The organism is Haloarcula sp. Atlit-47R (assembly GCF_003665985.1).
Lineage (GTDB): Archaea > Halobacteriota > Halobacteria > Halobacteriales > Haloarculaceae > Haloarcula > Haloarcula taiwanensis.
Genome location: NZ_QPLQ01000001.1, coordinates 499321 through 555272, shown reverse-complemented (window position 1 = coordinate 555272; position 55952 = coordinate 499321). Strand labels below are relative to the sequence as shown.

Below are 55952 nucleotides of genomic sequence, written 5' to 3'. Positions count from 1 at the left end.
AGGAATCATTGTTGAGCCGGTAGGTGACGAGTTCATTGTTGACGTGTACCCGTTCGACGAGGATGGTGACCCGGTTGAAGGAGGGTTCGTGTCGGCGGGTGCGGTGACATGGAACACGTACGGAACCCGAACAAAAGCGCAAGACAATGCGGTAGAACTCGCCCGTAAAATCCGTGACGGTGAAATAGAGACGGTGAACCCGGACGAGATCGCCGAAAACACCGACCCCGAAGAAGACGATGAGGAGGGGGCAGATGTAGAGACGGTGGCCGGGTATGAGGTTGCCCCGGACCCGGAACTCCCGGCAGGAGAGACGGTTACGCTCATGACCGCCCAAGAGGATGTTAACAGTCTTGGCCAGTACGATGGCGCGTATGAGATCGAGGCTGATGTCTCTGAATCCGGGAAAACCGTATCTGTTGAGTGGAGTGAAGAGTCGTACCGGATTGATACGGACGACCTTCGAGATGGGCCGGTGAGTAGGCGGTGGAAACTGGCAAGCGGGACTGGTTCCGGAGCGTTGAGCGCCGAATACCGGGGTGTCAAATTCTTCGTTCCAGCCACAGCGGAAGAGTCGGACCCGGACCCTGAACCGGAGCCGGTTGGGTCGGACGTGTACCTGTATGGTGACGAGGACGCCCCTGAACCCGACGACACCGCCGAGTTGGAGGACCCGGGCACACAGTTCGAAGCGTTCCAGAACGTGCCCGAGTACGACCCCGTAGACCCTGTACCCGTTACATCTGAGCGCATCATGGTCGCGGTCAACAACGCCCGGGACACCGTGTATTCAACGGTGAGCGACGACCTCACGACCCCCATCAAACTCACTGAGGCCGGTGGTGACGGCACGCTGAACATGCCGGATGCTTCGACCGCTCGCATGGTTGAGAACTCGCACAAGGTGGTTAATTCGGAGATTGGCACGGAAAGCGGTGACGCGCTTGAGTGGCTTGTTGACGCGGTTGAGAACGGGCGTTCGGTCGAGGACGCAGTTGACGTTGCGGGGACGTGGATTAGCCAGCAGGACCGTCCTGACGCGGTTGACACGGCCAGCACGACCGACACCGACGACGATTCCGAGGATGAGGAGCAGTCGGACTTGTCGGCGCTCACAAGTCTTTCTGGGATTGGTGAGGCGACCGCTGAAACGTTCCGGGATGAGTACGGGGCGACGACACCGGACGAACTCGCAGACGTGTGGGAGGACGCTCAAGAGGAGATTATGCCGATGCACCGCTCAAGTGTCGCGGACAGTATCGGTGTGCGTGATGAGGACCCTACTACGGGTTCAGACACGGACGACGAGGAGGTGCAAGAAACCACAGACAACGACGACACAGACAACGAGACAATGAACTTTATCGACGATAGAACAGCAGACGAAATCGAAGACGCACAGACACAAGAAGAAGACGACGAAGACGAGGAAGAAGGCGGGTTCGGCACACCTCCCGGCGCTGAACAGTCGAACCTCAACGCCTTTTCGATTGAGGAGTCCGGCATCATTCCCGGTGACGGTGGCGACGAGTACGTTCAACCGGAGTGGGGGACTGATGGCCGTATCGAGATTCCGGACGAGGAACTAATCGATGGGCAGGACGGCGGCACGCTCGGGAAAAATTTCCGGGGGTACACGAACGCGATGAGGGAGTTGCAGGACGCGATGGAGACGATGCAGGAGGAGTGGGACCACGCTCAGTCGGCGGCAAAGTCGATTAACTCGATCCGCGACGACCACGGGCAAGCGATGTGGCACTTCGTCCGGCTGGAGCAGTTCCATCGCGAGATGGGGGACATGCTTGAGGCGATGCACGGGGATTGTCACGAGTGCCATCATCTGCCGTACGGGTTCGATCCCGAGGACGAGGATGAGACTCTCGGCGGGTTCGTTGACCGTATCGTGGGCGACCTCGACTAACCCGGTTTCTGCGTCGGAAAATATTCGGGTGAACCCCGAGGGTTGGAGCTGATTATTACTAATTCAAAAGTAAAAACAAACCCGTAGTAGGGCTTACTCTGAGTCTTCGAGCAATCCGTCGAGAACCTCGTTCGCGATCCCGTCATCACCGGCCATGTGTGGATGGTGTCGAGTGAGTGTGTTCGTATCGATACAAGCGTACGCACCGCTGTCCATCGACTCAAACATGAACCGGCGTTTCCCGAGACTGTCCAACCCACTCGCATCTTCAGCAGGGAAGTCGTCCGGGTTCGCGGGATTGACCGGATACGATACCGAGTTCTGAATCTTTCCCATGTCCCGGTCTTTGACCTCGAAGCAAGCGAGGTAATCGGCTTGCGTGAGTACGGTCTTGTCAATCAGTTGCGGGCGCTGCGTCGCAAACAGCCACTCAACAATCTGTTTTCGTGACCCGGTTGCCAGTCGATTGAGTCGGTCGTCTAATTTGCCTTCACGCGCTACCTGATGCGCTTCGTCAACAGAAAAGAAAATGCCGGTGTCGTCGTCGGTATTCTCTCCTATCTTCATCGCTACGTCCGCTAACCGGCTTGTAAGTTCTGTGAGTTCTTCCTCGTTCAACCCTTCAGGAACAACACGAATGTATCGGTGTTCTTTAAGCACCGTTTTGAGTGAGGTGCGGAAAGTGTCCGAGTTGAACATGTCTTCATCAACGTATAGTGTCGTGTAGAGGCCTCCCTCGACGCTTAACCCGATCTCTTCATCTTCCAGATCGACGTGGATAGCGTACGTAAAATCGCGAGCGACGCGCTCGATGAGCCACCCACACCACCACGACTTACCGGTTCCAGCGCGACCGAAACACAAGACTCGCGCCATTTAGTCATCACCCGATCCCTCCGTTGGGTCGTACGGGGTAGCGTTGTACGCGCTAATCGCGTACTCTTCCTTAGCCGCTTCCAACCGCTCAAACTCTTCTTTAGCCATGAGTTCTCGCATCACCCGATTCCGACGGTCCTGCATCTCGTTCGCCTTCTTAATCAACAGCGCAGGGTTCTGCTGAACCATCTTAACGAGAATCTCGGCAGCCTTTTCCTCGGTCACTTGTGACGCTGGAACGTCAACGTCGACGGCGTCTCCGAGTGCTCTCATGTCCATTGCTTGTAAGTTGAGAATATCGGCGATAGCAGCCGCGATACCGCTTTCTACGAGCATTTTTTCTACGTCGTTACCTCCCATATGCATCATTTGCTTCATCATTCGTTCTTTCATTCAGAATCACCGTTGTTAGCGTCTGTGTCGTTCGTATTCGTCGCGTTCTTCGCTTTCTGCATCACGGACTGCAACCCGTCTTCGTGGTCGATGTCAGGGCGCAGGTACACGGTCGCGGCCAGCATCACAACCATGCTCCCAGCGAACGCGTACGCCGGGTCAATCGGTTCCTCGCTATCTGTGAGAATGTATTCATCAGCGAAGCGAGCGCCGCTGTCGCCGAAATTCGAGATGCGAGCCACTCGTTGAAGCTCGCTACTCATCGTCTCCATTTCCTCTTGTGTCACGTCCGGGTTCGACTCCATGCCGAACGTGGCGATTCCCACGAACGACCGCTCAATAATGAGGCCGAGTTCGCTGTCCGGTTCCGTGTCCTGCAGGAAGCCTTCAAGGCCTCCAAGGTCGGGGCCGTCAGTAGAATCGTCTGTGTCGTCTTCTGCTTGTTCTGAGTCACCGCTGGCGGCGTCGTCCACGTCGTCGAACCAGTCACCGGCAGGGTCTTCCTTGTCTTCTTCCTCCTCGTCGGTGTCAGAGGTGTCAGTGTCAGTCGAACCGCTCAAATCAGCGGTTTGAACGCCTACCGTCCCGTCTTCGATGTCTTCCTCGCTCACGTCGATGTCGGGGCCGTCGCCGAAAATCTCGTTCAGGTCGGTTTCTTCTTCCTCGGGTTCTTCTGGTTCTGGTTCCGCTTGTGGTTCCTCCTGTTCGTCGTTGCCGTCTTCTTCTTGTTGGACGGCTACAGGTCCTTTGCTCATGCTTTACTAGTCGTCTTTGGGGTGGGGTTGTTGGCCGTGGATAGCGTCGGCGACGGCTTCGTCGAAGTCCCCGGGATTGTCGTACTCGTTGGCGGGTTTGACGCCGCTGTCTTCGAGTTCTTCGTCGGTGGACGCTTCCACGAGTGTGCCGTCGTCGGTTGTTGTGGCCGTGTCTTCGGTGGCCCTACTACGGGCTTGTTCCCGGGTGTTCGACCACAAGAAATACGCGAGGACGAGAAGGGTCACGCCGACCGCAACCATCATCATCTGTTTTTTCGACGGCGAAAATGAGAACCCACCCAGCAGGCCGCTCTCGTCTCCGCCCTCTCCGGTGTCCGGGGAACTCCCCGTATCAGGGTCGAACTGTGCTTCAGAACCGGCTTCGTTGGCCGCGACAACTTTCTTACTCATTGCCACTCAAGCTCGCCCTCGCACTCGGGGCATTCGTCTGGTTCACCGCTCAGAACGCCGTCACACCCGGTGTACGGGCATGGGAACGTTTCGGCGGGTGTTGGTTCAGCAGTCGATTCATCGGGTTCAGAGACGGCTTCAGTTGGGTCGTCGTCATAGTCGTCGAGAGGGACAGGATCGTTGGCGTTCACGGGCAGGACGAGTTGCTTCTGGGATTGCTCCCACTCAGTCCGTGACGCCATGTTGATGTGTTTGTTGCAATCGGCGCAAATCCGGCGGTACGGGTTCCCTCTACCGGGTTCGTCCTTGATTGATTTTACGACCTTGTCACCTCCGCTACAATAAGGGCATGTCATGTTGTTCGAGTATTGGTATCTGTTCAGGTGCTCATCATCCAGCATATCCACGAGAGCGGCCCGCTCTGTCACGTTCTCACCTCTCTGCCGCTCTAATTGCCGCTGGTGTGAGACGAGAATCGTGTAAAGTTCGGACCCCACGTAGACCTGATACTGAGACACGCTGCTACTACCAAAACGTCAGAACTGTATTAATAAAGTATTTCGCCCTATTTACCCGGCAGCCCCTCTCAAACCCTTGTTAATGGCTAATTCCGCATTAATCGAGCCTGAAACTCCAAAATACACCTATATATCTCTACTGGTAACGGTGAAATTCGCCGCTTAAGGCAGAACAAGCCATACCAGTCGGGTGTAGCAATGCTAGATTACGAAGACGCAACGCAAACATTGACATCAGCCAGCTTTCACAAGTCCGCAGGGTTTGTGCTCGCTGGCGCGGCCTTCACGTACGGCGGTCGTGAGGTCCTGCAAGGTTTCATCCCAGAACTCGGGATTCCGTTCGAAGAGACGGTTCACACGGTTCTGGTCGCAGCAATCATGCTCGTCCTTCTCCCGGACAAGTATGCGCGACCCATGGCCCTCGGGTCCATGGTCGTCGCATTCGGCGAGGTCGCGGAAGAGGCCGGAGTATATGACATGATTCCGGTCGTTCAGAGTCCTACGGCCTAAAATTTGGTGATATAAATTATGACTGAAATCGTTAACACAGCCGAGGAACAGATTGAACTGACTGACGATCTCCCGTTCTGCGAGTCTGCGGACGTTGCAGCCGGGTCACAAGGAGTCGCGTACGACTTCACGATCCCGAAGGGCTACGTCCTCACGATTCGCCGAGGAACCGCTGTCGCGCCCGCTCTCGTGGACGCGAACGGTGACGAACTCGACGACGCTTCGACCGTAAAGGTCCAGAAAGCAGACCGGCAGTCGAACGCTCTCGGTGGCCAGATCGCTTTCCGCGAGGCCATGAGCGCGTTCGACTACAGCGAGATGCGCTCGGAACCCGACAAGATGCGTGTCACCACGCAGACGCTTGTCGCGGACGAGCAACAGCACGTTCACGTGTATGTCGACGTGCCGTCCGGCGCTTCTGACCTCGACGTGAGCACGTCGAACCTTGTTATCGGGGACAACACGAGTCCGGTCGCTCCTGCGGTCCGACTGAAGAAGAAGAACGACCTCCCCGCCGACGTGCGTCAGCAGGTCGAGCAGAACAGCCAATAAGGTGATTCAAGAATGACTACAATTAACACTATTCTGACGCAGACCGGCGACACAGCCGACGTATCACTCACTCAGAACGCTTCCGGCGCGGAGTCTGAAGCGGCTGTTTGGACGGTTCCCGAGCGACACGACAATATTGCGTATCGCGGCGACCAGCACCAGATTCGCGGGCGCTTCCGAGCGAAAGAAACGTTCGCTGGCGCTGGAGCTGCAACGCTCTCACTTTCGACTGACATCCAAGCCATCGCTGGCGAAGAAGCCATTGAGGACCAGCCGTACCCGGTCGCTGTCGCTGTTGACACGACTGCCGGTAGCGAGGTCGCTATCGAGTCCGTCGATTACGCGGCCAACGAAGTAACCATCGCGTCCGCCGATTTCACCGGCGGAAACGACTACGCCGTGTACCCAGTCATCGTTGATGGGACGTTCAAAGTTGAAGGACGGAGCCAGTTCGACGACCGTGAAGGGACACTTACCGACTTCGGTGTAGGGCTTCGGAACTTTGCGGACGTTGACCAGCAGTCGAAGCGGAACGCTGTACGTCTGAACGGCGCGATTTCGGCAGGTCCGAACGAGAAAATCGCGTTCCTTGTCGAGTCCGACGCGCAGGTCGTGTGGGACGACGCCGACTACCCGGGCGCGTACGCTTCCACTATCGAACTTGAGTGTACGGTAACGTACTAACTGGTGGTTCCAATGGCTGGAATCCTCAATTTACCGGAAGGCGTTGATGAGATTCTGGCCGCCTTGCTCACGTTGTCGGCGCTCGTTAATGTTTATGAGTTCTTGAAGCGCGTTCAAGCGGGTGATTTCGCATGAGCGTGGAACAAGACATCATGGACGCTTACGGGGCGTCGGCGCAACAGCAGGCGGCACAGCAACAGCAACAGCAGTCGAGTGGCGGCTTCAACGCTGATGCCGTTATCAGCATGGAAAAAGGAGACATTGAGTTTTGGCTCCTTGTCGTGCAGACGGCTGCCCTCGTCTACATCGCGTACAATCTGTAACTCATGGAGTGGCGCTCAATCTCGTATGCTGGAACGGATAACGAAGAGTCGGATAGTGACGAGTCTGATGCTGACATGGCTGATTTTACGCAGTTGGCTTCAGAGATTGAGGCCGAAGAAGAAACCCGTAGTAGGGATTCAGACACCACTCAAGCCGAGTTCACACAAGCCGCTGAAGACGCCGAGAGCGCCGAATCCAGCGAAGACACACAAGACTTCCTCGATTCGTACAACACCCGTCTACAAGTCGATAACGCGACTGAAGACGACGCAAACGAGAACACGGACGAAGGCATAGCCGACTACGCATTCGGTTCCGTTGACGAGACCGTTTCCCGGCAATTCGACGACGAAGAAGGCGGGGGTGTCGTTGACGGTGCAAAAGACGTGACCGGCATTACTGACTTCCAACAGTCAGAAACCTACGCGAACCTGCAAGAGCAGTACGATCCGAACGCTGGACTCTTCGGAGCCGGTGTGACGGACGCAGACAACCTTGACGCAGGTTTTCGCGCTGTGGCCGACCTCACACTCGACAACTCTAACTTTAGCGTTCAAGACGGTCTCAGAGAAGCCGCTAAAACGCCGACAGAGTTCATCGAAGGCGACGAGATTAGCGACGAAGAATTCGCACAGCGGATCGCTGAAGGCAGCGGTGAGATCGGGGACGCAATCAACTCAACAATCAACGACGGGGGAGCGGCTGACGGGGCCGAGAAATTCTTGTTCGAAGCCATTGTCGCCGACCCCGCTAAAACCTTGTTCAAGGCCGGTACAGGTGTCGATATTGACGACCCTGAAAGCGGGACCGAAGCAACACTCGGGCCTGTTGAAGCTGGATTGACCGCGTTCGACGTAGCCACGCTCGGCGTTGGCGGGACAGCCGCGAGCCTCACAGACGAAATCGCCCAATCGGGTAGCGCCGCCCTCAAAGGCGCAGGAAACGCAAATATGGGACTTTTAAGCGCATCAGACGACCTATTAGGTGCTGGTGGTCGCTACCTCGACGAGTTTAGTGGGGGTAGCGACGACATTGCCAAGGTATCGGACGATTTCACCGGGGGCAGCGGCTCGCTCGCGGACGAAATCGAAGCAACAACCAAAGAATTCGAGAACGCGTTCACCGGTGTCACCGACGACCTCGGTGGCGGCACAGACGAGTTCGGACCCACGCTGGACGACATTACCAGCACCGGGGACGAGTTCACAAGTGTTCTCGACGACTCCAACACGTTCGTAGACGACCTTTCACAGTCCACGGACGAACTCCAACAGTCTGTTGACGACCTCACCGGAACCATCGACGATTTCGGTGGTCTCACAGACGAGGGCGCGACCGTGTCTGATGATACGGGCGGATTCTTCGACGACCTCGGAACCGGTGGCACGCTCGCCCTCGGTGGCGGCGGACTGGCAGCCGGGGGGCTACTCGGAGCAACCGCGTTGAACGAGTTCACCGGCGGAAACGGTGGCGGTAGTGGTGGCGGTGACGGGTCCGGTTCTGGCGGCTCCGACGACGGAGGCGCTGGCGGTCCCGGCACACCTACCGATGAATGGAGTCCATGGCAGACCGTCACCTCGGCCAAACGCTGGAGTATCAAAGCCCAGCAAAACCGTAACGGGAACGTACACTTCCGCGTTCACGACGCCGCTGAACACCTTCAGAAGAGCGGGGCAGTCGTCTCGAAGCAGGTTATCCTGTCTAGCGAAAACGCTGTTCGAACCGCTCTCGAAAATTGGGCTGAAGCCCAGAAAGAGGCACAGAAAGAAGACAAGGACGCAACCGGTGGCTGGTCCGAATGGCAGAAGGTACAAGACCTGCCTCAAGGATGGCGTGTGCTCGCCCGTCAACACTCCGAAAACAGCGAAAAACAGTTCGTTATCGTTGGGAAGGTGGGCGGCGATCTCGCGTTCATCAACGCCGACGGGGAAGTGGTCCGGGAACGGTACACGTTCGACAGCACAGAAGCCGTCGTAGAAGCGTTCCGAGCCTACCTTGAAAAACGGAAAACGGCTCCTGAAGGCCAGAAACCCCCTGCATCGAGTGGTCGACCGTCGGCCTCACAGATGCAGAAACAAACCGGGAAAGCCGATAAGAAAGACTCTGGCGGGTTCATGAGCGGGAAGAACGCTCGCATGGCCGCCGGAGCCGCAATCATCGGAGTCGCCGCCTATCTCTACTACGAGGGTGGTCTCTAATGGTGGGCGCTGGACTCGTGGACGACCTCGCAACCGCGCTTGGAAAATCCACGGACGACGCCGCCCGAATCATCGACGATATCGGAGAGTCTCGGGCTCGTCAACTGGCCGACGCCGGGGACGGGTTCACCGACTCACTCAAAACCGCCGGGAAGTACGGGCTTCTCGGCGGGGCTGGTCTCGGCATTTACGACCTTGGGAGCGGGTACTTGGACGCTGAGCAGGCCGCTTCAGAAGCGAGTGAGGCTGCGGACGAGTCGCAGACGATTAGCGACATTCTGTCCTCAGAGTTCCTCACAGCCGACCAGAAGCGAGAACTGGTCGACAAGGCGTTGGATGCACAGAAAGCAAACAACTCTGGCAGCGGGTCGGACAACGGCTTAAATGCGACGCTGGACAAGGCAACGATGCTGATTATCGGCATCGTCCTTCTCGCCGTCTTCCTTCAGTTCGGAGGAGGTGACTAACCAAACATGAGTCTCCAAATCACAGATAACGACGACGAAGCCATTCGCCTATTACGAGCAATCGCTCAAGGCGTGGCTACAGACGCACAGACACCCGACGAGGTAGTCGTGAACCGAACGCAGAACATCAGCACGAGTAGACCGTCCGATGAGAACACGGCGGACTACTTCTCGAATGGCCCGAACCCGATTCGGGTCGAGTCAAAAGAAGAGTTCACCCGCCTCCCTCTCGGACTGCTCGCGGCACAAGTGTCGATTAGAACGGACGACGATCTTGTCGTTGCGTTTGCGACACCCGAGGACGAGGGGAACCACTTGCTCGTTCGAACTCAAGACTCGCCGTTCGGGATGGGTAGCGGCGAGACACCACTCAACACCGCGTTTGTGTGGTTGAAGAAAGCACCCACAGCGTCGGACACCAGCGACGCTACGGTTTATCTGGTGGCTCAAGAGTAACATCATGACATTCGACAATAACATTACAGCAACATTCGGAGAATCGCTCGCAGACGTTCGAGACAAGGTTAGTAGCATGACGAACTGGTCGCTCAAGAACGACTCTACCGCTGGGGCCACAGCCCTCACTAACGGGGACTCGTTCTGCCTCACCACACCAACCGGCGAAGACGTACGCTGGAGTGTGAACAATGACGGTGGGGTGGTGATTGAGTACGGTCCTGACTACGATGTGGCCAACACTACATGGAACGACCAGTACGCCAACGATCCCAGCCAATACCGTGGTTGGGCACCTCGAACAGATACTAATTACGCGAGTATTCAGTTGACCTCGACAGGAAATTACTGGCTGTATTACAGCGACGCTGAAGGATTCGTATACTACTTCGAACGTGAAGAGGGCGACGGTGCAGACGGGGACATGGCCCTCGGTATGGCCGAACTCAACAAAATCTGGAACTACGACAACGCAGCCAACCGAGAAGGCGATTACGCGATGCTTCTCAGCGGACTCCAGAACGTAGGAGATCGATACACCAACGTGAGAACGTACTGGAACTTCGTGTCAGCAAGTAATGACGACGTGGCTCAGACCACTATCACAGCGTCCGGTCAAGTAAATCCCGACGCGAACTACAGTAACTACCCGTACTTCACACCGAACGTCGTCGGCTCGTCACAGTATCAGAACGACGCCGGGCACGACGCGTTCATCGGCACACACGACCTGTGGATTCAGGACGACTCCGACTCGACGAGCGCACATCTCGACACCGTGCAGGACTCTGGTGGAACCAACGTGTACACCATCCTCAAAGCACACAGTATCGCCGACGACTTCGGCATGAAAATGTGACGCTCTCGGTCTAATTTCGTATCATGGTAGCATATACAGAAGCGAAAACCACGACTACAGCCACAGACGGGAGCAAACCCGCGAACTCGTTTACTCGTAGTTTGACGGGTCTGAGCGTCATTTCTGGCGATAAACCGGTCCTGAACCGACAGACAACCACAGACGTGTCTCTCGGAACCGTTTCGGGTGGGAAACCGGTCCTTGCCCGTGAGGCTTCAACGAGCACGCTCTCAACCGTTTCGGGTGGGAAACCGGTCCTGTCTCGACCAACGGCTCACACGAGCATCAACCCGGACGCCGGGATCGTTATCCCCTCGATGTTCGACCAAGTCCGGGTGCGTGTCGTCGACACCGAGAACAGACCGCTCGCGGCTGCTGACTGGGTAATCCCTGAAGGGCTCGGTATCCCGGCGCGAGTTAACAGCGACGGCATCGCGCAACTCTACTTGCTTAGTAAGGGGTACAACGAGTTCTTTGTCGTCACGAAAGAGGTCGTGCAAGGAGACGCCGAACTGACGTGGTACTCGTCCATTGACGAGCAGGAAACCATCGCGCCAATGTCTAGTGACACCGGCAAAGTTGTCATTGACGCTGAAACGCCGTCCGGAGGCGGATACAACGCTTCAACAGGCGGCATTAGCATGGGCGGGTCACCCTTCCGCTCCCCAAAACAAGCCACGAAAATCATCGCCGCAGGAGCGGTCGAGCCTATGCCATGGCGAGGCAAACAAGACTGGGATAACGCGATTTCTTCCACCGGTCTCGGCCATCCTGATAGCGACCTCACCGTCTCGCAAGAGCAGACAGACGTGGTGGAGTCCTTTGAGGACGGAGTTGAGATGTGGTCCGGGGGGTCGTTCAACCGAGCCACAGACCGCGCTTACACCGGTGACGCATCGCTCAAAGTCGAAAACGGAACACCGTCTATGTCGTGGGAAGGCGGTCCGAAACCCGACACTATCGAGTGGTACTGGCAAGAAAGCAGTAGCGGCTCGTATGGTGGTGGTGTTCGCTTCAAGAACTCTAACGGTCAGTACGAACTCGGAAACGCTACGAACAATCCCGAGTGGATGTTGAGCGACGGGGATAACCTCACACAAATCTACAACGGTGACGGTTACAATCGATGGGTGAGGACCACACTCACATTCAACTGGCAGAACGGTCAGTACGACGTAGAAATGGAGGACATGACGAGTGGCCACGTCGAGACTCGTGCCGACCAACCGTTGAAAAACGGGGTTGACATTGACACGGTTGAAGTGTGGGAATACAGCGGCGGCTGGACGACAGGCGGCGCTATCAATATGTGGTTTGACGACCTGACGTATCAGTCACTCTCGCAGAACGGCACGCTCGTCACGCAGACCAAGTCGTTCAACGGCGAGTACCAACCCGATCTCGTGGCTGACGTGGAACTGAACGGTGGATCGGTGGATGTGACCGTCGTCGGCACTCCCGACGTAGCAGCGAACGAGAAAGCCACGGTATCACTAGAACAGGGCGAGTCGGAATACTACGTAGACCACTTCTACTATCACACGGATTTCCGACTCGAAATAAGCATTGAACGCGCCGCAGACGGCTCAACGCCCGTAATTCATTCACTCAAACTCGTATGATTCATGAATCTGATAACACGCATAGCACTACAATCAACTGGAGGAACGCTTGACTCGTTCATTTCTCACCCACTCGTCGCTGCGACTTTGGCCGGTCTTGTACTGGCTATCGTCGGCTTCACGAGCGGTGTAGCACTCAGCACGTATCGGAGCGCAGAATCGAACAGCGACGCCCTATTCGGTACGGAAACAAGCACGGGTGCGCTTGAACAGTTCGACCGTATCGAAGACAAGATCGACCAGCAAGGGGAGAAGCTGGACGAGCAAAGCACTCGCATCGACCGCACAGAAGCCCTCGCCGAGTATATCGCGGACGAAGCCAACGGCAAGCGCATCCGTCGCGAGGCAGCGGGTGACCTCGTGTTCGACGACATAGACGACCATGAAACAGGTGGTGATGATGAAGAGTAACGTCGCCCCACAGAGAATCGCTCTCCAACCCGAGACACGGGCCGAGAAACGCTTTCTCGCGTTCCACAAGGCAATGGTCTCCTCGTGGGCAGACGAGCACATGGAGTACCTCACAGCCTTCTGGACGTTCGACATCGAAGAGTACCCGGACCTCAACCACGAGGCCGCTAACCAGCCGTCTCAACCCGGGGGGCAGGCCTTAGTAATCGACTCGCAGGGCACGGGCGTCGAGATTGACACGCTTCTCCGAGCAGGTGGAGGTGATGAGTGAAGACGACCCTACTACGGGTTCTTCCGACCCGGACGACAACGTAACCAACACCACCGCCACCAGATGGGACTACACAAACGACCTCCTCGCGTTCATCCTCATCCTCGGCTCCGGAATCATTCTCGGACTCGACGCCATCGGACACGCAACCGTACCCGAGTACGTATGGGGCGCATGGGTCGCCGCCCTGTTCATCGGCGCCGCATGGGCGTTCGGAAGCAAAGCCGTCGAATCCTACCGGAAACTCCGGGGTGGTGGCGGATGAGGACGTTCGACGAGTACCGGGAATACCCGGCCCGAGTCGTGGACGTGATTGATGGCGACACACTCGACATCGAGGTCGATGTCGGGTTCAACATGACCCGCACAATCCGGCTCCGACTCAAAGGAATCGACACCGCTGAAATGTACGGGGTCAAAAAAGACTCAGACGAGTACGAAGCCGGGCACGAACACATGGACTACGCCATCTCATGGATTGGCGCAGAAACCCACTCACACGGTGGCGAATGGCCGTTCATCGCGAGAACGTACAAAACTGGGAAGTACGGCAGGTACATCGGCGACCTATACAGTCGAGAACACCCCGCAGAGTCGCTCGTGGCTGTATTGGTGAATCAGTTCCCAGAGATCGGCGAAAGCTGGTCAGAAAGTGAGTAACGTAAGGATGGCGACCCGGAAATGAGAGATTGACCCAAGACGCCGAACAGACAAGCGCGACGTTGCCGATGATGCCAAACGATGGTTATCGTGTCCGGGTCGCACTTGATTCGTAGACGAGGTTCCCGTATAAGGTTCAGCGCGGCAGCCACCGGACACAACCCGTAGTAGGCCCAGTTCCATTATCGGAAAACGTGCCGTACAACGCTTATACTTCCACTCTGCACGGAATACGTTTTTTAGCTTGTAGTCAACTCCTCAACACAATGGCAGACATAACCGCCGACGATTACGACTACAACCGCGACAGGCAGATAGTCACCGCTCCCGACGAGTTTGACCCCGATGAAAACAACCCATGGGCAGGCATCGAACGAGCGGTCGCTCTCCATATCTGGCACTCGGCTAGCCACCCCCCGAACGGGGACGTGAGACTTGCTGAACTCACCGTTGACCCCGACCACCCCTTATGTATGCTTCCAAAATACCCGTCCGTCAACATACTTGGCGAAATCCGAACCTGTCTTGTCCGAGATGCAAACGCGAACCGTGGTCGCTTCAATTTCCGTCGAGAACAGCATGAGCGACTGCTTGACCGGTCCGAGCACCTTGACGAGAACCAGCAAGACCGCTACATTTTTGCGGTGTACGAGCCGCTCACACAGCAGTCGTGGCGGATTGTTGACCTCGCCACTATGACGGCCCCAGAAGTACACGATCTCCGAGAGACGTGGACATGGACGGACCGCAGACGCTACCAGATAGCTAGTATCTCGTGGAGCAAGATACCCGACCTCGATCCCGTCGCTATCGAGTCGGAGTACCGGGGCTACTGGTCAGAGCTTCGAGAAGAAACAGAGGGGTGATTCTACCGTCCCGTGTACGAGTAGTAGTCGAACTCGCTCGTGGGGAGGTATCGCTTCGCTTGAACCGGGAGATCGTATAGACCGGGAGACACCTCGTACAAGACGTTGTGCTCGGTCATTCGCTTCATCCGGCGCCGAATATATTGCTGTGACTTCTCCACGGAGAGCGCGATGATGGCCGCGTTAGCGTGCCCACACTCGTAGATGTGGTGAATGATACTCTGGTCGGTGCTGTTGAGGTCGATGTCAATCCAGTCAAGGATGTCTTCTTCGGGAGGTTTCCCCATACACGTTCGTCCGCCCCGGGTACTTAAACGACAGTCGCGGAGAACAATGAATGCCACACAACCGGTTCAGCACAATGCACTAATTGAGGTTCGATTAGCACAACTCAATGAACGAAACGTGTTCAGCGGAACCGGCTGAACAACCCGTCCTGCTCGAACTCCTTTTGCGAACGCTCGTCACGGAACTGCCCCTCCATCACATCCATCACGCGACCCATGTCTGCCTCCGTGTGCTCATCCTTCGACCACTCCGTCCAACTGTCCAGCCGCGACTGATGCCGCTCTACGTCCTTCTCAAGCCCTTCTACATCCTCCTGCACAGTCTTCAACTCCTTCCCGAGCTTCGACTTGCCCCGAAAAAGTTTGTCAATCTGCGACTCGTGACGGTCGAGTGCCTCTCCGTGGTCTTGACGGGCTGAATCCAACCGGTTCAACTCTTCTTCAATCCGAGACATCCGCTTCTCCAATCCGTCCACGTCGTCGCGTACACCGGCCAACTCGTCCTGTGCATCGGCCACCTTTTCCGGCAGGTCCTCGTTCTCGAATGCCTGTAACTCAGTCTGTACCTCGCTCAGTTTCTGCTCAACCGACCTCACACGGTCCACCACAGGCTCGCTCTCCCCCGGCAGAACGTCACCGTACTGCTCGATAATGGATTCACCGAGACGGTCAACATCAACCACACGAGGCGGCTCACGGCCCTCCACAGTCGGGTGCTCGTCCAGTTGCCACGTCCGAGCAATCCCTCGGTCTTGAAGCCGATCCATGCGCCGACGCACCGTCTTCGACGACGGACGATCATTCCAGTAGTCGGCCCCGTACTGCCGCACATCACCCGTTTCTACCGGGGTGTCGTCGGCCACCGCGAGAGCGCCAACAACCATTTGCTCGTAGTAATCCAATTCAATCTTGTCACCCCCGTTCACGGTGAGAGTGATGTTTGACTTATCAGCCATCCTTACTTTTCCTACTGGCTCACTAGGTAAATAACTGGCCCGAGAGTGTGGGCAGAGGACCGGACAGAACCCGGTCTCAAAGGGCGGCGTCAATAATACTCTACCCAACCCCCGAGTAATGGATGGGAGTGAGTATAGCGCAGAAAGGAACACCTCTGAATCATCGAAGAAACAACACTAACAGGTCACCGTAGAACCACCCAAGATTACCCCGAATAGCGGAGGCCCCCACAGGGGACCTCCTCAAGAAGAATAAATACAGCAGAGAAAACAGCAACAGCAACAGCGCCGGAACCATACCGCACACCATGGGTCAGGCCAGCGTCGACAGGCCCAACACCCACAGTATCACTCTGGAGGGGAACACCCCCTTCATAGCGAACACCGACACCCCCGATTACCATCAGAAAGCCCAGTATTAAGTAATGTCCACGAGACACCGTAATCAGCGGCATTGCGCCGCACACCCTACAAGTTCATCCCGGGGATCATTACCCCGGACCCTACTACTACCCCGGAGAGCGAGGGCTGCCACGAGTAGAGGGCAGACCCACTTACATACCCAGCGGAAACCCCGCCCTGTATGACACAGAGAGAAACAGAAGACCCCGAAAGTATCGCAGACAACCTTGAAACACTCCAGAGCGTCGACTTCCTAACCGCCGACGAACTCAAACAAGTCACAGACGTATACCATCTCAAACAAGGGAACCCCGAGTTGGAACCCGCCGAAGTACTGGCCGAGCACTCGGGTCTGACGCCGGAGTTCTTCAGCGGTGGCGTGCTCCGCGAGACGACGTTCGAGAAAGTCATGTTCGAAGCCGCCGGGTACGACCTCGGAACCACGGAAGACGCCGATACGGGCGGTGTCACGGCCCGCGAACACACCCCGCAGACGCAACTCGACACACGATGATACCGGTCGATCTCAGCGATAACGAGCACGTCGAACAGGACGAAGCCCATCTCATTCGCGTGGAGACGTGGAACGGAACAACCGAGTACCGGTTCGACGAGGGAGTGACGTTCAAACCGGACGCGGACCTCGCAGACGGTCGCGCCCGGTTGAATACGGCGAAGCGGGCCGCCATCGAACGGGTCGAGTAACGCCGTCTGTTTGGTAAGAACTCCGAGAACCTGTTGCGGCTGTTTTGACACCGACACCAACCCGTAGTAGGGCCACTACCGATACCCTCGGAACTAAACCCCGAGTAGCCGAAAATTTGGTGGTACTGAATGACTGACTCCATACGAGCCGTACTGGAAGCGGCTCAACCCGGCGACGTACTACACTTCGAAATCGACGGATTGCCCGACAAAGAGTTGGTAGTAACCGATGTGACCGTCAAAGAGAAGGGCTACACCGTCTCCTTTGATGACAGCGTTATCAATACCCTGTCAACGGTCTGGATGGCCAGCTTCGACGCTCAACCGACCGAAATCACCCGTGAAATCAAGCTTCAAAACGGCGGCGCAGAACGATTTACGATAACGGACATCACCCCACAATGACGAACGACGAACCCATCCGACTGGCCGAGTTGAGCGAAGGAGATCGAGCGCACGTCTACATCGACAGCAGCCCTCTCAGACTCATCACGGAAAACGCGCAATACAACGGGCAGGACGGCGACATAGACTACTTCAGCGTCGATAACTACCGAATCGAACTCGAACTCGTGGAAGAAGTCACGGAGGTCGGCCATTTACTCGGCCACGTTCACGACGAGGACGGTCAACAGGTCATTGAGGGCGGCGAAGTCGTTGAGGTGTGGAAGACTGGGAAGTAGGCCTATTACGGGTTCATCCCACTGATTTATAGAAATGTTATACACGCGCCTTTCTTTTCAACCAGAAGTCCGAGCGCATCGTCGCCCTCGCCCAGCGTATCTGCGAGGAGTACGGCGGCGAGGACGGCTTCGACGAGTTCGTCAGGGAGGGCGACCCCGAGACGGTACGGTCGGCGCTGCTGGACATGAACGGCGTCGGCCCGAAGACCGCCGACTGCGTTCTGCTGTTCGCCGGCGGCCGCGGCGGCGTGTTTCCCGTCGACACGCACGTCCACCGCATCGCCCGCCGGATGGGGCTGGCCCCGGCCGACGCCGACCACGAGACCGTCCGCGAGTACCTGGAGCGGGACGTGCCCGCCGAGAAGTGCGGCTTTGGCCACACCGCGATGATTCAGTTCGGCCGGGAGTACTGTAGCGCCCGCAAGCCCGCCTGTCTGGACGACCCCGACGCCTGCCCGCTGGCGGGCCACTGCGACCAGGTCGGCGTGTATCCGGCTTCCGGCGAGGTCGTCGACCCCGCTGAAGTAGAGTGATTTAGCCACCCGGCTACGGGTGGGACTGAAAGGGGCCGCGCTATCGGCGAACCCCGACGAAGCAAGCACTGGAACGAGCGTAGCGAGTGAAGCGCGCAGCGAGTCGCGGAAGCCCGATAGCGCGGGGGCTTTCTGGCCGTTAGAAGGGACGATCTAAGAGAACCGGACTGAGAATACACTCCCTAGCAGTTACTCGCGGTGGCCCCAGCGCTCGCCGTCCTCGGCGTAGCGGGCGCTCACGATGCGGTTGAACTGCTCGTCGGACAGCGAGATGTCGGTCGCGCCGACGTTCTCGTCGAGCTGGTCGGCGGTGCGAGCGCCGACGATGGGGACGCAGGTGATGTCCGGCTGTTCGATGAGCCAGCGGAGCGCGACCTGGGCGGGCGTGGCGTCGAGTTCGTCCGCGACCGCACGGAGTTCATCGAGGACGTGCCAGCCACGCTCCGAGAGGTAAAAGTCCTCGAAGCGGTCGGACAGCGAGCCGCGAGCGCCCTCCGGCCCCTCGAAGGCCGTCGGGTCGTCGTCGTCAGTGCGCTCGTACTTGCCGGTGAGGAAGCCACCGGCCAGTGGCGAGTACGGGCAGACCGCGATGTCCTGGTCGGCGCACACGTCGAGGTAGTCTTTCACGTCGTCGCGGTAGCCGGCGTGAAAGAGCGGCTGTGTCACCTCGAAGCGCTCGTAGTCCTCGACGTCGCTCTTCCAGAGGGCCTTGGTCAGTTGCCAGGCGGCCATCGTCGACGCGCCGAGGTGGTGGACCTTGCCCGAGCGAACGAGGTCGTCGAGGGTCGACAGCGTCTCCTCGATGTCGCTGTGCTCGTCCCAGCGGTGGATGTAATAGAGGTCCAGATAGTCCGTGTCGAGGCGGTCAAGCGTGCCCTGTATCTGGGCGCGGATGTGCTTGCGACCGAGGCCGGAGTCGTTGGGGCCGGGCTCGCCGCGGCCGTCGAAGGGGAAGTACACCTTCGACGCGATGACGAAGTCCTCCCGGTCGTAGTCCTCGAGCCACTCCCCGATGTACTCCTCGCTGGTCCCGTTGGGGTTGCCGTAGACGTTGGCGGTGTCGATGAAGTTGATGCCCCGCTCCCAGGCCGCGTCCAGCAGGTCGTGGGCCTGCTCGCGGTCGGTCTCGACCACGCCGCCGGTCTCCCGCCCGAAGCGCCAGGTGCCGAAACACAGCTGTGAAACCGTCGTCCCGGTCGAACCGAGTCTGGTGTACTCCATATCGGGGCCACGTCGGGCGACCCGAAAAAGGGGCGCGGTCCCGGCGAGGGCCGTCCGGTACTCCTACGACCGCACGGACGCCGCGACGACCAGGCCGGTCACCAGCAGAAACGCCGTCAGCGCGAGGTTCGGCACGGTCAGGCCGACCACCCGGTACTGTATCTGGGCGCAGCTAACCGCCCCGAGGCCGCAGGTCGTCTGGCTCACCTGCAGCCAGGAGTGGAAGGCCGCGACGGCGGCCCCCGGCACCGCGAGCGGCAGCGCCGTCCGGACGACGCCGGGGCGGTTCTCGACGGCGGCGACGCCGAGGACGACCACCAGCGGGTACATCAGGATCCGCTGGTACCAGCAGAGCCGGCAGGGCGTCAGTCCCAGTCCCAGCGAGAGATAGAGGCTGCCGGCCGTCGCGACGGCAGCGACGGCTGTCGCCGCGGCCAGCAGGAGCCGAGGTCGGTCGAAGGCGGAGCGCGGGTCGGCCACAGCAAAGCCGGCGGCGGCCGCCGAAAAAAGCGTTCCGAGAGCCTTTCTCGGCTCCCGCTTGGTCGGAGCGCCAGCGCTCGCTTTTTCACTCCTGCCGCCGACAGCCAGCGTATGCCCGACGATTCGGACCCCGAGGCGAACCTCGAACAGTGGAAATCGGCGATGCAGGAAGAACACGCCGAGGCCATCGCGAACCCGGACCCCGACGAGACCCACCGCATCGAGGGCGTGGCACAGGTCACGTATCGGGTGACCTTCGACTACGACGCCGCCGAGGACGCGCTCGAACGGGCCAGCGCCGAGGAGGTCGACGACCTGACCGACCCCGAACTGCTCTCCTGTGCGTGCGGGGTCCGCGGGATGACCCCCGAGGAGGCTCGGGAGCACATGGCCGCCGTCGAACAGGGGTAGGTAGCCGCCCGGCGTCTCAGTCGTGGATTGTGACGCCGTCTTGGTCGACCGAGATGTCGACCAGGCTGGTCACCTCGTAGTCGGTGTCGTCCAGCGCGGACTCGCCCTGTTTCCGGAAGACGACGACGATATCGGAGATGTTCGCGCCGATGCCGTCCAGCGCCTCGCAGATGGCGGCCATCGTCCCGCCGGTCGAGAGCAGGTCGTCGACGATGAGCAGGTCGTCGCCCGCCTCAATGTCGTTGATGAACATCTCCGACTCGGAGTAGCCGGTGGTCTTGTGCAGCGGGACCTCGTCGTCGAGGCCGTAGGAGCGCTTGCGGATGACCACCAGCGGGATATCGGTCTGTAGCGAGAGCGCGGTCGCGATGTGGATGCCCATCGCCTCCGGCGCGACGATTTTGTCCACGTCGAGGTCGGCTGCCCGCGTCACGCCGACGACGACCTCGCGGAGGAGTTCCGGTTCCAGCATCGGCACGCCGTTGCTGAGCGGGTGGACCAGGTAGGAGTACCCGTCCTTGTCGATTATCGGGGCCTCGTGCAGCGACTCGCGAAGCTTCTCCATGCCTCCGTTTCCCGAAGGGGGACAATAAACCGTTCGAGGCTCCGGCGTGGTGTGTGCCGCGATAGCGCACTGTGAGCCGGCCCACGAACTGCCACTCGGTCGCGGCGTCAGTCGGCCGTCGAGGCCGAGCGGTCCCCCGCCGTCTCGAAGGGGCTGTCCTCGATGACGTCCCGGGCGGTGTGTTCGCCGCTGATGAGGCACATCGGCATCCCGATGCCGGGGGTCGTGTAGGCTCCGGTGTAGTAGAGCCCGTCCAGGCCGGCGCGGTGGCCGGGGCGGAGCGGTCCGGTCTGGAACAGGGTGTGGGCCAGCCCGAGCGCCGTCCCCTGCGGGTCGCCAAAGCGGTCTGCGAATTCGCTGACACACGCCGTCTCCTCAACGACGATGCGGTCGCGGAGGTCCACGCCGGTCTGTTCGGCGAGGTCGTCAAGAATGAACTCCCGGTATTCTTCGCGGACCTCGGGACCGTCGTCCAGCCCCGGCGCGATGGGGACGAGGACGACGACGGCGTGGTGGCCATCGGGAGCGACCGTCTCATCGGTCTGCGACGCGACAGAGAGATAGTACGCGGGCTCGTCGGGCCACGCTGGCCGGTCGAATATCTGCTCGAAGTGGTCGTCCCAGTCCGTCGGCAGGACCAGTGAGTGGTGGGCCAGCGGCTCCACGCTCCCCTCGACGCCGAGATACAGCATGAACGCCGACGGCGCGTAGGTCTGGTCGTCCCAGTATTCGGGGTCGTGGTCGCGTGCGGCGGCGTCGAGCAGATTCTGCTCGGTGTAGGCCGGGTTGGCGTTGCTGACCACGAGGTCGGCGGTGACGACGCCGTTCTCGGTAGTCAGTTCGAACGCCCCCGCCTCGCCGGCGATGTGCTGGACCTCGGTCCCAGTCTGAATATCGACACCGAGTTCGCGGGCGAGCGACCCGAGGCTGTCGACGACGCCGGCGATGCCGCCCTCCGGGTAGAACACGTTCATGTTCAGGTCGACGTGGCTCATGATGCTGTACAGCGCCGGCGTGTTGTACGGGGCCCCGCCGAGAAACACCAGCGTGTATTCGAGCAACTGCCGGAGCTTTGGGTGGTCGATGTAGCGGCTGACGTAGTCGTCCATCGAGCCGAACAGCCGCGCCCGCGGCGCGAGCGGGAGGAGGTCGGTGTCGACGTAGTCCCGCAGTCGCTCGCGGCCCTCGTAGACGACCCGGTCCATCGCGAGGTCGTAGTTCTGTTCGGCCCGTTCGAGATACTCGGCCAGCGCGTCGCCGGCCCCGTCCTCGTAAGACTCGAACACCTCACGGGCGTTCTCTCTGTTGGGCCGAATCGTCACGCGGTCCCCGTCCTTCCAGAACACCCGGTACTGGGGGTCCAGCCGCTCCAGTTCGTAGTAGTCGCTCGGCTCGCGGTCGAAGTGGCCGAAGAAGCGCTCGAACACGTCGGGCATCAGGTACCACGACGGGCCGGTGTCGAACCGGAAGCCGTCGCGTTCGAGGACGCCCGCGTGGCCGCCGAGACGGTCGTGGCGTTCGAGCAGTCGCACGTCGGCCCCGGCGTCGGCGAGGTAGCACGCCGCCGAGAGGCCGCCGAAGCCGCCGCCGACGACGGTCACCGTCCGGTCCTGTGAGAGGGCATCACGCATAACAAGCGCTAGCGACTATTGCTGAAAAAGGGTTGTCTGGATTCTCAGGACCTCACAACAGACACTGTCATCATTAATCCACTGGGCCGTTCCCAGTTCTCTGGAATCGCTTGTTTCGTTTATTGTGAATATTTCCCTAGCTCGCGATATGGCAACGACCGGCCTGGAGTCCCTCTGGCAGCGGCATCGGGATACCGACCGCCATCCGTCGCTCCTGCTCTCTCGGGCGAGCCTGCTGGTACTCGCTGTCACGTTCGGGCTCCTCGGCGCTGCCGAGGTCAGAGTTCCGCTCCGGGCCCAGATGGTGGTGTACCTCGTCGGGATGGTCGCGCTCAATCTCCCCCACGGCGGCTACGAGCACTTCGAGAACCTCCGCCGCCGTCGCCCATCGTTTCGCTGGCGCTACGTCGCGGTGTATCTGGCGGCTATCGGCGGGTTCGTCGGCCTGTTCCTCGCCGCGCCAGTCGCCGGCCTCGCGCTGGCGCTGACCGTCGCCATGGCGAAGGGTGGCCTCGGCGGCCTGCAGGTGCTGGAGGCCACGAGCGGTACCGCCCATCTCCAGACCCGGTTCCAGCGTGGTCTGGCAGCGGCCGTCCGGGGTGGCGCAGTGATGCTCGTCCCGATCGTGTTCTGGCCGGAGACGTTCCACGCGTTCAGTTCGTTGATGGTCGGCCTCGTCGAACCTGGTGCCCTCTCGTCGTACGCAGGGTCATTCGACACAACTCGGCTCGTCATCGGGTCGGGGTACGGACTCGCCCTGACGGCGCATATCGTGCTGGGCTACGTGCGCGGCGGCGGCCGCTCCTGGCTTGTCGATGCCGGAGAGTCGCTGCTGCTTGCGGTATACTTCGCGTTCGTTCCGGTCCTCGTCGCCGTCGGCCTGTACTTCCCGTTCTGGTACTCCGCGCGGCAGGTGGCGCGGACGGCGTCCGTCGAGACAGAACCGGTCGGGGACGAGCGCTGGGACCTGCTCGGCGGCGCGGATGCCTCGACCGTCGCACTGCGCGCCTGGCTCGTCCTCGTCGTCGGGGCGCTTGCCACTTTCGGCGTCCTTGTCGCCGTCTACTGGGCGTTCCCGAACCCGCTGGGGACGGGCAACGCGCTTCCCGGCGCGGTAGCGTTCTGGAGTATGTTCATCAGTATCGTCGCGCTCCCGCACATCGTTGTCGGGTCACTCCTCGATCGGGGCCGAGGTATCTGGTACGTGCCGTGACGGCCCACTCCCGCGAAGGACTGCGACACCGACCCGCAGATGACTAGATTTCTGTAGCTGGCGGACACCCGGGACAGTATGTCCGAGTTCCGCCCCATCCCGACGACCGACCGCGAGGCCTGTCAGTGGATACTCCAGTACGCGTTCACGCCCGAAACAGGTCCGGTGACGCCGGACCCGGACGGCGACTGGCCGCCATCGCTGTTCGACCAGCGAGGCCTCTACGACGGCGACACGCTTCGAGCAGTCTGCAAACTGTACTATCTCGACACGACCGTTCGCGGCGAAGCGGCGACGGTCGGTGGCCTCGGCGCGGTCGCGACGCCGCCCGAGCACCGCGGGCAGGGATACGCCGCCGACCTCTGTCGGCACGCATTGCGTGAGTACCGCGAGGCGGATGTCGGCTTCGTCACCCTCTGGCCGTTCTCGACCCCGTTCTACCGCCGTCTGGGCTGGGGGACGGCGAACACCTACCGCCGCTTCGACCTGCCGCCGTCGGCGCTCCCGGACCACTCCATTGCCGGGCAGCTGGTCCGCCTCGACGCCGACGACTGGGAGCGGCTCCGTCGGGTCGAGTCTGTTGCAGCCGCCGGGACGGCGCTTTCGCTCCGCCGCTCGGAGGCGTGGTGGCGCGAGCGGACGCTCGCCGACTGGGACGGCGACGGCGTCCCGTACTGCTACGGCTACGAACGCGACGGCGACCTCCGTGGCTATCTCGTGTACACCGTCGCGGACGATGCTGCCCACACGCTCTCGGTTTCGAACTTCGCGGCCGTCGACGAGGAGGCCCGCCGCGCACTGCTTGCGTTCCTCGGGAATCACGGCGCGCAGGTCGAGCGCGTCACGCTCCAGTTGCCTCCCGACGCCGACCTTCTCCATCGCGTCGACGACCCCGGCGCGGTCGACTGCACGGTCGAGGCCGGGCCGATGGTTCGGCTTACCGACGTTGGGTACCTCGAACGTCTCGACTGGCCCGGGGGCGACCTCGACTGTACGCTCTCGGTCAGCGACCCGCTGCTGGACCGCAACGACGGCCTGTTCCGACTGTCTGTGAGCGGTGGGACCGCGACGGTCGACCCGCTCTCACCTGCCGACTCGCCAGCCGACGTGACCGTCGACATCGGGACGCTCTCCCAACTGGCGGTCGGAACACACGGGGTCGCTGCCGCTGAACGCCTGGCCGGGCTGGAGATACGGGACGCGTCCGCTCGCGATCCGCTCGCGGACGTCTTCGAGTCCGAATCCGTCTACCTAGGCGAGTTCTTCTGAGCGGTCGCTTACCCGGCCGACGGTGAGTCGTCAGCGCCGTTACTGATAACAACCGTCGAGATGCGGGTGCCGTCGACGCTCGTTACTTCGAACACGTATCCGCCCGCTTCGGCGGTGTCGCCGACCTCCGGGGCGCGGTCGAGTTGACTGAGCACCAACCCGCCGACGGTTTCGACCGCGTCCCCGTCGAGGTCGACACCGAGAGCCTCGCTGACTGTTGACAGCGGGACGCCGCCGTCGGCGTCGTAGCTCCCGTCGCTTTGCTTGCGGATGGCGTGCTCGCGTCCGTCGACGTCGAATTCGTCGCGAAGGTCGCCGACGACGGCCTCGACCACGTCCTCGATGGTCGCGATGCCTTCGAGCGACCCCCATTCGTCGATGACCGCGGCCATCTGCCGGCGGTCCTGCCTGAACTGCAACAGGAGGTCGTTGATAGCTGTCGTCTCCGGGACGACCGGTATCTCGCGGGCGATGTCGCCGGCAGTCGCGTTCTCGGTGCCTTCCTCGCCGGCTCGCAGCACGTCCTTGACGTCGATGAACCCGACGATCTGATCGCTATCGTCGGCTTCGACCACCGGATAGCGGGTGTGTCCTTCGTCGAGAACGACCGCCCGGATATCCGACAGTGTGGCGTCGGCCGGCACGCTCACAACGTCGGGCCGCGGGACCATGACTTCCCGGACGACAGTATCGTCGAGGTCGAACACGCGCTCTATCATATCGACCTCCGCCGCGTCGATATTCCCTTCCTCGCCAGACCGAGCCAGCACCCGTCGTATCTCACGCTCGCCGAGCGTCTCGTCCGTTTCCGAGGCCGCCGGGACACCCAGCAACTGCGTAAAGGCGTTGGCCGAGCCGTTGAACACGACGATACCGGGGTAGAACAGGTAGTAAAACAGCTTCATCGGCGGTGCGAGCAGCAGCGAGAGCCGCTCAGTCCGGGCAATTGCGAACGTCTTCGGCGCGAGTTCCCCGAAGACGACGTGGAGGAACGTGATGATACTGAATCCGACTGCGAACGCCACGAGGTGGAGGAGGCTCTCCGGCAGTAGCGGAGCCAGCACAGGTTCCAGCAGCGCCGCGACGGCGGGCTCACCGACCCATCCCAGCCCCAGCGAAGCAAGCGTAATGCCGAGCTGGGTCACTGCGAGGTAGTTGTCCAGGTCTGCCATCACTGCCTGAAGCGAGCCTGCGCCGGCCCGCCCCTCGTCGGCGAGCTGTTCGACCGACGTGCCGCGAACGCGAACAAAAGCGAACTCAGCGGCGACAAAAAAGCCGTTCAGTCCCACGAGCACCAGCGCTACGAAGAGTTGCGCCGCAGAAAGCGCGAGGTTTACCATCGAACCCTCCAGGCGGGGCGCGTCGATATGTACATACACACCCATCTCCGTCACCGCACTAAAATACTGGAATATCCGCGTCCGTACCGCGCTCGCTTCTCAGCGGTACGCGGCACGGACAGTGTCTGCGATGACACCCGGCTTCCGGTAGTGTTTGGTCACCGGAGGCACCTCCCGGTCGAGATCGAGCATCTCGTAGACGGCGGTCATCGCCGACCGGACCGAGTACTCGACAGTGAACACCACGTCCCGCGGCTGTTCGGCGTACTGTCCGAGGAACGCCAGATTGTTCGACCCGTCCGGGACGACCTCGGGCCGGTCACCGGGCTCCCGGGGCTGGAAGTGCGCCGTGATGAACGGCATCATCGCCGGGATACAGGTCACGTCGTCGAGTAGCTCCGGGAGCCGGTCCTCGCACTGCAGGTGGTAACACAGCTCTTGGAGGATCTCCCGGCCGGTACACTCGGACATCGGTTTCTCCACGTAGTTCCCCTCGCGGTCCGGGAACAGCGCGTAGCCCCAGAAGACCTTCACGTCGTCCGGCTGGTTCGCGAAGTGGGGCTGTGCGGCGACGACCGTCGACAACAGCCAGTTCGACCCGAGGTAGGTGACGAGCCCGTTGCCCGGTTCCTCGCTGGTGAAATCGACGATGTGGTCGAACAAGTCGGTGTTGTGCAGGGTAACGGTGAACGACTCCCATTTCGTCTCCGTGACGTTATCGGCGAACACTGACGGATTGCCGAACTGTGGATTGTCCTCGGCGATGGACTTCCACAGCTCCCACGACGCCCCGGTCTCGTTCAGCTCTGGGGCCTCGTCCATCCCGCCAATAGACGAACCGTCGGTCATCGACCCGTTCGTCACGAACACGAGGTCGGACGGCTCGACGGGGACCGACTCGGTGCCGCTGTTGGTCTCACAGTAGAGCCGCTCGACAGTGCGCCCCGTCCGCGACGGGACGATGTCCATATCGGTCACCTCGTGGCCGTACTCGAAGGAGACGCCCCTGTCTTCGAGCCAGCGCCGGAGTGGGAGAATCATCGAGTCGTACTGGTTGTACTTCGTCCGGTCGATGCCCTCCATGGTGTGCAAGCGCGGGAACTCGTGGAGGAACCGGTACATGTACCGCCGAACTTCGGCGACGCTGTGCCACGGCTGGAACGCGAAGATGGTCGCCCAGACGTACCAGAAGTTCGTCTCCAGGAACGACTCGTCGAACCACTCCTCGATGCGCGTGTCACCGAGTCGCGGTTCGGGCGTGAGGAGCAACCGAGCTATCGACTGTCGATGCTGGCTCGTCAGTCCGTACTCGCCCGCGTCGATCCGCTCGCCCTCGTGCATCAGCCGCGTTTTCGCGTACGAGGGGTGCGCTTCGTTGAACTCGTCCATCACGTCTTTGACCGACCGCGAGTCGTCTTCGAGTGACGGAATCGTCTCGAAGAGGTCCCACGTACACTCGTACGTCGGATAGTTGAACATCCTGCCGCCCCGGATCAGGTACGCCTCCTCCGGGTCGCCGGCACCGTCCATCGCGCCACCGACGACGTCCAGCTTTTCGTAGACATGGATGTTTTCGCCGGGCATGTTGCCGTCCCGTACTAGGAACGCCGCGCCGGCGAGAGAGGCGATACCGCCGCCGACGAAGTGTGCGTCGCGGTCAGTGACGTGTGGGTGCTGGTGGCCAGTCATATTGAATCACCGTCATGTAGTCCTACACAAGTCCCAGCCCTAACGGTTGCCAACATATGTACAGCAATTTATAAGAGGGGGTATCTCACCGGAACAGCTCCGCTCTGACCGGGCAGCTGTCACTATTCGGAACTGGCAATCGTGTGGTCGATCAACTGGTCCGTTCCACGACGGAGGCGCTCCGAGATGGCGGACGTGGTCGCGTCGAGTTCCCTCGCGAGTTCCGACAGGTCTGCCTCGCGGGGGACGGCGAAGTATCCCTGTCGGTTGGCTGCCAGTAGTGCTTCTCGTTGCGGGGCGGTGAGTCCGTAGTCGTCGCCGCCGTGTTCCGTCTCACAGAGCCGGTGCGGGCGGAACGTGACACTGCTTGACTGACAGGCGTCACGAAACGCTTCGAGGTCCGCTCGGTCGGCGAACTGTGTGCTCACCTTCCACCCGTGCTCGGTCACGAGCGCACCCATCGGATACGTCTGCCGGTCGACGAGCTGGGTGTACATCTCGACGTAATCCGTATCGAGGACGACCCGATACCGCGACTCGACGATAGCCGAGTCCATGGCGACAAACTCCACGACCGACTCGTCGCCGAGCAATGCCGATTCGAGCGCGTCCGGTTCGACGCCCGTCGCAGAGAACACGAGTGCCGGCTCGTCGGTCGTCCCGGAAACGACGTTGTCGACGATCAATCGGGTGTTCAGCTCAGCGGCGACCGCACAGAGCGGCATATCCGCGGACTGCAACTCGAATTCACAGATGACGCTCATGTGTATTATTCAGCCGACCGAAATAAAGGCATACTGGGGATTCTCACGCGCCGAAACTGACCGCCGGTATCGGAGTCGTTCGACGAACATCTACTGGGACGCGTTGCGCGTTGTGGTGGCTACACGTAGCGAAACGTCACAGGAAAACGGATGTTCCGGGCTTCCCCGAGCGTCAATCTGTGTTTCCGCTGTTACCGTCAGCGGTGTCGGGACTGCTCGTTCCCATCGACCGCGACGTCAAACTCCGACAGGAGTGCCTTGAGCTGCTCGGCCTGTCCGCTCAGCGATTTGATGCTGTCGTTGATTTCCGACATCGAGGCCGCCTGCTCCTCTGCGGCGGCGGACACGCTCTGTACCTCGTCGGCGGTAGATTCACTGAGGTCAGCAACCTCCTCGGTCATCGATACCGCTTCTTCAGTGCTGGCGGCCTGGTCGTCAGTCGTGTCACTGATTTCCTGAACGCCGGCGTCCGTTTTGTCGGCGTACTCCGATACCTCTGTGAACGCCGACATGACCTCTTCAACTGCATCGATGCCTGCCTCCATCGATTCTTCAGCCACTTTGGCTTCGTCGACAGTTGTCTCCGTCTGTGACTGGATGTCGGTAATGAGTTGTTCTATTTCGGTCGCCGATGCCTGCGTTTCCCCGGCGAGTTCCTTGACCTCGTCGGCCACGACGGCGAACCCTTCGCCGTCTTTGTCGGCACGCGCAGCTTCGATGTTCGCGTTCAACGCGAGCATGTTCGTCTGCTCGGCGATGTCCGCGATCAGCTCGACGATGGTGCTGATCTCCGCCATCTGCTCGTCTAACCGTTCGACGTTCTCGACAGTCGCGTCGATTGCTTCCTGTACTCTGTGCGAACTTTCGAGGGCGTCTCTGGCCGTTTCCTCGCCTTTTCGGGCGACGTCAGCGGTCTGATTCGAGTGCTCCGCAACCGAGTCAGCGGACGCAGCTACCTCTTCGATAGCTGCCGAAAGGTCAGTCATCTCTCCCGAGACTGTGTCCAGCATATCGCGTTGCTCGTCGGCGGCAGCCGCGATCTCCTGAACTGATTCGCTGACCTCGCCGCTCGCACGCTCGGCGTCAGCCGCCCCGACTTCGGCCTCCTCGCTGGCGGCTGTGACGGTCTCCGCGAACTTCTGAATGTCGACGATAGTGCGTTCCCACTGTGTGAGCATATCGTTGAACGAGGACGCGATAGCCGCCATCGCCTCGTTATCGGTCTCGTCTTCGGGGAGACGCCGGGTCAGGTCGCCGTCCGCGCACGCTTCCATCACGTCGCTGTATACCTCTGCTTGCTGTTCGAGTTCCGCCGCGAGTGCCTCGGCCTCTTCCTTTGCCTGCTCGGCGCGGGCACGCTCTTCTTCCGCCTCCTCCCGGGCGTCTGTCGCCTGCTCGCGGGCGGCCTCGGCTTCGTCGATTTTTGAGACGAGTGCGTCGCGCATACTCCCGATAGACGTGAACAACTGCCCGATCTCGTCCCGGCGAGAGCTCGAAACGTCGACATCGTACTCTCCCTGCTCGATGGCAGTAGCGGCCGCAGAGAGCTGTTGCACGGATGTCGCCGTGTTCCGTCCAATCGTTCCACCAATGACGACTACACCACCGAGCGCGACCAGAATGAACGCCAAGATATCAGTCCGAATCTGCTCGCTCAGCGCGAACGCGTTCGCCGCAGGCGCATGCTTGATAACGACCCAGTTTGTGCCGGGAATGGTCGCGTATGCGGCGACGTGCTCGGTGTCAAGCACTGCGTCTTTTGTCGGCGCGTCGGTGAAGGTGCCCTGTTCGGTAGCCGTGCTGATCTCTGGGATGTCAGCCTGTGACTTGTTCGAGATGTACGGCTGTCCAACAGCACCGGTGCCAGCGTCGGAGAACAACACCTCAGTCGAACTCGATGTCGGGCGGACCACCTGTGTGAACGTCCCGTCGATACCAGTGCTGAACTGCTTGCTCAGGTCGCTGGCGTCGTACTCGACCACGAGTACGTGTGTGAAGTCGGCGGCGACACTCATCGAACTGACCACTCGCTTGCCGTTCGCGTTCGTGTACGGGTTCGATGAAACCACTGTGTCGCGGCCGATAGACCGAGTCCGGTCGACCCACGGATGTGCGTCCGATGTGACACGCGTTCCGCGGAGTGTTTCGTCAGTACTTGCCACAATCCTTGCCTCCCCCGCTGTGCCGACAGTGGGGTCTGCAAGGTGGACGGCAGCGACGCGGTCGGACTGGAGCTCATCCGCGGCGAGCCGTTCCGTGTAGGCCTGCTGGTCTTCGCGCGTCGCGTTGAAACCGAGCAGCGGATTGTTTGACGCGACGAGCACCGGCCGCTCGTTGCGCTCAATCCACTCGTTCAACAGGCCGGACTCGGCGTTGACCTCCTGTACGAGCTGTTGTGCCGTGTCGTCTTCGAGTGTGGCAGTTGCGTTCCCCTGCACCCAGAACCCGCCGGCCGCGATGAGTACCACGATCACGAGCAACGCAACAGCGAACTTGACGAGGTACGACCGGACTGGCAGCAGCGCAACGGCTTTCGCTCGCTCCAGCGCTGTCGTGTCCGAGGCCGCTGACGCTGTCGCGTCTGCTGATTCGTCGTCACCGTCGCCTGAATGTGCTGTAGATTCTTCCATACTGATTCAGATGAAGCCGTTGGCCGTGAGGTGGTCAACAACCGCCTGCTGGCTGCCGACCTCGGTTGCGTGACTGTTCAGCTCTTGCATCGTTTTCGCGTCCGGAATGGCGTCCGGCATCTTGTTCAGCGCCGACACCACGGCGTCCGTCGCGACGTCCTCGTGAACGACGCCGACCGGGTGGAAAAACGGCCAGAAGTTCCGGTCGTCATCGAGGTACACGATGTCTTCAACGGTTGTGAGCCACGCGCTGGTGCTGTACCCGAAGCTGAGGTCGGCGTAGCCTTCGTCGACAGCCGTACCAGCCGCCTGTGCCGACGCCGCCTCGATAAACTCCTGTTCTGCTTCCCAGCGCTCCACATGCTCGGCCTCAAACCCGTAGTAATCAAGCAAGGCATCGAAACCGTCACTACGAGTCTTGAACCCGTCGCCAAACGCCGGCCGGATATCGTAGTTCCCGTCGTTGACGTAACCGGCGAGGTCACTGATTGTCTCGATCCCGGTCCCTTCGATAGCGTCCTCGCGGATGAACACGGCCCACGTGTTCTGCCAGTCTGCGCGGTCGAGAATTCGAATCGGGTGTTCCGACTCCATCTCGGACTTCAACGCTTCGTACTGTTCATCTGGTGTCTCGAAGTCGGCTTCGTCGTGCTTGGGCGGGTGCGCAGCCCACAGTGACCCCATGTAATCGTAGTACGCGTGGATATCGCCGACCTGATACGCCTCGGCGTGTGCAGCGTTCCCGCCGAAGCCAGTTTCGTCTACAAGACTCACACCCGTATTGTTCGCGAGCAATTCGTAGGCGATGTACCCGAGATTTAGTTGCTCTGTGTAGCCTTTCGAACTGACAACGACGGACATCGAGCCGTCGGTGGACCCGGCGGCTTCAGCTTCGCTCTCGGCTGTACTTGATTCCGTCTCTCCGCCAGTCGAACAGCCGACCAGCGTGGCGGCTCCGCCAGTTGCGAGCATCCCGAGTAACCGTCGCCGGCTCCCGGTCCATTGTTCCTTTCTTTCATCTACCATTGCTCAACTCGTCGCTAATGATAATCAAAAAAACCGTTGCCGAGAATATCAACATTGATAGCAAAACAATAAAATCGTGTACAATTTAGTCCCTAACTGTTGGGGATCTCCACAGAGGGGACTCTCTACAGGAGAGTCATCGCAGTCGCTGTCGTCCCAGATCCAGATCATGTCAGTCGCAACCGAACCACAGAGATACCCGTGGCAAACGGTCGTCGGCTACAGCTACCAGTTGGAGCAAGAGCCTCGGCACTCACGACTCACAATCTATCCATAGTGAATGTGTTTAGCGCGGCTATAGACGCCGCTCAATCCGTAAACCGTTCACTCTATTCTACTACTTGGGGGCCTCGTAATCGTCGTCAATAGTGACGTGCTATTCTTGCCGCTCCTGAATTTGCACACGGTCGCCGACGACCGGGCCATCCGAACCGTATGAGAGTTCGAAGATTTTCCCGTCCTCTCTTTCACCAACTGGGATAGAGTTAGAATCTTCAAGGAGATGAGCAACCCGCACAAACCCCTCGTCTAATAACGGACTCCACTGGGATTCTTCGATAATCTCGTTCACGTCTTGAACTAAGACCGGCTTTTCCACTCCACCACGGTCACGGTGATAGAAGGCGGTGAACTTGTCGGGTTCTTCATCGAGTGACAGCCCAGACTCCTCTTTTGCTATCCGTTCATTGGTTGCGAACGTGTACTGGTATAGTTGTTTCAGAGAGAGTTGTTCCGGCATATGTTGAAACCTGATTGTAGTTCGGATAATAGCATCGAATATCCTCTTCAACGATTGTAGACACTGCTTCCATCGTCACAGGGGCGTTTACTCTTCGAGCGGAGGGTCCTGCGAAGGGATGTAGACCCGCTTCAACGGGACCGTTGCTTGGTACTCGGATTCGAGGTCGTCGTAGTGTTGAATCAGGAGGTCAATGAACTCGTCCCGGTCGATGAGCGTGACCCGCTGTTCGGCGTTCCGTGCAGCGTCCTGTGCCTCACTTGTGTAGCCACCAGTCGAAACGAACAGACCTCGTTCGCCGTTTCCGAGTGTTCCGGTGAATGCTCTCATATCCGGGGAGCCGACTTTCTTCTGTTGGCGCTTGACCTGCGCCTTGATGTACGGCGATTCGAACCCTAACGAGTCTGGATGAGCGACCACGTCAATGCCTCGGTCTTGGCTGTCCCGTGTCTTCTTCGCGTGGTATCCCATCGCTCGTAGGACTGCGGCGACCAACTCCTCGAAGACGAATGGGTCCATGTTCGCCAGAATGTCGGAGATGAGTTCGTCTGCCTGGTTCTCCACCTCATCGACGAATGGTACGGTGTCCTCCTCGTCCTCGCTCTCATCGGGTGTCTCCCCGCTTAGAACGCCCGTGATTTCATCAATGCAGTCGTCAAGCGAGAACACTGTCAGCGTGCTTCCGAGCGTGTTCTTCGTCGAGGTCGTGAACTCGTCACGGGAAACCGTATCCTCCCATTCGACACGCCTGACGTGCGGATATCCCGGTGGGTGGTCGCTTGGTTTCCACTCGTACCCGCTCGTGACCTCGCCGATGAGATACTCGCGCTCCGTCTTGTCGTAACTCAGAACCAGATGCCCCACCTCCATCTCCAGCGCAAATCGATTCACCTGCCCCGCATTCTGGGCGATACGCCGACTATTGTGCTCGGAATACTCGTCGGTCGAATTGAATCGGGCCTTCATCTCCTCGTATGACCGGACATCAGAAACATCCCCCAACTCTTCCCATCCGACCGCGACCAGAGAACGAGACTCGAATTCCTCGACTAACTCGTTGTCATTCCCGGCGCGAACCATGAACGCTCGCTCAACCATATTATCGGAACTGTTCCGAACCTCGAAGTATCAAGGTTCGCACGTACTTTAGACTCGCCGTGGGTCTCATTCACGCTGAGATAGCATGACTTCCCGCCATTCGTTGAGCGGGCCCAGAAACTCATCCGATTCTAGCCACTCCACCGAGCAGTCCGTTTGGAGAATATACCTATCGCTACTCTCTGCATCAAAAATTCCTTCGTCTGTTACGCCCGTTTCAAGGATTATCAGCATCGGATGGTCCAGCATATACGCCATACCGGCTTCCAGCTGGTTCCAAGGTGTCGGTAAGTAATGCTCGGCAAGAGGTTCCCCCTCTCTATTTTCGCCTTCTTTCACTCGTTTCTGCTGAAACCCCAGAATGATTGCGCCGTCACATTCTCTCATCACCTCTCGAACCTTCTGAAGCGGAGTTTTGAATGAGTAATCGGAATAGCCGATAGACCGAATATTCATGTTTCGTGCTTCCACGGTTGCCTCAATAGCCTCCCAGAATCGTTCCTGACGGTCATTCAAGCCATTTGGCTTGCTCACGAACACGTTCTGTTTCATCAGCCACAACCAGTGTGGGCTTCTAAATTAAAACCGCGGACAGAATGACCTCACTCACGGCCTCAAACCGTGGGGAAGCTACTATACAAGTGGGCTGTCTTGCTCGGATTATGTCGGACGATTCATTGAACATAGAAACGGTTACCCTTAGCAGCGACGACAGACGAACAGAATACCGTCTATTCGTCTCCCACTCCTGGGATTACAGCGATGAATATGAGAACTTGACAGACCTCCTTGACGAGGCAAATCATTTCGAATATACGAATTATAGTGTTCCCGAAGAGGATTCGATTGACGCAGATACAGATGAGGAGCTAGAGGAAGAACTTCGAGAAGGGCAGATTAAACCTGCATCTGTTGTTATCGCCCTCGCAGGGCTATATTCGTCCTACAGTGACTGGATTGGTCGGGAAATACGGATTGCTGAGGACGAAGACAAGCCTATCCTGGGTGTTGAGCCATGGGGGAGTGACAGTACATCCAATTACGTTGAACGGCATGCAGACCAGATGGTCGGGTGGAATACCGACTCTATCGTCGAATCTATCCGTGATATGTCTCCATGAGCGATGACGAGACAGAGGAAAGTAACGAGACGGCAGCCCCCGATATCGGGCAAAATCCCGCCCTGGAACAGTGGAAATTCTACGGACAATCGACTCACCAAGTGAGCAATCGCCGTCTCAAGAACAACCGTTTCTATCTGCGTCTCCTTATTGCGCTTCTAGGGGTGGCCGGAATTGGGGGCAAGCTCGGGTTCATCACGCCCATTGGAATCCTCTTCATCGGTGCAATCGGTCTCCCGTTCTGTGTCTTATGGACGTTCCACATTCTCTCGTACAAACAATTGAATAGCGGAAAGTATCGTGTCCTCTGGCAGATAGCTGAAGACCTCCCGTATGACCCATTTCAGATGGAGTGGGACCGCCTCAAGCAGGGTGACGAACCAGATGTCTACATCAAACACACCACCGTCGAGGTCTGGTGGCCCCGTGTGTTCGGATTCTTCTATGCGGTTCTGTTCCTCTACGGGGGACTCTCACTTCTCGGAGAGTTGCGTTACTACTGGTGGAGTGTCGGTCTTCTCACCGTCATCTGGGCTGTCTACGCTGTCCTTGTTCTCAAGGGGAAAAGTCCGACTCAGAAGTATTGGGACTACACGGGTGAATAGGAGCGCGTACGATTATACCGCGTGCTCAACAATCGCCCCTACGATTGATTTCTGCCGCCAGCCGACCATCTCGACCGCTGCGTCTTCGACTACGTTCGGGGTCTGCTCGGAACCGTGAGGTCGAATCCCTACAATTGGTTTATCGAACTCGTTTGCTAGTTCAATCTCGTTCTGAATCCATTCACGGTGTGCGCTATACATCCCCGCAAGCACGAGGACAACGGCAGTGGTACGTATCTGGTCCCGCAGTCGGGACCGTAAGTGAGCATCGTTAACCGTATCTAGCGGGTCATCCAAGGGAACACTGTGGTTCTGCCATTCTAACTCGTCGAAATCATCGAGAAAGTCGACAACGCGCTCGTATTCGTCATTGTAGTCCCACGCATGGCTGATGAAGATGTTATACTGACGGTTATCGGGACGTGGACGCGTCTGAACGGTACTCCCGGAACTGCTGGAAGCAGCGCCAGTGTTGCTATCGGTGAGGCTTTGTAGAATATCCCATAGGAACTTGACGACGACAGCACCTCCAGCGAGAAGTAGTACCGTGATTACTCCCTGTGGGATATCGTCCTTGCTATTGAGGAGTTGCTTTACGACTTCATATCGCGTGACGAAATAGATGTTAGTATTCCCAGGTTCCCACACGGCGATATCATCCCCGCTGGCCCAGCTCCGGTGGTGAACTCTGACACCAGGAAGAACATCCGTGTGTGCATCAAGGTCAGGCGGTATGGGCGGAACCTCATCCTGCTGAACCCACTCAATAGAATTGTTGATGAGGACGTTGTGGCGAATATCCTGCCAGGTTCGCCCCGGCCGGTTCGGCAAATCCATACTCTATCTCACTCGTGGTATTGCCGTCTTTCTTTCGAGGCCTCTGAATCGACCGCCTCTCATGGTGCTAAGTCGCGTATTGCGTCTACGATTGAATCAGTATTCCAACTCACCATTTCGTCAGCGTGCTGCTCAACGTAGTTTGAGGTTCGGTCATTCCCCCACGGCTTCACGCCGAGAATGGGCTTCCCTTCCTCCTTAGCGATACGGATTTCTTTTCCAATCCATTTGCTATGTGTCGAGTACAGGCCCGCCAGAACAACCACTACCGATGAAGGTTTGATTTGCTTCTCTCGTAGGGCATTTTCTAACTCTTCGTCACTTTCCGTGTCGAATTGCTCTTGTTCAGGAACGCTGTAGTTCCTGAAATCGAAGCGGCTTGCCTCCTCTAACAGACGAACTAACCGTGCATACTCCTGGTCGTAATCCCAAGAGTGAGAGACGAATATTGCGTAGTCTTGACGCCTGTCCGTTGTGGTTCCTGCACCGCCACCACTTCCGCTCGGTTTGCGTGTTCCCTGTCGAGGGCTGCTGCCACTATCTCCTGTACTCGTAGGCGTGTACTTGTTACCCATCTTCATTCACCTCGGTCGAGTCGTATGAGTCGAGTATTGCTTGTCCGCACGAGAGTTCCTTCTCTATCCTTGATTTCCATTTGCTGTGCGCTTTCGGGTCGTGCCCCTCTCCAACTAGACCAGATTCCCATCTCCACCGTCCACCCGCAGCACTGACCACTTCGGGTATTGCCTTGCTGAGGAATCGACCGGACTGTTTTCCGATTAGGAGAATGCCGGAGGGCCTCATTTCGGAAACGAGCGTGCTCAAGTCGTCTTTTAATTCGTAGACTCTGTTCTTATAGCCTGTCGCGTAGAACACGACGAAGTCAGTATCCAACCTCCTCATCGTCGGTAGACATCGTTTGAACTGCCAAGGCAGCCAGCCTTTAGCCTGAACCAAGACCTCCGTCGAGTGGTTTGTCAGCATATTCGCCATCCATTCCGTCCCCTCCATACAGTCATCTATAGCCTCCGCCTGCTGGGAACGGGACATAGTTTGGTAAACCGAATACTCGGTCGGAATGTGATAGTCCGGTCCGAATCTACGGACTAAATCTAACTCTGTGGCCCATTCCAGCCGTCTGAGTGTATCATCGTGAGTAGTTGTGGTGGTGATAACTGTCTGGTCATCCCGAAAGTATGTCCCTGCGGTTTCCTCGTGATAGTGGACCAGCCTACGTACAGAGTCAATTGACAGCATCACCGTCTCAATCGATGGGTCGGATAGAACAGCGTCTCGCTCATTCACATTGGGGACTTTCACCCGGTTGACGACACCCGTTACAGGGTACTCTCGACTAATTCCCGGTTTACCCTTCCCCAGTGGTTTGGCTGCGTCGCTACTCGTACCTGTGGCTGCCTCTCCAGAACTCATTTGAACTCTCCAGTCTCCGCCTGGTTTTCATTGGGAGACACCTAATAGTCAGGCTGACAGAAAATAAGTCTTGCCGTGACCATGGTGAACCAACCGATGAGCGTCGAATCCTTCCAACGACTATCAGTCATCGTCAATCGACTGACTGTGGATGGAGGCCTATTGCGGGAATAAGATGCGAGGATGTGGCATATGGCGACGACCTCAACTGCTTCTACGAATTATCCGATGACCATCTCTATTAGATACTGAGATGCATCAGATGGACCATCGTTCGATTAGTTCCTGCGCTAACCGCTCGGTACGCTCCTCTATCTGGTCATCCGTCCACTCATCATAATCAGCAACTTCCTCCGCAATTTTGACATCCGAGTTACGGTATGTATTCTTTTTATCATCGAACGATGTCTCGTCGAGACTCGAATGGTCGTTCGGGAGCAGGAGAGTCAAATTGCCGAGCTTATCCTTCCTCTCGTCGAACTCCTCATCCGAGAGATTCCGGCGCCAGCGAGCGTATTTACTGTTACCAAACGTGTTCCTCGGGGCAATATGTTCGATGTCCAGATTACCTAACTCCATTCTGAGTGGCCCTCTACGTTCTTCCTCAATACTCACGAGCTTCAAAAGCGTCCTAAATCGCCAGGAGCCGCGGATATTCAGTTGGTTTGCTTTGAGGTGTTCGATGATTTCGGCATCGGTTGGTGTTCTTGAGTCAATTGCAGCCCGTAGGACGCCACGGATATCATTCGGGTCGTCCGTTTCTCGAATCTCTCTGGCGGTGTTGTATATTGCATCACGAGTGTTTGCTGATGAGGTTCCGCCCATCTCCATCCGCACTCCGAGAATAGATGCAAGCCGGAAATACTCTTTCAGCAGAATATCCTCATCTACGCTATTATAGATAGCAAGAGAAAGAACCTCAGAATGGGTTGACGCGGAATTTAGATATTGCAGGTGTCGAATAGCGTCGTCCGGAATATCGCGTCCGGAGATATCGTAGCTGTTGCTACTGATTTCTAAGTAAATATCCACCTGGTCTTGGAACCACTCAACGAATTCAACTACACTATCATAGCTGTTCAGCACTTCCTCGAAATTCCGGTATAATGCACCTTTATCGATTTGAGTCGGAGTAGGCGAGTCTGAATTGATGAGAATCTGGGTCATCGGGCGTCGAACCCGGAGGTCGCTCTGGAATCGGGGGCCACCCAAGTTGTCCTCAAGAAGCCGATAGATGTGGTCCCAGCGTCCGATTACTTGCTGCCGGTCTGCCTCGTTGTCTAAGTCTTCCGCAGCACCGTGAATACGGGCTTTCGCCAGTATTTGAGGCGAGACCTCCTTCCCCCGGTCATTCTGTGACTGGAATACGGTATATGCGAGACTCGCATCTCTCGATACGGTTTCGACGACTCGCAGATACTTTACAATATTATCCATCAACCGGTGAAGCTCGTTCTCACTCAGCTCACTTACTCGGTCAGAATAGAATTCATACGCCTCTCGGATGCGCCCTTCCGCTTCGTCTACATCGCCGTTCCAGAGATGCTCGAAGCTTTCGTCGGCGGTTTCGTCAGACAGGTGTAATCGTCGAACTGCTTCATTTGCAGGATACGAATTCAATATATCGTCTATTCGCATGTCCTCGCTATCCCCGACGTTCGGGGCGTCACGAATAGCCATCATGATTATCGAAATTGTCACCATCCGCTGCTGTCCGTCAACAATCTCGAAGAGACTCCCGGATTCCTTCTCAAGTAGAATAATACTCCCGAGGAAGTGCTGGTCAACTTGGTCATCAATTCGTTGGAGGTCCAACCACAAGTCCTCGATATGCTTTCGTTCCCACTCGTATCCCCTCTGATACGGTGGGACTTCGAATTTCACGCCGCGTTTACCGAAGAGGCTACGAATCTGTCGGAACCGTGCTTCCATATAATGCGAGAATACACCCCCACATTATAAACCTCAACCAGCGTCGACACTTACAACCCTACACAACGCGGGAAAGTACCCGGTTCAAACTCGGTCGACCTCTGAGAATTCATCTCCTGCAAAATTTCGCATCTCGTTAAGTGGTTCTGCATCTAATATTTTCGCTATCTCACGGAATCGTTTGCCTCGAAGCTCCATCCACGTCGTTTCGAGGGCTTGTCGTTCCGTTTCTGTGGCGGGAATCCAGATGCAATCACCAATGAACTGCTTACTCCCGTTTGAGGCGAAAGCGAATGCTGTCGTTTGCTCTGGTATCTCGGTGAGCACATCCGCCACTGACAGAAGATATGGCTCACTCAGGACGACGAACAGCAAGTCATACTCTCGGCTCAGTACATCACTGAACGCCTGAGGTATTCCCTTCTCGCGGCCGACTGCCTGAATCGTCTCGTCGTTCGTCAGGTCATCAATATCGTATCCCGTTCGCTTGGCCCTCGTTCGAACGGATTCGATGTCGCTGAAACCGCACTCATAGGACGGAATTTCGGTCCTGTCACGTAGCAGTCCAAATCCCGCGGAAATGATGTGCCAGTCGACGTCTGCAACCTCACGGAGATGAGTGACTGCCTCTTCGACGTGCTGGTGTTCACGACCAGTATACATGTCTGCCGCAGTCGTGGTTTGCTCGCTGTGTTCCTGCACTAATTCCTCGCGCGAGTGCTCGTCCACCGCCTCACAGTCGAGAACGGGGTCGTATCGTTTGTCTTTGGAACACGGTGAGATTACGAGGATGTCCATCCGGCGTTCTACTCGAAGCCGTTGCACCGAGTGGTGAAACTCTTTATGCGTGAATGAGAGGAATCCTGTAAGAATGGCTCGTCAGGACGACCTCGACCGCTTCTATAGGTTACTCGACAACCTTGAGCAACGAGTCGGCGGTACACGGAAACTCAAGAACTGCACTGGGTACATGGACTGGCCCGACCGCGGCGTCTATTTCTTCCTCGAACCGGGCGAAACACGCGCCTCGACTGACCACTTGCGCGTTACCCGCGTCGGGACACACGCGGTGTCTGCGGGGAGCAGCACGTCGCTCTGGGATAGGCTGAAACAACACTACGGAACGGGCAGCGGGAGTTCCAACCATCCTCACGGGGGCGCTCACCGCGGCTCTGTGTATCGCAAGCGTGTCGGCGAAGCCATCATTGAGAAGCACGACCTCCACTACGACTATCCCGACTGGGACAAACGCTGGTCAAGCATCGACCGTGAGCGGTCAGAGGTTCGTGACGAGGAATACATCCTCGAACGACGGGTGAGCACCTACATCCGCGAACAGCCGTTCCTCTGGGTGAATCTCGACGACGAACCGAGTGCCGACAGCGACCGAGCGTACCTCGAACAAAATGTTATCGCCCTCCTCAGCAACTTCGACAAGCAAACGATTGACCCACGAGGAGGAGGATGGCTCGGTCGGCACAGCCAGAGTCGGGCGATACGAGAATCGGGTCTTTGGAACGTGAATCACGTAGACGAGCGGTACGATAGCGGATTTCTGAACCTTCTTGAGAACGCCATCAACGGTACGACTCCGTCATAGCGTGGTAGTTAGTCGGAATCCTCTAATTCGGTTGTGTACTCGGGGCTATTCCGAAGCTTCGAGAATGAGACGTAGCGGTGTCCCTGGACAAAGGCAACCGTGCGGTCAGAATCACTCGCTGTCTTGTCGTTCTTAACCGGGCGGTTGAGTTCGATACCATCACGCAGGAAGATGACTTTCTCCGTTTCACCGTATCGTTCGGACCCCTCTTTGCGAAACTGCGTCACTGCATCAAGCAGTTGTTCGCGCTGCGACTGCGAGAGGTCAGGGTGATTTCGCACTGTCTCCTCGGTGAGTTCGATGCTCTCGATGGCATCCGTTACTGACGGGACTGCTGTTTTGATTTCAGCGTCGGTGTAGAACGCGAGGTGGTCGACAGGCTTGAACGACCGATTCGCCTGGCAGAAGTATAGCCCGTGCTCTTGATATTCGGGCCATGCCTTGCGAGCCGCGACGACCAGTACGCGGTCCTCTTTTCCGCTGACGAGGTCTTCGTCGTAGAGAAAGCGACTGAGTTCGCGCAGAAGGAACGCTTCACGTTCGGTTGGGACGGACATACTCGCCTCGGCGTTCCCTACGTCTCGTTCCAGCACCGTCTCGATGGTGTCAATGAGCGAGTCGAAGTTGGCCCACACGATACGTTCGTCTTCGATTTCGGCCACTTCATCAGGCAGTCGAGCATCAGGAGTCAGGACAATGAGGCGCTGCAATTCCGCCTCGTCCTCGTTGAGTGCATGAAGATGGTTCTCGAGTTGTTCCTTGTCCACAGCGTCGCGACTCGTCTTCGTCTCGAACCAGAGAGCGGTTGAACTCTTGATTGCAGCATCGGGAACCGAGTCGACGCCTGTCACTTGATTATCGAACGAGACGAGCGACAGGTCGGATTCGTCGGTCAACGCTTCCAGAATATCTTCGGCTAACTGGTTGTTGACGTGTTCAAGAACGGCGATGACCGTTGATGTAACCCGATTCTCGCCCTGCGTGTAGGTCGAGAAGAGTGGATTCGGCATGCAACGACATACAGATAGCCGTCTCAAAAACGTCTGGGCCGTCCAAGAGATTGTGCCGCAGATAGTTGGTTTCGAGAACTTGCTCAGGATTAGATTCAATATGGAGGTGTTTCTTGGCCTGATATATTCATGACTAGTCCTCGCAATTACAGCACGCTTCGTGACGCCCCTCAAGGTTCCAAATTCGCGTACTACGCAAAGGATATCGACCTGTTTGAGGCAGAGCACTTTTCGACTCTTGCTGATTGGCTCGATGACCGAGATTATCCCTTAGATTCGGAAATCGCTTATTTCGCTACGTTTGCGTACATCGCCGGAGGCTGGACCAGAGACACACCAAGGGCCCTTATCGATGTTCATGGAATCGAGTCAATGGCAGATGCTATCGAAGCAGCCGAGTCGGATGAGTTGGATGATTTCTCGGAATATGACACACGCCATTCCCACAGGAAGGTCAACGCCTCTCGGGTGAAGGAGTCACTTCGCTCCCTGGATTCACTCACCGTTGCCAGTCAGCCTGTCGCGTCATTTGAGGAATTTTTCGAGGTACTCGAGCAGTATCAGAGTGATATAGACGAAGAAGAGAAGGCGGCTCACGAGACCTTCGTAACCGCCTGGGACTCACTCAAATCAGTTAGCTACTTTGGGCCTCTGACAGGCTATGATTGGCTCGAAGTGGTAGCGTTTGTTCATGGGCACGAGGAGTTCACACCAGCCACAATTCGTCCCCGATATCTCAATACCGGCAGCAACCCGCCAAAGGGATTCAAAGAGGTGTTCGGGATAGATTTGGACCACAAAGCCGCGAAGCACTGTATTCGGTTACTCGAAGAGTTTGCCCTTGAGGAATTAGACAAGGAGATGCCGAGCGCCATGTTCGATATGGAATCGGCACTCTGTGTGTTCTACAAGGATATCGGAGATATCGAGATGGATGACGGCGCTACTATTGACCCTGACTGCTATCCGAATCGAAAAGACGATTGCTATTAGCAGCCCGTTCGGTCGTCACATCCGTCGTTGCTATCCATAGGCCTAGGAGCGTCCAGCCGTAATTGTCTGTTGTGAGACACGATGAGTGATGAAGAGCCACAGCAGACCGAATGGGAGAACGAGGTCGGCTTGTCCGAGGAGACGACCTACGTCGCCATCTACCCGAGTCGCAAGCACGCCGAGGAGTGGATGGAAGAGGCCGAGGAGCAGGGCTACGGCAGTCGGTCAAAGTACCTCTACGAACTGATACAGGAGGCCCGTGCCGCTCGTCAGGAGGGGTTCCTCGCATACAGTCAGAATGAATCGAAGGTAGAGGAGCTTCAACTGCAAGTCGAGCAGTTGCAGGACGACCTCGAAGACGCTCGCAACTCCGAGCCGGGAGAAATCGACATCGAACACGAGGAGTTCGTCACGGCGTTCCTCACCGACCGCTACCAGGAGTTCGAAAGCATCCTCCGGGAAGTCACCGGAAGTGGCGTCCTCACAGGCATCGTCAAGGATGCCGTCGAGGAACAGCTGTTCGACCTCGCGGAAGAAGACAAGGTCGAGTACAAGCAAGGGTACGGTTGGCGACTCGCTCACGAAGACGCTGACGCAGAGGTGGTCGAGGCATGACGGGCAAGACCCGCGAGAAGATTTACGAGAACGAGCACGACGCGGTCAACGACTTCATCGAACGCAAACAGGCGATGGGTCGCAGTCGTCGTACGCTGAACGCTTACTCCCGCACCCTGAAATCGTTCTTTCACGAGGAGTTCCCCGACCTCGCGCCCGAAGACGTCGAGGTGCGCCACATCGAGGACTACGTCGGGAAGCTCGCTGCTCGTGACCTTTCGCAGAACACGAAGCGCCGCTACCTCGAATCACTCTCGTCGTTCTACGGGTGGGCGATGAAGCGCCCGCGGTTCGAGAACATCACGGGGAACCCGGCGGCGGTCGTCCTCGAAGAGATTCCGCAGAAGTACCGGCAGCGTCCCGACTGCGCGACGTGGGAGAACGCGAAGAAAATCGTCCACAACGTTGCCGACCCACGAAACAAGGCGATTACCGTCATCCTCGCAAAGACAGGCTGCCGGATTCGTGAGGCGCTCGAAATCGAACAGGACGACCTGATGCTCGACGACGGATTCATTCGCCTCCGTGAGCGCAAGGGAGGTAGTCAGACGGTTGTGCCCGTGGATGAGGAGGTGAAGCACGCCATCAAGCGGTATCGACTCGTCCGCCCTGATAACGACTCCGAGTATCTGTTCCTGAGCGTCCGGGGGAATCGGGTGAATACAACGCAGGTGCAGCGGGCCGTTCGAGACGCCGCGGTTGAGGCAGGCGTGATGAATGAGGGTGAGACGCGCTTCCACCGCAAGTTCACGCCTCATACGTTCCGAACTGTCTTCACCACCCTCATGCGCAACCAGGGGATGAAGGACCACATTCTCCAGCACATTCGGGGAGACGCGAACAACCGAACGATGGACGTCTACACCCGCGTCGACCGGAACGACGCTCGGCAGGAATATCTTGAGTGCATCAAGTCTCTCGACTTGTAGTGTGACTCTCGACTAATCTCGTCGTTCTTCAAGACCGCGAATAATCAGTTCACCGCCCTTCTCGAACATCTTACCGCGAATCTGCTTGAACTGTTCTGGATTTTCCTCTGCAAATCGTTCGATAGAACGACCCACCGCGGGACGTACAGGACCGTCAATGACTTTGGGACGGTCTTGCATCATATCCGCTATCGGTGTTTCGACCATACTGTAAGGTCACGAACTGCTGTTTGAAGAGGATTATGCCGATACTCAGGTGTCCCTTCGCAGAGCACTTCGTAGAGACGCGAAGAGACTCGTTCGTCTGACGGTCGACGACGTGGGTCCATGTGTTCTATCGGACATCCTCTGCACCGGGAGAGACGACGAGCGTCTTCGGTCTGAGGGAAACGAGAATCGTTGTGTCTTCTAACTGTCTCAGAGCGCACCGCTCCACGTCAGGTATGCTATGGCCGCGACGGGGATTGACGAGTATGCCCAGGCCAGCGTGTAATACCATCCGGGGAGTGATTCATCGAATCCGTATGTGTAGAGGGCGAGACCCGCAACGAGAAGCCCGATATTCGCGTACCAGGTGAGCCAGTCGCTGACGAACGAGTAGTCGTATAGGTGGATATTGATAGCTGCGACGTTCGCCCAGATGGCGGGTCGGCTGATGTACTGCTTCTCAACGAGCAACCCGAGTAGTATCAGCGCAATTACGTCCAGATTCTCGATGACGACCGCAGGAAGCACCTCAATCCACATGCATCGTACTTGTTGAGTGTCCAGATAATGCTTGTCCGAGTGGAGTGAAACTAATCGCAGTTTCCGGCTGCACATTGCTCAATCAGAGGTCATCGGTGTACCTACCTTCGCGTCTCCGACAAGACGCGTAACGCTCTCCCTGTTCGGGACCCCGGCCCCTACGATGTAACAGATGGAACCTGCCCTGCAAGAGCGAGGAGTCTGCTTCGTCTCAAAGGAAGCGTCCCTCAATCCGGTTTGAGGAATCCGAGGACGTTATCGGTGACATGCAGGAGTCCCCACAGCGGTAGTCCGACGACGAGCACCCCAAACCAGTAGATGAAGAGGATTATGTCGAAAGGATGCGGGAGCGCAGTGATAGGCAGGCCGACTGCGTTGAGACCGATGGCTATCAAGAACGACAGGAAGCCGAAGACGTTCAGTGCCCCGAGGGCACGACGAGGTGACTGGAACGGACCACGGGGATTAGACCAGTCCCACGAATCGCCGTCTGTCGAGGTCTCTCTGTCGGTTGTGTCTGGTTCATGGACGTCTCCAACTGCGGAACCACACTCGGAGCAGTATGAGGCGTCGCCGGCAAGCCCCGCACCACACCGTTGGCAGTAGTCAGGCATGCCACGGCGCTCGGAGAAGACGCTGGTAGGTTTGGTGGAGGACTTTCTATTCCGAAATCTCGCAAATCGCTCAAATAGACATTCTCCTTCTTGCTGTGGGACCTGTCTCAGCACTAGTCCGAGTCGTTGTCTTCGTGTTCACTTCGTGGAGACCGAAGAGCAAGGTGGTGCGCTTGCGTTCGTTACCTGTGGTCCCCGTGTTCCATCGACTTCGCTCTGCTATTGCTTAGACTGTAAGCATCTGCGTTAGACTAGGTTTGAGCTATTTAACGGCGTAGGGGAAGACAGGTGCTAGAGAAATCTGTTGTTCAACCCCGAGCTAATTTGGTCACTACTCTCCTTCGTAAACAGCTAAAAAAGCTAGCTACGTAAGTAGCTAGTAAAAAACTCAATTCAAACGTGTGTCGATGAGGTGGAGAATACGACGTGCTATTCTCTAGCATGTCAAGGCTTCTTCCTAAGCGCGGGGGGATTTTTGGCTCGTACGTGTAATCCGGGGTGGTCTCTCACTCTAAGGCGTGAAGTCACGAGATTCAGTCGGCTGGCGGTCGGTTCGCTGGAAGGCTTCACAGAGGGTATCGAAAATGTCCGAAACCCAATCCCACGACGGACGAAACGCACAGCAAACAAACTCCGTGACAGACGCCCCGTTCAGCCGCGACCTCGGGGAGCGCAACCGTGCAATCCCCTCCAACGTCCTCTCGTTGGACATCTCGGAGCACTCTAACGACGAACTCGCCGAGATGTACGAGTCGGCGAATACGACGTATTCAGACGAGGATGTGGTGGAGATGCGAGAGCGGTCACTACGACGTACTGGCGATGGAATCACGGAAATGCGGGAGTCGGCGAGAACGACATACACGGGCGATGAGGCGGACCGAGCGCGACAACGTGCCCTACGAGGTCACACAGACGAAGAGTTCGCTCGCCGGCACAATCGAGCGCGGGGTGGGCCAGTCAGACCCGAAGAGGTGAATCTGGTCGCAGCATCCGACGAGCTGGTAGCCCCGCCTTCTCTGACGTACTACGACGTGCGGGAGGTCATTTCAGAGGAATTCGGCAAGGAGGGCTGGACGTTGATGAAGCCACTCTTAGCAACCCACGCGACGCACCTGCTCGACGACATAGAATCGTCCCGAGCGATGATGATTGAGGGTCAGTCGGGCGTGGGCAAAACGATGCTTCTCAAAACGTTTGGAGGGCTCAACGAGCAATTCTGTCGTCGTTCAGATATCACGCCGGCCTCGTTCGTGAGTGCAGGGTCTTCAAAATCGAACGGAAACCCGGGAAACAACGACCTGCTTCCGCAACTCGAAGGCCGCACCCTCGCAGTGAGGGACGCTAATACGCTCTTTACCGGCAGCGAACAAACTATCCGTAGTCGATGGGGGAAGTTGGCGCGGATTATGGACGGCGACGGATACTATCGCCAGACGGCAACCCACGGTAAAGCCGGATACGATGACATCCGATTCAATTTCATCGGCGCGACAACGCCTCTTAGCCCGCGGGCGTGGAGATTGATTGGAAACGTCGGCCAGCGCCTTCTTTTCGTCGAGTGGCCCGATGAGGACTACGAGGACGACTGGTTGCGCTCGGTTGTTGACGGGGGCGAACGCCGACCAATCGAGCGAGGACAGGAAGCTGTTCAGGAATTCCTACGAGACTTGTGGAACTATCACGATGGTGCTGAGAGCGTTACGTGGACTGACGAACCGATGAGCAAGGAGGTTGAAACCTCTCTCCAACGCCTCGCAAGGGTTGTCGCTCACGCCCGCGGTTCAATTCAAAACGGTAGAGCCAGTATCGAGGCCCCAAAGCGAATCGGGAAGCTACTCCACGACCTCGCCCGCGGTCACGCGCTCATTCACGGCCGCACCCGACTCGAACTCGGAGATGTCGAGGTGTGTGGCAGGGTCGCCCTGAGTACGATGCCGTCGAAACGTCGAGATGTCGTTCGGGCGCTTCTCGACCCCGATAGGGTGGGGCCGCTCACACCGAGCGAGGCGGAGGATATTCTAGACGTGAGCCGACCGACCGCTCGTGAACGAATCGATGAGGTTGCGACTCTCGGATTAGGCGAAAAGGTCGAGGTTCCCGGTCGTGGGGGAACCACGACGGGGATTCGTGCGAAGTCCGAATTCCAGTGGCCGAACGGATTATCGTATCCCGAGTTCTGACGCTTCCTCTCATTCGCCTCTTCTGTTTCCCGAAGCTGAAACAATCCTGCATATTCACTCACTCATCGTACTGAAACCGCATTGTCACCGGCAATGACGCCGAACGTAGTGGTTCGCACCCGTGAGTTCGTATTGCTCGAGAATTCTTTCAGCTTCGTGTTCTCAGTGGCCCGTTCGGGTGACTGCTCTTGTGGCTGGTTCGAGGTCATGTGGGCTGTATCGGCTCTCGGTATTACAATCCATTTTGGGAAAATGTGCTACAAAAACTGTCAAATATCAGAAATATACTTACGGCCTGGTCACTAACCCCCTGTTGATGAGTTCATGGAACCAGTACCTCTCGAGCAAGTGGAAGATGATGCAGAAGGAGGAGCAGTACGAAGAAGAGGCCTATCTTCGTCGCAAAGCGCGGCGCGAGGGCAAGGAATACAAGCCGCCAGACGTTCGAAAAGCCGAGAAAAAGCGCAGACAAAAGCGTGCGAGGCAGCGTAAGTTCGCCGGGGAACTGCGCGAATATGAAAACAATCCACGAAAATATCTCGATAAGCGGCGAGAAGACGGTGTGATGGTTCAGAGTCTTGACGGAGACGATGAACCGTCTCCGCCGGGTGTTTGGGTTCCATACGTCGGCTCACAGGGGGGCCATGGCTGGGAAAACACTAGAACGGGCGAACGGAAGTACCAGTTACAGAAACCAGGGACAAACTCCTGGACTGACGAGCCGCTAAATATCGAGGGTCGATGGCGCGACCCAGGGGCACTGAGCGCAGACAATCCAGATTATGAAGCGCCGTTATCTCCCACCGAGGCACAGGAATTCTTTGACTGGTAGAGACAGTACGTCTCCGCTGTTCCTCGCTCTTTCCGATGTATCTCTCAATGCCTGCTGGGCAATAGCGAATGAGTACGATGTGACCCTCCGCACGCTCGACATGGAGCTGTGGGCACTCGGAGGCGAGGATTAACTGCCCCGCTCAACGAATCCCAACTGCGTCACTCACACAGCTATGGACGACCCCGAACGCCCTGGTCCTGATGCCGACGTTTCTGAGATAGCCGAGTGGATGGAGGAAGATTTCGGGCGGGCCGTTGCCGACGGGATTGAGAACGCGAGAGGCGAAGACGAGCACGAGGTCGTAGAGGTCGGGATACTCAATCACGAGCGGGGCGAAGTCGTTGGGACGATAGACACGGACGGGAACCTAGATACGGAGAGTGAGGCATTACGCGAGGTCTCGCAGGAGTATCTTGACCAGGGCGTTCCCGTGCTCATCCCCACGACCTACGAGAACGAGGACGGTGAGATGGTTCACGCCGATGACGAGGTGATGGTCGAGCCGGGGACAACGGGATTCGTGCGTGCCTTCATTGACGAACTCTCGAGTCCGTTCGATTGTGACCCTGAGGCACTTGTAGATTTACCTGTTCGTGACATAGAGCAGGACTAAATAGTAAGTTCTGTAAATGCCCCAACTGTATCTCCCTCGGTGACATCCGAAAGAAGGAGTTTAATATAGTTACTGCTGCTCTGTACCATACCAGTGTGACTCAATATCAGTTAGTGAATATTGTGGCTCGAGGCCATTTGGGCCGTGAAATAGACCTCTCGGCGCTCGAAGAAGATATTGATGCGTATGAGGTTTATATCGAAGGCCCCGGGCTATATTTCAAAATCACTGAGGATTCCCCGACAGTGACACTCGCACGCTCAGGCAAATACATTATTACTGGTTGCACCTCAAGGGATGAGCTTGACTCCGAACATAGCCGAACGCTAGATTATTTAACATCAATTAATCTTCTCGAACGTCCGGAGGACAAATCATTCGAAATTGTGAATGTAGTGGCTACATATGAATTAGATTCTAACTTAGACCTGAATACACTGGTAGTCTATTTGGGAATGGAACAAACAGAGTACGAACCAGAGCAATTCCCGGGTATAGTTTTCAGACCAGAAGATTTAGATATAGTGTTTTTACTCTTCACTTCCGGGAAAGTAGTAATAACAGGAGTGGATTCTATAAAGAAATCCAGACAAAGTACTAGTTTCTTAGATGATTTATTGAAAGAGTATCTTGAGTCTGTTCAATTGTGACCCTGGGATGCTCTCTGACCCTCCCGTTCACGAGGTGAGGGCTAATCTAACAGCGTGTCCTATTCCGAGAACCGAGACTTCTAAGAACCAGAATCCTCTGTTTTCAAAGCGACACCTGTTTTACGACTAGTTCGTCGTCTCGCCAAGAAACCCGAGTCTCTGCGGTTCCAGGTGCAATCAGATGTCTCCCTCAGCCCTTATTGTAGAATCGCGCCTCGTTGAAGTCTCTTGAAATCAGAACGAAGTACATCGACATCAGCAAACAAGTATCGATACCCCCCGACCGAAACTTTATCAGAGGTAGGCGGAGCAGTACCTCTCAATGCAGGATATCCTTCGTTCCATCTTCGAGAGTGTACAACAGAATCCTGACCTATCCGAAAGTGAAGTCATGGACATTTTCGTTGACGAAGGATTCTTTTCAGAACTCGGATATGAGGGGTTTGGGGTCGATATCCGCTCAGAAGAGAGTATCGTCGGCAAGGGCCGTGCAGACTATTCGGGGAAAGACAACCTCGATAACACAGTATTCACAATCGAGTTCAAGAAGCCGTCCCGAGATGAAGACCTAGCGAGTCACAAACCCCAACTCTGGGAGCAGTACGTAAAACCTCTCAAAGCCAGATATGGTGTTTTGACTGACGGACAGGAAATTATTCTATACGAACGTGGGGCACGGAACAGGGCAGAACGCATCTTCCGCAATTCGCTGGAGGAGATTACTGACGCGGAAGCTGACGAAGTCGCCGACCTTCACAAACCGAGTTACGAATTTAGTACGAAATCCGAACTCACCGAGTATCTCGATTCGATTGATACTGTATCTATTGGAGAGGTAATTGATGGTGAGCAGGTTGGGCAGAATGAGTTCCTGTCTACCTTCGCTAACGAGCAGAATTCCATATTCTATGAGATGCTCGAAAAAACGTACAACCTCCTCGACTACTATGTTGAGCGTGAAGAAAATTCGTTCCCTAAGGACGCTTACGAGTTTTGGGAGGAGTACTACTCGGCGGAACCTAACTGGAGTGACCTCCCTGATGAGTGGCAGGATATCGCCGGGTCAGCAGCGAATAAAGAGAAGGTCATGTTCGCTGTTGAAACTGTCCAATCCCTGCTCGGACGGTTCATGTTGGCGAAGGCCTGCGACGACTTTGATTTCCCTTCATTGTCACTCTCCGAGTTTATCATAGGGAATACACGCGAGTTTCGTGACATGGTTCCCGTCGGGTCATACACAATCGCCGCGAGTGACCTGATGGACCAGATGCGACAGGAACTCGTAGAATCCATTTTCGAACAGGACATCTACTACTGGTGGAACGCACCTATCGAGGACTACGACGCGGGTGACGTTCGGGAACTGAGTCAAACAGACTGGCCGCAGGCTATGCAAGAATTTGACCGAACACTGCTTGAATTTATTCTATCCGTCTCACGCTTCAACTACAAGAACATCCGTGGCGACCCACTCGGGGAACTGTACCAGAAGCACTTCACACAAGAAACTAGACGTGCACTGGGTGAATTCTATACCCCGCCGAGTTTGGCGGAATACGTTTTGGACTCCGCAGGCTACGACCCAATTGAAAGTGACCACGACCTGCGCCAGCAACGGCTTATTGACCCTTCGTGTGGGTCCGGTACGTTCCTGATTCAGGCCTTAGAGAAGTACCGTGAACAGTGTGGTGAGGACACGAACTGGGCAACTGAACTCCGTAACCTCTGTGAGCGGTCCCGACTCGTCGGATTAGACATCCATCCGTTCGCAGTCGTGCTAGCACAGATTCGATTCATGCTCGACATTCTGCCGGAGTACGGGGAAGCAGTCGAGCAGGAAGGACCGGGGTTCGTCCTCAAGCGACTCCCGATTTACCGCACCGACTCACTAATCGATGAGAGTCAGGTTGAGGAGGGGCTCCAGCGGACTCTCACTGCCAGCCACGATAAGGGGATGATTGAATTCAAGATGCCTCTCCCAATTCGTCAAGGAAGTGATTTCGAGTCCCTCCCATTCGAACTGCCCGAATTTAGTCATGTACAAGAGGAGACACTAAACGAAATTCAGAACCAACAACAGTACTTCTCGGCGCTACTCGGCGTATTCGACGCAGTCAAAGAAATCGGCGGGCGACAAGAACGCTACGAGGTTGAGCGGGACGAATTGGAGTCATACTTTACCGATTACTTTGAGCCCCACATCAGTACGGAGCAAATTGCAAATGTCTTTCTTGACACAGCAAACGGATTCCTCGGAACAGTTGAAGACCTACGTCACGACTACAATGACGGCCGACTGTTGAAACTCATTGAGGACGTTGTGCTCGCGTCTATCGTTAAGAACGATATCTCACATGACTACGTCGTTGGGAACCCACCGTGGGTCGCTAAGCAAAACCGATACACTGGGGATGACCAGAACCGGCGGATGCAGCAACTCTACTATTCGGCATGGGGCGAATCAGACCCCTATATGGAGTTTATGGAGCGTGGTCTCGACATGCTTCACACTGGGGGGAAACTCGGGTTCGTCGTATCAAACCGTTTCCTCTATAATTCAGGTGCAAAGGAAATCCGTTCCCTACTTGCTAAGAATCGGATTCACGAGATTATCGACTTTACCGATGTTCCGATATTCCCTGACGCAACGAACTACACCGCGGCAATAACGGTTGAGAAGGAGGTTGATAACGATGATTGGGACTCGTTCATAGAAGACGATTCTTTCACTAACGAGCATTCAATTTTGGCGACTCGTGTTCGTCAGTGGGAGGAGACAGATGACTCCGATAATGTAGATGTTCAGTCTTTGATTAGTACTATCCGAGCGCGGGAACCTCATCCGACCATCGAGTTCTTCGACATAGATTCCAAACACCTCCAAGGTCGTGTATGGGTAAAACGAGGTGAAGTCTATCGTGAGGAGATGTCTACTCGTTTCACGGCAAACGGCCAGCGTGTTTCTGTTACGAAGATGCTGCCGATGGCAGACGTGTGGCCGTTCTGCCCCATGAGCGAATATGACGTTCTGGACCAGGTTGAGGACCTAATGGATATGCGTCTGGGTGATAGGCGAGTTATCCGAAACAATTCCCCAGAGGATGCATCGAATTTGGTCGGGGATGAAATTATGGTAGGGATTCAGACTAGTGGAGATAATGCATACATCGTTCATCCTACCGTGGGAATTAGCAAGGAGAAACTGAGTGAAATAGATACGCTCCCGGTTACTCCGCGCGGGATTGACGAAACATATACTGTAGAAACGGGGCTTTTGAAGATAGACATCAGTAGTCAGGACGTAGAACGATGGTTGCCCTCTTGGGACAACCGCCTTGTTTTTGTCCCGTACAAACAGGGTGACGAGCGAGCGGAATTGATTCGACCCCGAGAGTTGAAAGAAGAATATGAACAGACGTGGGAATACTTCTCTGACGCGAAGGTCTTGGAAACGTTGTCCGAGGACTCCGTGGAGCGCGAGGAGATTCATAACCGCCTCGCCTACGAACTTGATGTAATTGACGAGGATGATGTGACGACAAATGATGGTGAGCGTGAATATAGACAGGTAAACCTTTCATCAAGCCAGTATCAAGACCTGAGTCGTGCGATTAGGACAAATGTAGATGTCATTGACTTGTTCGACAAGGACCTCTGGTGGTATCGGTATATGCGCCGCCAGAATATTGAGTCGCTTCCGTATCCCAAATTACTAACAGGCAATCAAAAGAACGAAAATAGCCTGTGCTTCGACGATGAAGGTATTATTGCACCGCATAATGCGCGGGTCTATTCATTTGCCGTTGCTGAGGATAAAAGATATTCCATAGCAGGAGTTCTGAATTCTGCTATAACAGAATATTATCACAAACATCATTCTCGAATCCACAGGGGGAGAGCCTACAGTTACATTAAAGACTATATTTCAAAATGGCCAGTGAAAGTCCCAACAGGGGAATTGAAAGAACGCATTGAATCTGCGGTTAATGAGATTCTTCACCTGAAAGACCTTGAAACGAAGATACCCCAATTCCCGGACCCATATATCCTCAAAGCCCGTGAGAAGGGTGCGGAATTTATAGATGTAACAATAACTCCTAAGTCGACTTTTATTTCTTCACCATCTGTTCAGCAGGATTTGGACGGGGATACGACGTTAGTCTTGGACGATGGTCAATCACTTTCTGAGGGTATTGACTCCGGCGTGAAGGCCGAATATGTACAAACTGCACTCCAAGATACCAAACTACACAAGAACCGAACACTTTCGCTACCCGTCCCACTTGATGACGAAGTTGCGCAAAACGCGCTGGATGAGCTAGCTGAGGATATCTCAGCCCGCAACGATGGAGATATTGCTGAATTAGAGGAGCAAATCAATGAAGCTGTATTCGAACTCTATGGGCTATCGGAAGAAGATGTTCAGGAGCATGTGCATAGATACAATAGACAACACGAATCCGTGAAACCGTTGGACATCATAGATTGAGAATATAATGCCAGAATCAGTCGAAGTAGTGAATGTAGTCGGAAGTGGAAATCTAGGCCGTGAATTAGACCTTGATGCAGTTCTACAGGATATTGCTGGGAATTCTTCTATCGATAGTGTTGACAGAACCAGCCAAGGTATAACAGTTCGATTCTCTGGCGAAACAGGAACTATCAGCCTCTATCGTTCGGGCAAATACACTATTATGGGAAGTGATTCAGTTGAGGGATTACACCGAACGAACGAGACCTTTCTAGAGATACTGATAGAGTATGGAATAATCGACGGAAAGAACGGGTACTCCGTTTCGGTAACAAACTATGTGTATTCAGTTGACCTTGATAGGGACATC

Annotated in this window: 63 protein-coding genes and 1 pseudogene (2 of these 64 only partly in view); 36 read left to right on the top strand and 28 right to left on the bottom strand. The window is 56.9% G+C overall.

Features of this window, described 5'->3' with window-relative positions; all coding sequences use genetic code 11:
* Positions 1-1921, top strand: partial view of a hypothetical protein gene (locus tag DVK00_RS02885; RefSeq protein ID WP_121577227.1) — the 3' portion only. The gene continues 1514 nt to the left of window position 1, outside the view; 1921 of the gene's 3435 nt are visible here — the last part of the coding sequence; its start codon lies beyond the left edge, outside the window; it ends in the stop codon at positions 1919-1921.
* Positions 1922-2014: 93 nt separating this feature from the next.
* Here DVK00_RS02885 and DVK00_RS02880 read toward each other — a convergent pair whose 3' ends face one another.
* Genes DVK00_RS02880 through DVK00_RS21135 form a run of 5 tightly spaced genes read right to left on the bottom strand, consistent with a single transcriptional unit; the run spans position 2015 to position 4598 of the window.
* Positions 2015-2797: an ATP-binding protein gene (locus tag DVK00_RS02880; protein ID WP_121577226.1), complete on the bottom strand. Its 783-nt coding sequence runs from the start codon at positions 2795-2797 to the stop codon at positions 2015-2017.
* Complete coding sequence (locus DVK00_RS02875; protein ID WP_158598809.1) at positions 2798-3157, bottom strand: hypothetical protein; 360 nt, start codon at positions 3155-3157, stop codon at positions 2798-2800.
* A 29-nt stretch (positions 3158-3186) separates the two neighbouring features.
* On the bottom strand, positions 3187-3945 hold the full coding sequence (locus tag DVK00_RS02870; protein WP_121577224.1) for a hypothetical protein: 759 nt from the start codon (positions 3943-3945) through the stop codon (positions 3187-3189).
* 6 nt (positions 3946-3951) lie between these two features.
* Positions 3952-4356, bottom strand: a complete 405-nt coding sequence (locus DVK00_RS02865; protein WP_121577223.1) for a hypothetical protein — start codon at positions 4354-4356, stop codon at positions 3952-3954.
* Positions 4353-4598, bottom strand: a complete 246-nt coding sequence (locus DVK00_RS21135; protein WP_147435866.1) for a hypothetical protein — start codon at positions 4596-4598, stop codon at positions 4353-4355. The genes DVK00_RS02865 and DVK00_RS21135 overlap by 4 nt, the downstream gene beginning before the upstream one ends.
* Before the next feature lie 474 nt (positions 4599-5072).
* On the opposite strand from DVK00_RS21135, the gene DVK00_RS02855 reads away from it, so the two are divergent.
* The 15 genes from DVK00_RS02855 (at position 5073) to DVK00_RS02790 (ending at position 14754) form a co-directional block, all read left to right on the top strand.
* Positions 5073-5384, top strand: a complete 312-nt coding sequence (locus DVK00_RS02855) for a hypothetical protein (protein ID WP_147435865.1) — start codon at positions 5073-5075, stop codon at positions 5382-5384.
* A gap of 18 nt (positions 5385-5402) precedes the next feature.
* Positions 5403-5936 (top strand): hypothetical protein, encoded by a 534-nt coding sequence (locus tag DVK00_RS02850; RefSeq protein WP_121577220.1) that lies wholly within the window; start codon positions 5403-5405, stop codon positions 5934-5936.
* Positions 5937-5948: 12 nt separating this feature from the next.
* Positions 5949-6620: a hypothetical protein gene (locus tag DVK00_RS02845; protein ID WP_121577219.1), complete on the top strand. Its 672-nt coding sequence runs from the start codon at positions 5949-5951 to the stop codon at positions 6618-6620.
* Between the two features lie 12 nt (positions 6621-6632).
* Positions 6633-6755 (top strand): hypothetical protein, encoded by a 123-nt coding sequence (locus DVK00_RS22195; RefSeq protein ID WP_255410805.1) that lies wholly within the window; start codon positions 6633-6635, stop codon positions 6753-6755.
* On the top strand, positions 6752-6943 hold the full coding sequence (locus tag DVK00_RS02840; RefSeq protein ID WP_121577218.1) for a hypothetical protein: 192 nt from the start codon (positions 6752-6754) through the stop codon (positions 6941-6943). Before DVK00_RS22195 ends, DVK00_RS02840 begins: the two co-directional genes overlap by 4 nt.
* A gap of 75 nt (positions 6944-7018) precedes the next feature.
* Positions 7019-9142, top strand: coding sequence for a hypothetical protein (locus DVK00_RS02835; protein WP_147435864.1), 2124 nt, complete (start codon positions 7019-7021; stop codon positions 9140-9142).
* On the top strand, positions 9142-9609 hold the full coding sequence (locus DVK00_RS02830; RefSeq protein ID WP_121577216.1) for a hypothetical protein: 468 nt from the start codon (positions 9142-9144) through the stop codon (positions 9607-9609). The genes DVK00_RS02835 and DVK00_RS02830 overlap by 1 nt, the downstream gene beginning before the upstream one ends.
* A gap of 6 nt (positions 9610-9615) precedes the next feature.
* On the top strand, positions 9616-10065 hold the full coding sequence (locus tag DVK00_RS02825; protein WP_121577215.1) for a hypothetical protein: 450 nt from the start codon (positions 9616-9618) through the stop codon (positions 10063-10065).
* A 328-nt stretch (positions 10066-10393) separates the two neighbouring features.
* Positions 10394-10924: a hypothetical protein gene (locus DVK00_RS21130; protein ID WP_147435863.1), complete on the top strand. Its 531-nt coding sequence runs from the start codon at positions 10394-10396 to the stop codon at positions 10922-10924.
* Positions 10925-11241: 317 nt separating this feature from the next.
* Positions 11242-12546, top strand: coding sequence for a hypothetical protein (locus DVK00_RS02815; protein WP_121577213.1), 1305 nt, complete (start codon positions 11242-11244; stop codon positions 12544-12546).
* A gap of 87 nt (positions 12547-12633) precedes the next feature.
* Positions 12634-12957, top strand: a complete 324-nt coding sequence (locus tag DVK00_RS02810) for a hypothetical protein (RefSeq protein WP_121577212.1) — start codon at positions 12634-12636, stop codon at positions 12955-12957.
* The gene (locus tag DVK00_RS02805) at positions 12947-13228 is read left to right on the top strand and encodes a hypothetical protein (protein WP_121577211.1); all 282 of its coding nucleotides are present in this window, start codon (positions 12947-12949) and stop codon (positions 13226-13228) included. The genes DVK00_RS02810 and DVK00_RS02805 overlap by 11 nt, the downstream gene beginning before the upstream one ends.
* Entirely contained in the window at positions 13221-13493 is a 273-nt protein-coding gene (locus tag DVK00_RS02800; protein ID WP_121577210.1) for a hypothetical protein, read from the top strand. The genes DVK00_RS02805 and DVK00_RS02800 overlap by 8 nt, the downstream gene beginning before the upstream one ends.
* Positions 13490-13888, top strand: a complete 399-nt coding sequence (locus DVK00_RS02795; protein WP_121577209.1) for a thermonuclease family protein — start codon at positions 13490-13492, stop codon at positions 13886-13888. The genes DVK00_RS02800 and DVK00_RS02795 overlap by 4 nt, the downstream gene beginning before the upstream one ends.
* Positions 13889-14154: 266 nt before the next feature.
* Positions 14155-14754, top strand: a complete 600-nt coding sequence (locus DVK00_RS02790) for a hypothetical protein (RefSeq protein WP_121577208.1) — start codon at positions 14155-14157, stop codon at positions 14752-14754.
* A gap of 2 nt (positions 14755-14756) precedes the next feature.
* Here the strand turns inward: DVK00_RS02790 and DVK00_RS02785 are convergent, their stop codons facing one another.
* Together DVK00_RS02785 and DVK00_RS02780 are read right to left on the bottom strand one after the other, a co-directional pair.
* The gene (locus tag DVK00_RS02785; RefSeq protein ID WP_121577207.1) at positions 14757-15041 is read right to left on the bottom strand and encodes a hypothetical protein; all 285 of its coding nucleotides are present in this window, start codon (positions 15039-15041) and stop codon (positions 14757-14759) included.
* Positions 15042-15163: 122 nt separating this feature from the next.
* Positions 15164-15997 (bottom strand): hypothetical protein, encoded by an 834-nt coding sequence (locus DVK00_RS02780; protein ID WP_121577206.1) that lies wholly within the window; start codon positions 15995-15997, stop codon positions 15164-15166.
* 583 nt (positions 15998-16580) lie between these two features.
* Here DVK00_RS02780 and DVK00_RS02775 point away from each other — a divergent pair.
* The 5 genes and pseudogenes from DVK00_RS02775 to nth all read left to right on the top strand — a co-directional run.
* The gene (locus DVK00_RS02775; protein WP_121577205.1) at positions 16581-16913 is read left to right on the top strand and encodes a hypothetical protein; all 333 of its coding nucleotides are present in this window, start codon (positions 16581-16583) and stop codon (positions 16911-16913) included.
* Positions 16910-17104, top strand: coding sequence for a hypothetical protein (locus DVK00_RS02770; RefSeq protein WP_121577204.1), 195 nt, complete (start codon positions 16910-16912; stop codon positions 17102-17104). The genes DVK00_RS02775 and DVK00_RS02770 overlap by 4 nt, the downstream gene beginning before the upstream one ends.
* A 129-nt stretch (positions 17105-17233) precedes the next feature.
* Complete coding sequence (locus tag DVK00_RS02765) at positions 17234-17509, top strand: hypothetical protein (protein WP_121577203.1); 276 nt, start codon at positions 17234-17236, stop codon at positions 17507-17509.
* Complete coding sequence (locus DVK00_RS02760) at positions 17506-17787, top strand: hypothetical protein (protein WP_121577202.1); 282 nt, start codon at positions 17506-17508, stop codon at positions 17785-17787. The genes DVK00_RS02765 and DVK00_RS02760 overlap by 4 nt, the downstream gene beginning before the upstream one ends.
* A gap of 47 nt (positions 17788-17834) precedes the next feature.
* Positions 17835-18320 (top strand): annotated as a pseudogene (gene nth, locus DVK00_RS02755) (endonuclease III domain-containing protein); the annotation flags it as partial.
* Between the two features lie 189 nt (positions 18321-18509).
* Here the strand turns inward: nth and DVK00_RS02750 are convergent.
* Complete coding sequence (locus DVK00_RS02750) at positions 18510-19541, bottom strand: aldo/keto reductase (protein ID WP_101350805.1); 1032 nt, start codon at positions 19539-19541, stop codon at positions 18510-18512.
* 63 nt (positions 19542-19604) lie between these two features.
* Positions 19605-20021, bottom strand: coding sequence for a disulfide bond formation protein B (locus DVK00_RS02745; RefSeq protein ID WP_121577201.1), 417 nt, complete (start codon positions 20019-20021; stop codon positions 19605-19607).
* Between the two features lie 111 nt (positions 20022-20132).
* Here DVK00_RS02745 and DVK00_RS02740 point away from each other — a divergent pair, with 111 nt between their 5' ends.
* Positions 20133-20432, top strand: coding sequence for a hypothetical protein (locus DVK00_RS02740; protein ID WP_121511546.1), 300 nt, complete (start codon positions 20133-20135; stop codon positions 20430-20432).
* Between the two features lie 16 nt (positions 20433-20448).
* Here the strand turns inward: DVK00_RS02740 and hpt are convergent, their stop codons facing one another.
* Together hpt and DVK00_RS02730 are read right to left on the bottom strand one after the other, a co-directional pair.
* Complete coding sequence (gene hpt / locus DVK00_RS02735) at positions 20449-20997, bottom strand: hypoxanthine/guanine phosphoribosyltransferase (RefSeq protein ID WP_101350802.1); 549 nt, start codon at positions 20995-20997, stop codon at positions 20449-20451.
* A 107-nt stretch (positions 20998-21104) separates the two neighbouring features.
* Positions 21105-22628 carry an NAD(P)/FAD-dependent oxidoreductase gene (locus DVK00_RS02730; RefSeq protein WP_121511547.1) on the bottom strand — a complete coding sequence of 508 codons (1524 nt, stop codon included), beginning with the start codon at positions 22626-22628 and terminating at the stop codon, positions 21105-21107.
* Between the two features lie 148 nt (positions 22629-22776).
* Between DVK00_RS02730 and DVK00_RS02725 the strand changes: the two genes are divergently transcribed.
* Complete coding sequence (locus tag DVK00_RS02725) at positions 22777-23841, top strand: Brp/Blh family beta-carotene 15,15'-dioxygenase (RefSeq protein ID WP_121577200.1); 1065 nt, start codon at positions 22777-22779, stop codon at positions 23839-23841.
* 78 nt (positions 23842-23919) lie between these two features.
* Positions 23920-25110, top strand: a complete 1191-nt coding sequence (gene eis / locus DVK00_RS02720) for an enhanced intracellular survival protein Eis (protein ID WP_121511549.1) — start codon at positions 23920-23922, stop codon at positions 25108-25110.
* An 8-nt stretch (positions 25111-25118) separates the two neighbouring features.
* On the opposite strand, the gene DVK00_RS02715 is transcribed toward eis, so the two are convergent.
* The 8 genes from DVK00_RS02715 to DVK00_RS02680 all read right to left on the bottom strand — a co-directional run bounded on the left by DVK00_RS02715 (position 25119) and on the right by DVK00_RS02680 (position 34948).
* The gene (locus tag DVK00_RS02715; RefSeq protein ID WP_121577199.1) at positions 25119-26495 is read right to left on the bottom strand and encodes a hemolysin family protein; all 1377 of its coding nucleotides are present in this window, start codon (positions 26493-26495) and stop codon (positions 25119-25121) included.
* A 54-nt stretch (positions 26496-26549) separates the two neighbouring features.
* Entirely contained in the window at positions 26550-28139 is a 1590-nt protein-coding gene (locus tag DVK00_RS02710; RefSeq protein ID WP_101350797.1) for an oleate hydratase, read from the bottom strand.
* 122 nt (positions 28140-28261) lie between these two features.
* Positions 28262-28903: a helix-turn-helix domain-containing protein gene (locus DVK00_RS02705; RefSeq protein WP_101350796.1), complete on the bottom strand. Its 642-nt coding sequence runs from the start codon at positions 28901-28903 to the stop codon at positions 28262-28264.
* 197 nt (positions 28904-29100) lie between these two features.
* A complete protein-coding gene (locus tag DVK00_RS02700; RefSeq protein ID WP_233560748.1) occupies positions 29101-31533 on the bottom strand; it encodes a methyl-accepting chemotaxis protein in 2433 nt (810 codons plus the stop codon).
* Positions 31534-31539: 6 nt separating this feature from the next.
* Positions 31540-32559, bottom strand: coding sequence for a glycine betaine ABC transporter substrate-binding protein (locus DVK00_RS02695; RefSeq protein ID WP_232794478.1), 1020 nt, complete (start codon positions 32557-32559; stop codon positions 31540-31542).
* 376 nt (positions 32560-32935) lie between these two features.
* Complete coding sequence (locus DVK00_RS02690) at positions 32936-33298, bottom strand: hypothetical protein (RefSeq protein ID WP_121577198.1); 363 nt, start codon at positions 33296-33298, stop codon at positions 32936-32938.
* Between the two features lie 87 nt (positions 33299-33385).
* Positions 33386-34396 carry a restriction endonuclease gene (locus DVK00_RS02685; RefSeq protein ID WP_121577197.1) on the bottom strand — a complete coding sequence of 337 codons (1011 nt, stop codon included), beginning with the start codon at positions 34394-34396 and terminating at the stop codon, positions 33386-33388.
* Between the two features lie 66 nt (positions 34397-34462).
* Positions 34463-34948 (bottom strand): hypothetical protein, encoded by a 486-nt coding sequence (locus DVK00_RS02680; RefSeq protein WP_121577196.1) that lies wholly within the window; start codon positions 34946-34948, stop codon positions 34463-34465.
* A gap of 110 nt (positions 34949-35058) precedes the next feature.
* On the opposite strand from DVK00_RS02680, the gene DVK00_RS02675 reads away from it, so the two are divergent.
* Complete coding sequence (locus DVK00_RS02675) at positions 35059-35517, top strand: TIR domain-containing protein (RefSeq protein ID WP_121577195.1); 459 nt, start codon at positions 35059-35061, stop codon at positions 35515-35517.
* Positions 35514-36122: a hypothetical protein gene (locus DVK00_RS02670; RefSeq protein ID WP_121577194.1), complete on the top strand. Its 609-nt coding sequence runs from the start codon at positions 35514-35516 to the stop codon at positions 36120-36122. Before DVK00_RS02675 ends, DVK00_RS02670 begins: the two co-directional genes overlap by 4 nt.
* A 12-nt stretch (positions 36123-36134) precedes the next feature.
* Here the strand turns inward: DVK00_RS02670 and DVK00_RS21950 are convergent, their stop codons facing one another.
* From DVK00_RS21950 to DVK00_RS02645, 5 genes are all read right to left on the bottom strand, one after another.
* Positions 36135-36959 carry a TIR domain-containing protein gene (locus DVK00_RS21950; RefSeq protein ID WP_233560747.1) on the bottom strand — a complete coding sequence of 275 codons (825 nt, stop codon included), beginning with the start codon at positions 36957-36959 and terminating at the stop codon, positions 36135-36137.
* Positions 36960-37018: 59 nt separating this feature from the next.
* Positions 37019-37534 carry a TIR domain-containing protein gene (locus DVK00_RS02660; RefSeq protein WP_121577518.1) on the bottom strand — a complete coding sequence of 172 codons (516 nt, stop codon included), beginning with the start codon at positions 37532-37534 and terminating at the stop codon, positions 37019-37021.
* A complete protein-coding gene (locus tag DVK00_RS02655) occupies positions 37527-38390 on the bottom strand; it encodes a hypothetical protein (RefSeq protein ID WP_147435862.1) in 864 nt (287 codons plus the stop codon). Before DVK00_RS02655 ends, DVK00_RS02660 begins: the two co-directional genes overlap by 8 nt.
* Positions 38391-38648: 258 nt before the next feature.
* A complete protein-coding gene (locus DVK00_RS02650; protein ID WP_121577192.1) occupies positions 38649-40322 on the bottom strand; it encodes a DUF262 domain-containing protein in 1674 nt (557 codons plus the stop codon).
* An 84-nt stretch (positions 40323-40406) separates the two neighbouring features.
* Entirely contained in the window at positions 40407-41120 is a 714-nt protein-coding gene (locus tag DVK00_RS02645; RefSeq protein WP_121577191.1) for a hypothetical protein, read from the bottom strand.
* A 73-nt stretch (positions 41121-41193) separates the two neighbouring features.
* Between DVK00_RS02645 and DVK00_RS02640 the strand changes: the two genes are divergently transcribed.
* Positions 41194-41922: a hypothetical protein gene (locus DVK00_RS02640; RefSeq protein ID WP_121577190.1), complete on the top strand. Its 729-nt coding sequence runs from the start codon at positions 41194-41196 to the stop codon at positions 41920-41922.
* 8 nt (positions 41923-41930) lie between these two features.
* Here DVK00_RS02640 and DVK00_RS02635 read toward each other — a convergent pair whose 3' ends face one another.
* Positions 41931-42932 carry a hypothetical protein gene (locus DVK00_RS02635; RefSeq protein ID WP_121577189.1) on the bottom strand — a complete coding sequence of 334 codons (1002 nt, stop codon included), beginning with the start codon at positions 42930-42932 and terminating at the stop codon, positions 41931-41933.
* Positions 42933-43061: 129 nt separating this feature from the next.
* Here DVK00_RS02635 and DVK00_RS02630 point away from each other — a divergent pair, with 129 nt between their 5' ends.
* From DVK00_RS02630 to DVK00_RS02620, 3 genes are all read left to right on the top strand, one after another.
* Positions 43062-43925, top strand: coding sequence for a hypothetical protein (locus DVK00_RS02630; RefSeq protein ID WP_121577188.1), 864 nt, complete (start codon positions 43062-43064; stop codon positions 43923-43925).
* Between the two features lie 81 nt (positions 43926-44006).
* Positions 44007-44540 carry a hypothetical protein gene (locus DVK00_RS02625; protein WP_121577187.1) on the top strand — a complete coding sequence of 178 codons (534 nt, stop codon included), beginning with the start codon at positions 44007-44009 and terminating at the stop codon, positions 44538-44540.
* On the top strand, positions 44537-45469 hold the full coding sequence (locus DVK00_RS02620; protein ID WP_121577186.1) for a tyrosine-type recombinase/integrase: 933 nt from the start codon (positions 44537-44539) through the stop codon (positions 45467-45469). The genes DVK00_RS02625 and DVK00_RS02620 overlap by 4 nt, the downstream gene beginning before the upstream one ends.
* A 12-nt stretch (positions 45470-45481) precedes the next feature.
* Here the strand turns inward: DVK00_RS02620 and DVK00_RS02615 are convergent, their stop codons facing one another.
* The 3 genes from DVK00_RS02615 to DVK00_RS02605 form a co-directional block, all read right to left on the bottom strand.
* Positions 45482-45676, bottom strand: a complete 195-nt coding sequence (locus tag DVK00_RS02615) for a hypothetical protein (RefSeq protein WP_121577185.1) — start codon at positions 45674-45676, stop codon at positions 45482-45484.
* 210 nt (positions 45677-45886) lie between these two features.
* On the bottom strand, positions 45887-46216 hold the full coding sequence (locus DVK00_RS02610; RefSeq protein ID WP_121577184.1) for a hypothetical protein: 330 nt from the start codon (positions 46214-46216) through the stop codon (positions 45887-45889).
* A gap of 227 nt (positions 46217-46443) precedes the next feature.
* Positions 46444-46830: a zinc ribbon domain-containing protein gene (locus DVK00_RS02605; protein ID WP_121577183.1), complete on the bottom strand. Its 387-nt coding sequence runs from the start codon at positions 46828-46830 to the stop codon at positions 46444-46446.
* A 584-nt stretch (positions 46831-47414) separates the two neighbouring features.
* On the opposite strand from DVK00_RS02605, the gene DVK00_RS02600 reads away from it, so the two are divergent.
* The 6 genes from DVK00_RS02600 to DVK00_RS02575 all read left to right on the top strand — a co-directional run.
* On the top strand, positions 47415-49013 hold the full coding sequence (locus DVK00_RS02600) for a hypothetical protein (protein WP_121577182.1): 1599 nt from the start codon (positions 47415-47417) through the stop codon (positions 49011-49013).
* Positions 49014-49329: 316 nt separating this feature from the next.
* Positions 49330-49845 carry a hypothetical protein gene (locus tag DVK00_RS02595; protein WP_121577181.1) on the top strand — a complete coding sequence of 172 codons (516 nt, stop codon included), beginning with the start codon at positions 49330-49332 and terminating at the stop codon, positions 49843-49845.
* Between the two features lie 175 nt (positions 49846-50020).
* Positions 50021-50461, top strand: coding sequence for a hypothetical protein (locus DVK00_RS02590; RefSeq protein ID WP_121577180.1), 441 nt, complete (start codon positions 50021-50023; stop codon positions 50459-50461).
* A gap of 95 nt (positions 50462-50556) precedes the next feature.
* On the top strand, positions 50557-51111 hold the full coding sequence (locus DVK00_RS02585) for a TATA-box-binding protein C (protein ID WP_121577179.1): 555 nt from the start codon (positions 50557-50559) through the stop codon (positions 51109-51111).
* A 322-nt stretch (positions 51112-51433) separates the two neighbouring features.
* Positions 51434-55600 carry an Eco57I restriction-modification methylase domain-containing protein gene (locus DVK00_RS02580; protein ID WP_199722440.1) on the top strand — a complete coding sequence of 1389 codons (4167 nt, stop codon included), beginning with the start codon at positions 51434-51436 and terminating at the stop codon, positions 55598-55600.
* Positions 55601-55607: 7 nt separating this feature from the next.
* Positions 55608-55952: the 5' portion of a hypothetical protein gene (locus tag DVK00_RS02575; RefSeq protein WP_121577178.1), read on the top strand. The gene runs 216 nt beyond the window's last position; only the first 345 of its 561 coding nucleotides appear in the window; its start codon is at positions 55608-55610; its stop codon lies beyond the right edge, outside the window.

Coding starts and splice junctions, on each gene's coding strand:
- DVK00_RS02740 (WP_121511546.1), top strand. CDS start 20,133: ATGCCCGACGATTCGGACCCCGAGGCGAACCTCGAACAGTGGAAATCG.
- DVK00_RS02865 (WP_121577223.1), bottom strand. CDS start 4,356: ATGAGTAAGAAAGTTGTCGCGGCCAACGAAGCCGGTTCTGAAGCACAG.
- DVK00_RS02850 (WP_121577220.1), top strand. CDS start 5,403: ATGACTGAAATCGTTAACACAGCCGAGGAACAGATTGAACTGACTGAC.
- DVK00_RS02870 (WP_121577224.1), bottom strand. CDS start 3,945: ATGAGCAAAGGACCTGTAGCCGTCCAACAAGAAGAAGACGGCAACGAC.
- DVK00_RS02700 (WP_233560748.1), bottom strand. CDS start 31,533: ATGGAAGAATCTACAGCACATTCAGGCGACGGTGACGACGAATCAGCA.
- DVK00_RS02765 (WP_121577203.1), top strand. CDS start 17,234: ATGACTGACTCCATACGAGCCGTACTGGAAGCGGCTCAACCCGGCGAC.
- DVK00_RS21950 (WP_233560747.1), bottom strand. CDS start 36,959: ATGGATTTGCCGAACCGGCCGGGGCGAACCTGGCAGGATATTCGCCAC.
- DVK00_RS02730 (WP_121511547.1), bottom strand. CDS start 22,628: ATGCGTGATGCCCTCTCACAGGACCGGACGGTGACCGTCGTCGGCGGC.
- DVK00_RS02875 (WP_158598809.1), bottom strand. CDS start 3,157: ATGGGAGGTAACGACGTAGAAAAAATGCTCGTAGAAAGCGGTATCGCG.
- DVK00_RS02795 (WP_121577209.1), top strand. CDS start 13,490: ATGAGGACGTTCGACGAGTACCGGGAATACCCGGCCCGAGTCGTGGAC.
- DVK00_RS02835 (WP_147435864.1), top strand. CDS start 7,019: ATGGCTGATTTTACGCAGTTGGCTTCAGAGATTGAGGCCGAAGAAGAA.
- DVK00_RS02880 (WP_121577226.1), bottom strand. CDS start 2,797: ATGGCGCGAGTCTTGTGTTTCGGTCGCGCTGGAACCGGTAAGTCGTGG.
- DVK00_RS02645 (WP_121577191.1), bottom strand. CDS start 41,120: ATGGACATCCTCGTAATCTCACCGTGTTCCAAAGACAAACGATACGAC.
- DVK00_RS02690 (WP_121577198.1), bottom strand. CDS start 33,298: ATGCCGGAACAACTCTCTCTGAAACAACTATACCAGTACACGTTCGCA.
- DVK00_RS02655 (WP_147435862.1), bottom strand. CDS start 38,390: ATGAGTTCTGGAGAGGCAGCCACAGGTACGAGTAGCGACGCAGCCAAA.
- DVK00_RS02635 (WP_121577189.1), bottom strand. CDS start 42,932: ATGCCGAATCCACTCTTCTCGACCTACACGCAGGGCGAGAATCGGGTT.
- DVK00_RS02805 (WP_121577211.1), top strand. CDS start 12,947: ATGAAGAGTAACGTCGCCCCACAGAGAATCGCTCTCCAACCCGAGACA.
- DVK00_RS22195 (WP_255410805.1), top strand. CDS start 6,633: ATGGCTGGAATCCTCAATTTACCGGAAGGCGTTGATGAGATTCTGGCC.
- DVK00_RS02815 (WP_121577213.1), top strand. CDS start 11,242: ATGTTCGACCAAGTCCGGGTGCGTGTCGTCGACACCGAGAACAGACCG.
- DVK00_RS02715 (WP_121577199.1), bottom strand. CDS start 26,495: ATGGGTGTGTATGTACATATCGACGCGCCCCGCCTGGAGGGTTCGATG.
- DVK00_RS02630 (WP_121577188.1), top strand. CDS start 43,062: ATGACTAGTCCTCGCAATTACAGCACGCTTCGTGACGCCCCTCAAGGT.
- DVK00_RS02590 (WP_121577180.1), top strand. CDS start 50,021: ATGGACGACCCCGAACGCCCTGGTCCTGATGCCGACGTTTCTGAGATA.
- DVK00_RS02650 (WP_121577192.1), bottom strand. CDS start 40,322: ATGGAAGCACGGTTCCGACAGATTCGTAGCCTCTTCGGTAAACGCGGC.
- DVK00_RS02580 (WP_199722440.1), top strand. CDS start 51,434: ATGCAGGATATCCTTCGTTCCATCTTCGAGAGTGTACAACAGAATCCT.
- DVK00_RS02780 (WP_121577206.1), bottom strand. CDS start 15,997: ATGGCTGATAAGTCAAACATCACTCTCACCGTGAACGGGGGTGACAAG.
- DVK00_RS02825 (WP_121577215.1), top strand. CDS start 9,616: ATGAGTCTCCAAATCACAGATAACGACGACGAAGCCATTCGCCTATTA.
- DVK00_RS02600 (WP_121577182.1), top strand. CDS start 47,415: ATGTCCGAAACCCAATCCCACGACGGACGAAACGCACAGCAAACAAAC.
- DVK00_RS02725 (WP_121577200.1), top strand. CDS start 22,777: ATGGCAACGACCGGCCTGGAGTCCCTCTGGCAGCGGCATCGGGATACC.
- DVK00_RS02685 (WP_121577197.1), bottom strand. CDS start 34,396: ATGGTTGAGCGAGCGTTCATGGTTCGCGCCGGGAATGACAACGAGTTA.
- DVK00_RS02675 (WP_121577195.1), top strand. CDS start 35,059: ATGTCGGACGATTCATTGAACATAGAAACGGTTACCCTTAGCAGCGAC.
- DVK00_RS02785 (WP_121577207.1), bottom strand. CDS start 15,041: ATGGGGAAACCTCCCGAAGAAGACATCCTTGACTGGATTGACATCGAC.
- DVK00_RS02790 (WP_121577208.1), top strand. CDS start 14,155: ATGGCAGACATAACCGCCGACGATTACGACTACAACCGCGACAGGCAG.
- DVK00_RS02710 (WP_101350797.1), bottom strand. CDS start 28,139: ATGACTGGCCACCAGCACCCACACGTCACTGACCGCGACGCACACTTC.
- DVK00_RS02620 (WP_121577186.1), top strand. CDS start 44,537: ATGACGGGCAAGACCCGCGAGAAGATTTACGAGAACGAGCACGACGCG.
- DVK00_RS02640 (WP_121577190.1), top strand. CDS start 41,194: ATGGCTCGTCAGGACGACCTCGACCGCTTCTATAGGTTACTCGACAAC.
- DVK00_RS02775 (WP_121577205.1), top strand. CDS start 16,581: ATGACACAGAGAGAAACAGAAGACCCCGAAAGTATCGCAGACAACCTT.
- DVK00_RS02840 (WP_121577218.1), top strand. CDS start 6,752: ATGAGCGTGGAACAAGACATCATGGACGCTTACGGGGCGTCGGCGCAA.
- DVK00_RS02770 (WP_121577204.1), top strand. CDS start 16,910: ATGATACCGGTCGATCTCAGCGATAACGAGCACGTCGAACAGGACGAA.
- DVK00_RS02705 (WP_101350796.1), bottom strand. CDS start 28,903: ATGAGCGTCATCTGTGAATTCGAGTTGCAGTCCGCGGATATGCCGCTC.
- DVK00_RS21135 (WP_147435866.1), bottom strand. CDS start 4,598: ATGGCGTCACGGACTGAGTGGGAGCAATCCCAGAAGCAACTCGTCCTG.
- DVK00_RS02800 (WP_121577210.1), top strand. CDS start 13,221: ATGAGTGAAGACGACCCTACTACGGGTTCTTCCGACCCGGACGACAAC.
- DVK00_RS02610 (WP_121577184.1), bottom strand. CDS start 46,216: ATGTGGATTGAGGTGCTTCCTGCGGTCGTCATCGAGAATCTGGACGTA.
- DVK00_RS02680 (WP_121577196.1), bottom strand. CDS start 34,948: ATGAAACAGAACGTGTTCGTGAGCAAGCCAAATGGCTTGAATGACCGT.
- DVK00_RS02615 (WP_121577185.1), bottom strand. CDS start 45,676: ATGGTCGAAACACCGATAGCGGATATGATGCAAGACCGTCCCAAAGTC.
- DVK00_RS02605 (WP_121577183.1), bottom strand. CDS start 46,830: ATGCCTGACTACTGCCAACGGTGTGGTGCGGGGCTTGCCGGCGACGCC.
- eis (WP_121511549.1), top strand. CDS start 23,920: ATGTCCGAGTTCCGCCCCATCCCGACGACCGACCGCGAGGCCTGTCAG.
- hpt (WP_101350802.1), bottom strand. CDS start 20,997: ATGGAGAAGCTTCGCGAGTCGCTGCACGAGGCCCCGATAATCGACAAG.
- DVK00_RS02695 (WP_232794478.1), bottom strand. CDS start 32,559: ATGGTAGATGAAAGAAAGGAACAATGGACCGGGAGCCGGCGACGGTTA.
- DVK00_RS02595 (WP_121577181.1), top strand. CDS start 49,330: ATGAGTTCATGGAACCAGTACCTCTCGAGCAAGTGGAAGATGATGCAG.
- DVK00_RS02625 (WP_121577187.1), top strand. CDS start 44,007: ATGAGTGATGAAGAGCCACAGCAGACCGAATGGGAGAACGAGGTCGGC.
- DVK00_RS02855 (WP_147435865.1), top strand. CDS start 5,073: ATGCTAGATTACGAAGACGCAACGCAAACATTGACATCAGCCAGCTTT.
- DVK00_RS02845 (WP_121577219.1), top strand. CDS start 5,949: ATGACTACAATTAACACTATTCTGACGCAGACCGGCGACACAGCCGAC.
- DVK00_RS02670 (WP_121577194.1), top strand. CDS start 35,514: ATGAGCGATGACGAGACAGAGGAAAGTAACGAGACGGCAGCCCCCGAT.
- DVK00_RS02750 (WP_101350805.1), bottom strand. CDS start 19,541: ATGGAGTACACCAGACTCGGTTCGACCGGGACGACGGTTTCACAGCTG.
- DVK00_RS02830 (WP_121577216.1), top strand. CDS start 9,142: ATGGTGGGCGCTGGACTCGTGGACGACCTCGCAACCGCGCTTGGAAAA.
- DVK00_RS02760 (WP_121577202.1), top strand. CDS start 17,506: ATGACGAACGACGAACCCATCCGACTGGCCGAGTTGAGCGAAGGAGAT.
- DVK00_RS02660 (WP_121577518.1), bottom strand. CDS start 37,534: ATGGGTAACAAGTACACGCCTACGAGTACAGGAGATAGTGGCAGCAGC.